The organism is Cohnella rhizoplanae, from assembly GCF_948329515.1.
In the GTDB taxonomy this organism is placed as follows: domain Bacteria; phylum Bacillota; class Bacilli; order Paenibacillales; family Paenibacillaceae; genus Cohnella; species Cohnella rhizoplanae.
Window position 1 is genome coordinate 1 of sequence record NZ_CAOJCN010000004.1, and the last position, 57,671, is coordinate 57,671.

General features: G+C 61.6%; 52 protein-coding genes (1 of these 52 running past the window's edge). 25 read left to right on the forward strand and 27 right to left on the reverse strand.

All coding sequences use genetic code 11. The features are described 5' to 3' along the window. Positions 1-327 precede the first annotated feature (327 nt). Entirely contained in the window at positions 328-819 is a 492-nt protein-coding gene (locus tag PQG80_RS08855) for a pyridoxamine 5'-phosphate oxidase family protein (protein WP_271750928.1), read from the reverse strand. Between the two features lie 198 nt (positions 820-1,017). On the opposite strand from PQG80_RS08855, the gene PQG80_RS08860 reads away from it, so the two are divergent. Further along, positions 1,018-1,482 (forward strand): HPP family protein, encoded by a 465-nt coding sequence (locus PQG80_RS08860; RefSeq protein WP_271750929.1) that lies wholly within the window; start codon positions 1,018-1,020, stop codon positions 1,480-1,482. 77 nt (positions 1,483-1,559) lie between these two features. Then, complete coding sequence (locus PQG80_RS08865; RefSeq protein ID WP_271750930.1) at positions 1,560-2,063, forward strand: Crp/Fnr family transcriptional regulator; 504 nt, start codon at positions 1,560-1,562, stop codon at positions 2,061-2,063. A gap of 34 nt (positions 2,064-2,097) precedes the next feature. Here PQG80_RS08865 and hmpA read toward each other — a convergent pair whose 3' ends face one another. Both hmpA and PQG80_RS08875 read right to left on the reverse strand, forming a co-directional pair. After that, positions 2,098-3,336 (reverse strand): NO-inducible flavohemoprotein, encoded by a 1,239-nt coding sequence (gene hmpA, locus PQG80_RS08870; protein WP_271750931.1) that lies wholly within the window; start codon positions 3,334-3,336, stop codon positions 2,098-2,100. Positions 3,337-3,457: 121 nt separating this feature from the next. Next, entirely contained in the window at positions 3,458-5,713 is a 2,256-nt protein-coding gene (locus PQG80_RS08875; protein WP_271750932.1) for a putative bifunctional diguanylate cyclase/phosphodiesterase, read from the reverse strand. Between the two features lie 354 nt (positions 5,714-6,067). Here PQG80_RS08875 and PQG80_RS08880 point away from each other — a divergent pair, with 354 nt between their 5' ends. The 6 genes from PQG80_RS08880 (at position 6,068) to PQG80_RS08905 (ending at position 9,500) form a co-directional block, all read left to right on the forward strand. Beyond that, entirely contained in the window at positions 6,068-6,769 is a 702-nt protein-coding gene (locus PQG80_RS08880; RefSeq protein ID WP_271750933.1) for a glycosyltransferase family 2 protein, read from the forward strand. Positions 6,770-7,169: 400 nt separating this feature from the next. Beyond that, positions 7,170-7,418 (forward strand): spore gernimation protein GerQ, encoded by a 249-nt coding sequence (locus tag PQG80_RS08885; protein WP_271750934.1) that lies wholly within the window; start codon positions 7,170-7,172, stop codon positions 7,416-7,418. A gap of 12 nt (positions 7,419-7,430) precedes the next feature. Then, a complete protein-coding gene (locus PQG80_RS08890) occupies positions 7,431-7,817 on the forward strand; it encodes a spore coat protein (RefSeq protein ID WP_271750935.1) in 387 nt (128 codons plus the stop codon). After that, entirely contained in the window at positions 7,814-8,950 is a 1,137-nt protein-coding gene (locus tag PQG80_RS08895) for a zinc-dependent alcohol dehydrogenase (protein ID WP_271750936.1), read from the forward strand. The genes PQG80_RS08890 and PQG80_RS08895 overlap by 4 nt, the downstream gene beginning before the upstream one ends. Before the next feature lie 31 nt (positions 8,951-8,981). After that, positions 8,982-9,197, forward strand: coding sequence for a hypothetical protein (locus tag PQG80_RS08900; RefSeq protein WP_271750937.1), 216 nt, complete (start codon positions 8,982-8,984; stop codon positions 9,195-9,197). 6 nt (positions 9,198-9,203) lie between these two features. Further along, the gene (locus PQG80_RS08905; RefSeq protein WP_271750938.1) at positions 9,204-9,500 is read left to right on the forward strand and encodes a spore coat protein; all 297 of its coding nucleotides are present in this window, start codon (positions 9,204-9,206) and stop codon (positions 9,498-9,500) included. Positions 9,501-9,562: 62 nt separating this feature from the next. On the opposite strand, the gene PQG80_RS08910 is transcribed toward PQG80_RS08905, so the two are convergent. Genes PQG80_RS08910 through PQG80_RS08920 form a run of 3 tightly spaced genes read right to left on the reverse strand, consistent with a single transcriptional unit; the run spans position 9,563 to position 12,666 of the window. Next, positions 9,563-10,684, reverse strand: coding sequence for an HD-GYP domain-containing protein (locus PQG80_RS08910; RefSeq protein WP_271750939.1), 1,122 nt, complete (start codon positions 10,682-10,684; stop codon positions 9,563-9,565). After that, positions 10,671-11,099 carry a response regulator gene (locus PQG80_RS08915; protein ID WP_271750940.1) on the reverse strand — a complete coding sequence of 143 codons (429 nt, stop codon included), beginning with the start codon at positions 11,097-11,099 and terminating at the stop codon, positions 10,671-10,673. The genes PQG80_RS08910 and PQG80_RS08915 overlap by 14 nt, the downstream gene beginning before the upstream one ends. Further along, the gene (locus tag PQG80_RS08920; RefSeq protein WP_271750941.1) at positions 11,092-12,666 is read right to left on the reverse strand and encodes a sensor histidine kinase; all 1,575 of its coding nucleotides are present in this window, start codon (positions 12,664-12,666) and stop codon (positions 11,092-11,094) included. Before PQG80_RS08920 ends, PQG80_RS08915 begins: the two co-directional genes overlap by 8 nt. Before the next feature lie 146 nt (positions 12,667-12,812). On the opposite strand from PQG80_RS08920, the gene PQG80_RS08925 reads away from it, so the two are divergent. Continuing rightward, positions 12,813-13,466 carry a response regulator gene (locus tag PQG80_RS08925; RefSeq protein WP_271750942.1) on the forward strand — a complete coding sequence of 218 codons (654 nt, stop codon included), beginning with the start codon at positions 12,813-12,815 and terminating at the stop codon, positions 13,464-13,466. A 38-nt stretch (positions 13,467-13,504) separates the two neighbouring features. Here the strand turns inward: PQG80_RS08925 and lepB are convergent, their stop codons facing one another. The 11 genes from lepB to PQG80_RS08980 all read right to left on the reverse strand — a co-directional run bounded on the left by lepB (position 13,505) and on the right by PQG80_RS08980 (position 25,196). Further along, complete coding sequence (gene lepB, locus PQG80_RS08930) at positions 13,505-14,068, reverse strand: signal peptidase I (protein WP_271750943.1); 564 nt, start codon at positions 14,066-14,068, stop codon at positions 13,505-13,507. Positions 14,069-14,093: 25 nt separating this feature from the next. Continuing rightward, positions 14,094-14,618 carry a hypothetical protein gene (locus PQG80_RS08935; RefSeq protein ID WP_271750944.1) on the reverse strand — a complete coding sequence of 175 codons (525 nt, stop codon included), beginning with the start codon at positions 14,616-14,618 and terminating at the stop codon, positions 14,094-14,096. A gap of 98 nt (positions 14,619-14,716) precedes the next feature. Then, positions 14,717-15,484, reverse strand: a complete 768-nt coding sequence (locus PQG80_RS08940; protein WP_271750945.1) for a hypothetical protein — start codon at positions 15,482-15,484, stop codon at positions 14,717-14,719. 3 nt (positions 15,485-15,487) lie between these two features. After that, entirely contained in the window at positions 15,488-16,018 is a 531-nt protein-coding gene (locus tag PQG80_RS08945) for a hypothetical protein (protein ID WP_271750946.1), read from the reverse strand. A gap of 273 nt (positions 16,019-16,291) precedes the next feature. Continuing rightward, a complete protein-coding gene (locus PQG80_RS08950) occupies positions 16,292-17,209 on the reverse strand; it encodes a DUF2935 domain-containing protein (RefSeq protein WP_271751187.1) in 918 nt (305 codons plus the stop codon). 72 nt (positions 17,210-17,281) lie between these two features. Beyond that, complete coding sequence (locus PQG80_RS08955; RefSeq protein ID WP_271750947.1) at positions 17,282-18,379, reverse strand: GerAB/ArcD/ProY family transporter; 1,098 nt, start codon at positions 18,377-18,379, stop codon at positions 17,282-17,284. Between the two features lie 24 nt (positions 18,380-18,403). Further along, positions 18,404-18,625 (reverse strand): hypothetical protein, encoded by a 222-nt coding sequence (locus PQG80_RS08960; RefSeq protein ID WP_271750948.1) that lies wholly within the window; start codon positions 18,623-18,625, stop codon positions 18,404-18,406. Then, the gene (locus PQG80_RS08965; RefSeq protein ID WP_271750949.1) at positions 18,622-19,821 is read right to left on the reverse strand and encodes a Ger(x)C family spore germination protein; all 1,200 of its coding nucleotides are present in this window, start codon (positions 19,819-19,821) and stop codon (positions 18,622-18,624) included. Before PQG80_RS08965 ends, PQG80_RS08960 begins: the two co-directional genes overlap by 4 nt. Before the next feature lie 25 nt (positions 19,822-19,846). Then, positions 19,847-21,247 (reverse strand): spore germination protein, encoded by a 1,401-nt coding sequence (locus PQG80_RS08970; RefSeq protein ID WP_271750950.1) that lies wholly within the window; start codon positions 21,245-21,247, stop codon positions 19,847-19,849. A gap of 121 nt (positions 21,248-21,368) precedes the next feature. Next, on the reverse strand, positions 21,369-24,164 hold the full coding sequence (locus PQG80_RS08975) for a glycoside hydrolase family 3 C-terminal domain-containing protein (protein ID WP_271750951.1): 2,796 nt from the start codon (positions 24,162-24,164) through the stop codon (positions 21,369-21,371). Positions 24,165-24,218: 54 nt separating this feature from the next. After that, positions 24,219-25,196, reverse strand: a complete 978-nt coding sequence (locus PQG80_RS08980; RefSeq protein WP_271750952.1) for a LacI family DNA-binding transcriptional regulator — start codon at positions 25,194-25,196, stop codon at positions 24,219-24,221. A gap of 238 nt (positions 25,197-25,434) precedes the next feature. On the opposite strand from PQG80_RS08980, the gene bglX reads away from it, so the two are divergent. Continuing rightward, a complete protein-coding gene (gene bglX, locus PQG80_RS08985) occupies positions 25,435-27,645 on the forward strand; it encodes a beta-glucosidase BglX (protein WP_271750953.1) in 2,211 nt (736 codons plus the stop codon). 403 nt (positions 27,646-28,048) lie between these two features. On the opposite strand, the gene PQG80_RS08990 is transcribed toward bglX, so the two are convergent. Genes PQG80_RS08990 through PQG80_RS09000 form a run of 3 tightly spaced genes read right to left on the reverse strand, consistent with a single transcriptional unit; the run spans position 28,049 to position 30,337 of the window. Then, positions 28,049-28,447: a hypothetical protein gene (locus PQG80_RS08990; protein ID WP_271750955.1), complete on the reverse strand. Its 399-nt coding sequence runs from the start codon at positions 28,445-28,447 to the stop codon at positions 28,049-28,051. A gap of 56 nt (positions 28,448-28,503) precedes the next feature. Then, complete coding sequence (locus tag PQG80_RS08995; RefSeq protein ID WP_271750956.1) at positions 28,504-29,376, reverse strand: carbohydrate ABC transporter permease; 873 nt, start codon at positions 29,374-29,376, stop codon at positions 28,504-28,506. A 16-nt stretch (positions 29,377-29,392) separates the two neighbouring features. After that, the gene (locus PQG80_RS09000) at positions 29,393-30,337 is read right to left on the reverse strand and encodes an ABC transporter permease (protein ID WP_271750957.1); all 945 of its coding nucleotides are present in this window, start codon (positions 30,335-30,337) and stop codon (positions 29,393-29,395) included. Positions 30,338-30,485: 148 nt separating this feature from the next. Between PQG80_RS09000 and PQG80_RS09005 the strand changes: the two genes are divergently transcribed. From PQG80_RS09005 to PQG80_RS09055, 11 genes are all read left to right on the forward strand, one after another. After that, positions 30,486-32,270: a sensor histidine kinase gene (locus tag PQG80_RS09005; protein ID WP_271750958.1), complete on the forward strand. Its 1,785-nt coding sequence runs from the start codon at positions 30,486-30,488 to the stop codon at positions 32,268-32,270. Between the two features lie 35 nt (positions 32,271-32,305). Then, positions 32,306-33,913: a response regulator gene (locus tag PQG80_RS09010; RefSeq protein WP_271750959.1), complete on the forward strand. Its 1,608-nt coding sequence runs from the start codon at positions 32,306-32,308 to the stop codon at positions 33,911-33,913. Positions 33,914-34,036: 123 nt separating this feature from the next. After that, positions 34,037-35,743, forward strand: a complete 1,707-nt coding sequence (locus tag PQG80_RS09015) for a type 2 periplasmic-binding domain-containing protein (protein WP_271750960.1) — start codon at positions 34,037-34,039, stop codon at positions 35,741-35,743. Positions 35,744-36,024: 281 nt separating this feature from the next. Further along, positions 36,025-36,972, forward strand: a complete 948-nt coding sequence (locus PQG80_RS09020) for an acetylxylan esterase (protein WP_271750961.1) — start codon at positions 36,025-36,027, stop codon at positions 36,970-36,972. Between the two features lie 228 nt (positions 36,973-37,200). Continuing rightward, positions 37,201-38,472 carry a carbon-nitrogen hydrolase family protein gene (locus tag PQG80_RS09025; protein WP_271750962.1) on the forward strand — a complete coding sequence of 424 codons (1,272 nt, stop codon included), beginning with the start codon at positions 37,201-37,203 and terminating at the stop codon, positions 38,470-38,472. Between the two features lie 116 nt (positions 38,473-38,588). Beyond that, the gene (locus tag PQG80_RS09030) at positions 38,589-39,515 is read left to right on the forward strand and encodes an ABC transporter permease (protein ID WP_271750963.1); all 927 of its coding nucleotides are present in this window, start codon (positions 38,589-38,591) and stop codon (positions 39,513-39,515) included. 10 nt (positions 39,516-39,525) lie between these two features. After that, positions 39,526-40,416, forward strand: coding sequence for a carbohydrate ABC transporter permease (locus tag PQG80_RS09035; RefSeq protein ID WP_271750964.1), 891 nt, complete (start codon positions 39,526-39,528; stop codon positions 40,414-40,416). A gap of 46 nt (positions 40,417-40,462) precedes the next feature. Further along, on the forward strand, positions 40,463-42,049 hold the full coding sequence (locus tag PQG80_RS09040) for a DUF3502 domain-containing protein (RefSeq protein WP_271750965.1): 1,587 nt from the start codon (positions 40,463-40,465) through the stop codon (positions 42,047-42,049). A gap of 137 nt (positions 42,050-42,186) precedes the next feature. Continuing rightward, entirely contained in the window at positions 42,187-43,752 is a 1,566-nt protein-coding gene (locus PQG80_RS09045; RefSeq protein WP_271750967.1) for a response regulator, read from the forward strand. Next, positions 43,749-45,575 (forward strand): sensor histidine kinase, encoded by a 1,827-nt coding sequence (locus PQG80_RS09050; protein WP_271750968.1) that lies wholly within the window; start codon positions 43,749-43,751, stop codon positions 45,573-45,575. Before PQG80_RS09045 ends, PQG80_RS09050 begins: the two co-directional genes overlap by 4 nt. 193 nt (positions 45,576-45,768) lie before the next feature. Beyond that, positions 45,769-48,285, forward strand: a complete 2,517-nt coding sequence (locus tag PQG80_RS09055; RefSeq protein ID WP_271750969.1) for a PKD domain-containing protein — start codon at positions 45,769-45,771, stop codon at positions 48,283-48,285. Positions 48,286-48,655: 370 nt separating this feature from the next. On the opposite strand, the gene PQG80_RS09060 is transcribed toward PQG80_RS09055, so the two are convergent. Beyond that, on the reverse strand, positions 48,656-49,432 hold the full coding sequence (locus PQG80_RS09060; RefSeq protein WP_271750970.1) for an endonuclease/exonuclease/phosphatase family protein: 777 nt from the start codon (positions 49,430-49,432) through the stop codon (positions 48,656-48,658). A 213-nt stretch (positions 49,433-49,645) separates the two neighbouring features. Between PQG80_RS09060 and PQG80_RS09065 the strand changes: the two genes are divergently transcribed. Then, entirely contained in the window at positions 49,646-50,089 is a 444-nt protein-coding gene (locus PQG80_RS09065) for a LysM peptidoglycan-binding domain-containing protein (protein ID WP_271750971.1), read from the forward strand. 298 nt (positions 50,090-50,387) lie between these two features. Next, entirely contained in the window at positions 50,388-51,278 is an 891-nt protein-coding gene (locus tag PQG80_RS09070) for a copper amine oxidase N-terminal domain-containing protein (RefSeq protein WP_334219814.1), read from the forward strand. 69 nt (positions 51,279-51,347) lie between these two features. Here the strand turns inward: PQG80_RS09070 and PQG80_RS09075 are convergent, their stop codons facing one another. The 4 genes from PQG80_RS09075 to PQG80_RS09090 form a co-directional block, all read right to left on the reverse strand. Continuing rightward, complete coding sequence (locus PQG80_RS09075; RefSeq protein WP_271750972.1) at positions 51,348-52,064, reverse strand: SDR family oxidoreductase; 717 nt, start codon at positions 52,062-52,064, stop codon at positions 51,348-51,350. 90 nt (positions 52,065-52,154) lie between these two features. Beyond that, entirely contained in the window at positions 52,155-52,733 is a 579-nt protein-coding gene (locus PQG80_RS09080; RefSeq protein WP_271750973.1) for a TetR/AcrR family transcriptional regulator, read from the reverse strand. A gap of 180 nt (positions 52,734-52,913) precedes the next feature. Further along, positions 52,914-53,990 carry a sensor histidine kinase gene (locus PQG80_RS09085; protein ID WP_271750974.1) on the reverse strand — a complete coding sequence of 359 codons (1,077 nt, stop codon included), beginning with the start codon at positions 53,988-53,990 and terminating at the stop codon, positions 52,914-52,916. Beyond that, a complete protein-coding gene (locus tag PQG80_RS09090; protein ID WP_271750975.1) occupies positions 53,987-54,679 on the reverse strand; it encodes a response regulator transcription factor in 693 nt (230 codons plus the stop codon). Before PQG80_RS09090 ends, PQG80_RS09085 begins: the two co-directional genes overlap by 4 nt. Positions 54,680-54,894: 215 nt before the next feature. On the opposite strand from PQG80_RS09090, the gene PQG80_RS09095 reads away from it, so the two are divergent. Both PQG80_RS09095 and PQG80_RS09100 read left to right on the forward strand, forming a co-directional pair. Next, on the forward strand, positions 54,895-55,026 hold the full coding sequence (locus PQG80_RS09095) for a hypothetical protein (RefSeq protein WP_271750976.1): 132 nt from the start codon (positions 54,895-54,897) through the stop codon (positions 55,024-55,026). Beyond that, entirely contained in the window at positions 55,016-55,669 is a 654-nt protein-coding gene (locus tag PQG80_RS09100) for a DUF2306 domain-containing protein (RefSeq protein ID WP_271750977.1), read from the forward strand. Before PQG80_RS09095 ends, PQG80_RS09100 begins: the two co-directional genes overlap by 11 nt. 72 nt (positions 55,670-55,741) lie before the next feature. Here PQG80_RS09100 and PQG80_RS09105 read toward each other — a convergent pair whose 3' ends face one another. Together PQG80_RS09105 and PQG80_RS09110 are read right to left on the reverse strand one after the other, a co-directional pair. Further along, on the reverse strand, positions 55,742-57,043 hold the full coding sequence (locus PQG80_RS09105) for a polysaccharide deacetylase family protein (protein WP_271750978.1): 1,302 nt from the start codon (positions 57,041-57,043) through the stop codon (positions 55,742-55,744). 39 nt (positions 57,044-57,082) lie between these two features. Then, positions 57,083-57,671, reverse strand: the 3' portion of a protein-coding gene (locus PQG80_RS09110) for a hypothetical protein (protein ID WP_271750979.1). Its footprint extends 71 nt past the window's final position; the window shows 589 of its 660 coding nt (coding positions 72-660); its start codon lies off the right edge, out of view; it ends in the stop codon at positions 57,083-57,085.

A 57,671-nucleotide genomic window follows, 5' to 3' on the forward strand; every position in this document is an offset into this window, starting at 1 on the left:
GGATGGGGTGGCCGGGGCTGGGGTGGCCGGGGCGGCGCGGACGGGAATGGCGAAGAGCCACCCCGGAGGGTGGCTCACTGGTCTTCATTTCACTACAGGAGGCGATGACGCTCGCACTCTGCGTATTCAGCCCATCGCCTTCACTACAAGAGGCGATGACGCTCGCGCACTGCGCATTCAGCCCATCGCCTTCACTACAGGAGGCGATGACGCTCGCACTCTGCGTATTCTCCCCATCGCCTTCACTACAGGAGGCGATGACGCTCGCACTCTGCGTATTCAGCCCATCGCCTTCACTACAGGAGGCGATGACGCTCGCGCCTCCGCTCAGTGCAGATCCACGGTCTTGTTCAAATCCGAATCCGCGGTATCGTGACCGGCGAGCCGCTGGAACAGGTGCGTGACCATCTTCAGCTTGCTGCCCGTTTCCCAATACTCTGCCGTCTCCGCCCTGACCTTGATCAGCACCAGATTCGGATCGTCGTACGTCGTGCCCAGCAGCTTCTCGTAAGCGACGTTCCAGAACTCCTTGATCTTGGCCGGGTCGTTCACCAGCTCGGCTTCGCCGCGGACCGACACGTACGACTTGCCGACGTAGGCGACGTTCACGCGCGCATCGTGCAGCAGCTCCTCGTATTTCTCCGTATCCTTGGACGTCAGGAACCACAGGTCGCCGTCAAACTCCACTTCCTGCGTCTTGAGCGGGCGCGACACCAGACCCTCGGGCGTTACCGTCGTGAGCATGGCGGTGTCGATCCCCTTGATCAGGTCCCTCACCTTGTCGATCGCTTCCTGGCTGGCCGTATGAATATTGGACATGTCCTCACCTCATCGAATTGGATTTGTCGAGACTCTCCGTACTATTTAAACCGAAATCGCCTATGCCCAACCATTCGGGCGCCCGATCTGCCGCAGAACCATTGACGCGCCAAAAGGGAGAAGCGTAAAATAACATCGGCAAGCCAATGGGAATAGAAAAAGTTGTCGTGGAGATTATGAGGAAGAGGTAGAATCATCTTGAATTTTAAAGCCGTCGCGATCTGCTTATACATTGTAGGCATCTACTGGATTTCTTCGCGCATGCCTTCGCTGCACGCCTTATTTTTCCCTACGCTCGGCGCCTTCAGTCTGCTGTTCATCGCGCATCCGTTCTCCCCGGCCAAGCTGGGCAAAGTCGCCTTCGGCGCCGTCGTCGCGGTCCTGATCGGCACTACCATCGCCTATGCGAACCAGAGCGCGCTCGCCCTGCTCGCCGACTTGCTGATCGTCGTCTACCTGATCAACCGGTTCAAATGGAATGCGCCGCCTATCCTCGCGGTCTCGCTCATTCCGTTTTTCGTGCACGCGTCTTATATTTGGATTCTTCCCTTGTCCGTATGCGTCTCCCTGCTCGGGCTGCTGGTCACGCTGTGGGTCGCCCACCACGTCGAGCGTATCGTGCCCTTGCAGATCAGGCGAGCGAAGCAGGCAGAGTCCGGTTAATCGGCACAGAAAAAAGCGAAGCGCCTCCTCGCGGGGCACGTTCGCTTTTTTACTTTCTCGAAGCGGAGGCGTTCGATATGATCCTGCACAGAGGCGAGACCTTGTTCCGCCAAGGGGAATCGGGGCCCCTGTATCATCTGAAAAGCGGCCTGCTCAAGATCGTCCGTCTTCATCCCGACGGCTCGCTGTACCTGGTCAACATCATCGTGCCCGGGGAGACGATCCCCCACCACTCGCTCATCAGCCCCAAGCCGTACTTCGGCACGGCGGTCGCGCTCGCGACCAGCGAGATCGGCGTGCTCCCCGCCGCCGAGTGGTATCAGGCGCTCGAGCGGGACCCCGCGCGGTACCGGGACATCGCCCTGCAGCTGCAGGACAAGCTGAGCCTGATGCAGCAGCGCTTCGACCAGCTGACCGAGACTGCGCCTGGGGAGAAGCTGCGGAAGCTGGAGGCGTGGTTCCAGACCTATATCGGGCCTGCCCCGCTGACCGACGTGTTAACGCAAGAGGAGATCGGCCAGTTCCTCGGACTGCGGCGCGAGACCATCAACCGGCTGCTGCGCAAGCAATCGCCGACTTAAGCGCAGCCGCCGCCCGCCCGCCGCAAGTTCGCGCTCACGCCTGGACCGTCTCCGCGTCCTCCAAGCTGCCCGACGGGCCGAAGAACTCGAAGCGAATCCGGCTTTCCGCAATTCCCCACGCCCGCAGCGCGCCGTACACCGTCTTCATGAACGGCGTCGGTCCGCAGAAGTAGAAGCTGGCATCCGTCGCCGGTATGACGCGCTTCAGCCATGGCAGATCGATATACCCTTCCTTGTGAAACGCGGCCGTCTCCCGGTCCCGCTCCGACGGACGGCTATAGCACCAATGCACGGACACATGCGGGTTGCGAGCCGCAATCTCCTCCGCCTCACGCCGCAGCGCGTGGGCTTCCCCGCTCCGCGCGGCGTGGATAAACGCGATCTCTCGCTGCGGCTGAGCCTCGGCCGCGTACTTGAGCATGCTGACCATCGGCGTCAAGCCGACGCCGCCGCTGATGAGGACGAGCGGCCGGGTGTCCGCCCGGTCCAGGACGAACTCGCCCGCCGGCGCCGACAGCCACAGTACGTCCCCTTCCCCGATCTGCGCGTGCAGATACGACGACACCTTCCCTGCCGGATTGCCGGGGAGCTCGCTTTCCCGTTTCACCGAGATCCGGTAATACGGTTTGCCCGGCGCATCCGACAGGCTGTACTGGCGAATATGCGTATTCTTCTCGCCCGGAATGTCTACCCGCACGCTGATATACTGCCCCGGCTCGAAGGCTGCGAGCGCCCCGCCATCCGCCGGCACCAGATAGAACGATGCGACGGCATGGCTCTCTTCTACTTTGCGCGCGACGCGGAACGCCTTGAAGCCGGCCCAGCCCCCGTCCTGCCGCACCGCCTGCGCGTACATGCCCGCTTCGACCTCGATGAACACGTTCGCGATGATGCCGTACGCCTCCGCCCACGCCTGCAGAATCTCGTCCGTCGCCGCGTCGCCGAGCACGTCCTTGATCGCCGCCAGCAGATACTTGCCGACGATCGGATACTGATCCGCCTTCACGCCGAGGCTGCGGTGCTTGTGCGCGATCTGCTTCACGACCGGCAGGATCGACTCCAGCTTGTCGATATGCAGGGCCGCGGCGTACACGACGTTGGCTAGTGCCGTCTGCTGCCTGCCCTGGCTCTGGTTCGCATGGTTGAACAGGTTGAGCAGCTCCGGGTGGGCCGCGAACATCGTCTGGTAGAAGCGCTTCGTGATGGTCGTGCCGTGCCGCTCGAGCACGGGCACCGTGGATTTGATGATCTCTATCGTACGGGAACTGAGCATGATGTTCTCCTCGCTCTCATGGACTTGGGATGAACCAAGTATATAAAAGCGGGCAGCGGCGCTGGTGTGATCTCGATCACACCAAATCGCAAGGATGTGTGAAGAGGAGGACGCCGCATTCTTATTCCGGCGCGGTGATCGCCCTGTCCATACCCGACGCCCCGGCAGCGCTCAGCATCTCCTCGAACGCCTCCGGGCTCACCGGCCTGGAGTAGAGATACCCTTGACCCACCGGACAGCCGTTCGCGATCAGAACCTGCTGCTGATGCTCGGACTCGATCCCCTCCGCGACGACGCCGAGGTTGAGGCTGAGCCCCAGATCGATGATCGTCTTGAGCATGGACAGCTGCATGCGGTTGTCGATGTCGTCGATGAACGACTTGTCGATCTTGATCGTGTCGACCGGCAGCTTGGGGATAATGTACAGCGACGAGTAGCCCGTGCCGAAGTCGTCGATCGAAGCGCGGATGCCCATCCGCCTAAGCGCGAGCAGCACGTCCGTGCTCTCGATCACGTTCTGCATGATGCTCTCCGTGATCTCGAGCTCCAGATGGTCGGCGGACAAGCCCGTGCGCTGCAGGATGCTGTGGACCGACATCAGGAACTCGCGGTGCTGGAACTGCCGGACCGATACGTTCACCGATACGCACAGGGGCGGATAGCCCTGGTCCTGCCACGCCTTGTTCTGCGCGCACGCCCGCTCGAGCACCCAGTTCCCGATCGCGACGATCTGGCCGGACTCCTCGGCGACGGGGATGAACTCCGAGGGGGAGACGACCCCGAGCTCCGGATGCTCCCACCGCAGCAGCGCTTCCATGCCGATCATCCGCTTCGTCCGCAGCTCGACCTTCGGCTGATAATGGAGCTTGAATTGTGCGCGCTCGATCGCCTTCCTGAGCTCGTTCTCCAGCTTCATCTTGCGGGCCATGATCGCATGGAGCTCCGTGTCGTAGAAGCGGAAGCTGTTCTTGCCGCTCTCCTTCGCTAGATACATGGCCGCATCCGCATACTTCAGCAGGTCGTCGCTCGTGCACCCATTGTCGGGGAAAATGCTGATGCCGATGCTCGGCGTCACGATGATCTCGATATCCTCGAAGCGGAACGGCTCGCGAAACGCCGCCAGAATCCGGTCGGCCGCGGCGGCGCACCAGGAATTCGCGGCGTCGGTCAAAATGATGACGAATTCGTCGCCCCCGAGCCGGTACAGCGGCGAACGCGGGCCGACCGAACGACGGAGCCGCTCGGCCGTCTGCACCAGAATTCGATCTCCGGCATGGTGTCCAAGCGTGTCGTTGATCACTTTGAACCGATCAAGGTCGATTAGCAGCAGGCCGGCCCGCGTTTCTGTATTGGCGATGATTCGCTCCAGATCCTGCCTAAAGCCGATGCGGTTCCTGAGACCCGTAAGCGGATCGTGATACGCCAGGTACCGGTACTCGCCCATCAGCTTGTTCAGGACGCGCATCATGCGAAGCTGGCGTCCTACGATCAGCAGAAAGAGCAGCAGGAGACCCAGACTGAGCGCATTGAATTCCCAGTGGCTGCTGACGACGAAGAGGAGGACAAGAACGGCGATGCTGGCATACGGGAAGACGGACTCCTTAATGCGCGCGTCCGGTTCATTCTCTTGCACCGGATCGGTCTGCCCTTCCCCGGCGTAATAACCGCCCAATCCGATCAGCAGCAGGGCCAGCACCCAGAGCACGTCCACGAATTGGCCCGATTGCTGCGCCTGCTGCTGCGCCAGATACGCGAATCCGGTATCGCCCGCCACCTGGCACAGCATGCCCCACACGACGTACAGCAGCGGCTTGGTCAGCGCGCCCTGCTGCAGCAGGGAATAATATAGAATAAGGGTAAACAGAAAAATGCTCAGGGATGCCAAGGGATAGACGACCGTAAGTAAGTTGACCAACGGCGATTCGTCGGCGAATGAAATGATCGGGTTAATCACGAAGTGAACGCTGGCGCTCGCCGCCGTGACCGTGAATACGACGATATTGAAGATGTAGCCCGCTCTGGTCGATCGGGCATGAATGCGCTTAAATTTCCAGAATAACGCAGCGAGAAAAAACCAATAAGCGATCAGCCACCAGACGTAGGAGAATACGGAATACTCGATTACCGTCGAGGCTAGCTGCTTGTAGAGCAGCTGGAGATTCGCAAAGGTGTTGAAGATCAAGCCGGCGCCTAGCAGCAGCCAAAACGCCTCGCGCTTGCCCGCCGACCGCAGGCCGACCCGCAACGTCCAAAACGCGCCGACGGCGCCTGCCGAAATCTGCAGCATGTTCGAACCTAGGACGCGAATCCATTCATCGTTCCAATAAATCAGGTACCAGCAACCGATAGCCGCAGTGAATCCGGCCAACAAATACAAAGGTAAGCGTCCAGAAATCAACATAGTAATCCCTCACGATGACTAGAGTGGGCAGCGTTGCAATCGAGGAAATACGTATATGTAAACGTATACAAAAAGTGTAAATCAAAAAGCCATTTCCCATGGAAATAACCTGTATCCATCCTAGGCCGGTAGCTGTGCGTGATCGTCTTTCGGCTAGTTTGCCTTTACCATGTTTATTCAACTAGTTATATACTATCATCTATCGGCCGAGATACATAGAACTATTTTCCTATAAAATAAGTAAACTCCATCTTCTCGAACGATAGGCAAACGCGGATACGCGCATGGAGCCGTGTCACATAAGATAGGTTACGAACGGAGGGGAGCACGTTGAACAAACCCGGAGTGTCCATCGTAGCCTGCACGAACCGTCCCGAATTTTTCGCCAACGTACTGCACAATTACGCGCGCCAGCGCTACCCGCGCAAGGAACTGATCGTGATCGTCAATAAGGACGGCGTCGATCTGAAGTCGCTGCGCCGGCAAGCCGCCCGCCACCCGCACGTGTCCGTCTACCGGGTGCCCGAGAAGATCTCGCTCGGTCAATGCCTCAACTGCGGCATCTCCAGGGCAAGGCACCCGCTCATCGCCAAGTTCGATCACGACGACTACTACTCCCCATACTATCTGAACGAACAAGTCCGGGCGCTCCTGCGGACCGGCGGCTCGGTCGTGGGCAAGCATGCATGCCTCGTCTATCTCGCCGCGAGCCGTCGGCTCATCGTCCGTTCGCCCGCCGAACGCCATCGCTTCCTGAATTTCGTGCAGGGCGGGACCATCCTGTTCCGCAGCTCGGTATTGAAGGACGCGCGCTTCTCCGATATCTCCCTGGGCGAGGACGTGCGCTTCCTGCGACACTGCCGCCGGAAGGGCCATCGGGTATACGCCACCTCGCCCTACAACTACGTCTACGTCCGCCGTCGGAACAAGAGCACGCACACGTGGAAGGTAAGCGACCGCTACTACTTGAAAGGCAGCCAGCCCGTCGCGATGACGGCACGATACCGTCCCTATGCGAGCCGGAAGGCTTGAGCTGCCCTCCGGGGACGGGGACATCGGCAGCACGGGGCACTCGAGGAAGGGAGCTGTGGCGGAAATAGCGATGCGGCGCATCCTTAATTGCCGGGGGAGGCGGTAATCTGCGGAAATAGCGATGCGGCACATTCTTATTTGCCGGGGGAGGGGGTAATCTGCGGAAATAGCGATGTGGCGCATTCTTATTTGCCGGGGGAGGAAGTAATCTGCGGAAATAGCGATGTGGCACATTCTTATTTGTGGGCCAGCGTCAGGAAGAAGGGCAGGAGCGCCCCGTACGCGATGCCCATCGCGGCGAAAGCGCTTGGCCTCAAGGAAGCCGCTGCCCGTCCCGGCATAATCCGTCCGGGTTGGGAAAAGCTATCCTGGAAAACCACTGGGAGGTGACGTCCGCGCGATGAATAAGCAAAGTACCTTGGCGCCGCACGAATCGATGGAGCTTCACGAAGCGCTCAATTTCAAGACGCTCTGCGTGGCGAAGTCCAAACTCATGCAAGGCCTCGTATTCGACCAGGAGCTCAAAGACTTGATGCAAAAAGACGTCGAACAGTCCATTCAGGCCATCGCGCAGATTCAAGCGATCTACGCGAAGGCTCCTTTCCAAACGGAGGTCCCTCAGAACCGTCCCACGCCCATCTTGAATTAAAGGGGAACCGAGATGAATCAAGACTATTTGGATCCGATCAATGCGCTCAACATGCCTGAAATGGCGGATACCACGTTCGCGATGGACTTCCTGATCCGCGCCAAGGAGGGCGTCCGGAACATGGCGATCGCGCTGACCGAGACGGCTTCGCCCGAAGCGAGAACGCTGCTGCGCGATCAGCTGAAACAAGGAATCGCCCTGCATCAAGAGATCTCCGAGCTCATGATGCGCAAAAAGTGGTTCCACCCCTACGAGCTGAGCGAGCAATATCAACTCGACCAGCTGTCGGCCAATAATACGGTTATGATCGGGCAGATGAACCTGTTCCCCGACGACACATCGCGCAAGGGAATGTTCGACCGGACGCCAGACGAACATAAGGGGGCCAGCCAGGCATGAAGGCCGTTACTTACCAGGGTATCAAAAACGTCGTCGTCAAAGAGGTGCCCGATCCGAAGATCGAGAAGCCGGACGATATGATCGTTAAAATGACGAGCACGGCTATCTGCGGGTCGGACCTCCATCTCATTCACGGCATGATCCCGAATTTGCAGGAGAACTACGTCATCGGGCATGAACCGATGGGCGTCGTAGAAGAAGTAGGCCCGGGGGTCACGAAGCTGAAGAAGGGCGACCGGGTCATCATCCCGTTCAACATTGCCTGCGGCGAATGCTTCTACTGCAAAAACCAGCTCGAAAGCCAATGCGACAATTCGAACGATAACGGGGATATGGGCGCTTACTTCGGCTACTCCGGCACGACCGGCGGATATCCTGGCGGTCAGGCGGAGTATTTGCGCGTGCCGTTCGCGAATTTCACCCACTTCAAAATTCCCGAGAGCTGCGAGGAGCCGGACGAAAAGCTGTGCCTGATCGCCGACGCGATGACGACTGCATTTTGGAGCGTAGACAACTCCGGCGTGAAGAACGGGGACACGGTGATCGTGCTGGGCTGCGGCCCGGTCGGACTGCTCGCGCAAAAGTTCGCATGGCTGAAGGGGGCGAAGCGGGTCATCGCGGTCGACTACGTCAACTATCGCCTCGAGCACGCCAAGCGCACGAACAACGTGGAGATCGTGAACTTCGAACAGCACCAGAACACCGGCAGCTATCTCAAAGAGATCACGAAAGGCGGCGCCGACGTCGTCATCGACGCGGTCGGCATGGACGGGAAGATGAGCGATCTCGAATTCCTCGCGAGCGGCCTCAAGCTGCAGGGCGGCACGATGAGTCCCATCGTCATCGCCTCCCAGGCGGTCCGCAAGGGCGGCACGATCCAGATCACCGGCGTTTACGGCGGGCGCTACAACGGCTTCCCGCTCGGCGATATCATGCAGCGCAACGTGAACATCCGTTCCGGACAGGCGCCGGTGATCCATTACATGCCGTATATGTACGAGCTGATCACCTCGGGCAAGGTCAACCCGGGCGACGTAGTTACGCACGTCATCCCTCTAAGCGAAGCAAAGCGCGGTTACGAAGCGTTCGATACGAAGACGGACAACTGCATCAAAGTCATCTTGAAGCCGTGAGCCAAGAATTCGATCAAGGAGGAATCTCGATATGAACGGGAGCTACGGGAGCTACGCCCTGCACGAAACGTTGGAGGTCCACGAGATCGCCGCGTTCAAAACGGTCTGCTTGACGAAGTCTAAGACGATGCAAGCGCTCGTGTCCGACCCCGAGCTGAAGCAGATCATGCAGCGCGATGCCGAGGTATCCACGCGGCAGCTGCAAGAGCTGAGCGGCATCCTGTCCAAATCGCATGAGGGGGGCTGAAAGCCGATGAATCCGATCCTGGAGTATATGACGGGGATGAACACCCTGACGGACCAAGTTGTCGCGATGGACATGCTGACGAGCGCCAAGAGCGGCGTCCGGAACTACGCGATGGCCGTCACGGAATGCGCAACGCCGGAAGTCAAAACGGTATTGGCCAAGCAGCTCGAGGAGGCCATCGACCTCCATCACTCGATCGCCGACTATATGGCCGAACGCGGCTTCTACCATCCGCACGACTTGAACCAGCAGATTCAGCTGGACCTGCAGAACATCGAGACCGCGATGAATATTCCTTCCTGAGCCCGCGGGGCCGGGAAACGGCAAAAAACGACTGCTCCGGGCAAGGGGCAGTCGTTCTTTAATTAAAGCGTCCTGCCCAGCGCCTCCACCAGATCCGGCCGGAAGGCGGTGCCCGCGAGCTTGCGGATCTCCGCGTAGGCCTCCGTGCGGGACATGGCCCGCCTGTAGGAGCGCGCGGTCGTCATCGCCAGGAATACCTCCGCGAGGCCGAGCATCTGGGACAACATCGGGATCCGCTCCGCCTTCAGGCGGTAAGGGTAGCCGGTGCCGTCCACCCTCTCGTGGTGGTACAGGAAGGCGTTCTGGATCTCGGCGAAGCCCGGCACGCCGTCGCACAGCTCCTTGGCCATGAAGCAATGCTCCTTCACGACCTCGAGCTCGAACTCCGACAGCTTGTCTTCCTTCTCGAACATATAGTCCGGCAGCTTCACCCGGCTGACGAAGTGCATCAGCGACAGCAGCTCGATCTCCCAGTCCTGCGCCCGCTCGCAGCCGCTTTCCGCATGCAGCGCCTTCATGAGCGCGCTGAGACGCCCGATCTCCGCGCGCGAGGTCTGCGTCTTGCGCTCCCCGACGGGGATGAAGCACTGCAGCATGTTGATCAGCTGCTGTCGCTGCTGCCGCATGGCGTGCGCTCTCAGCTGCCTCTCGAGCTCACCGCGCGCGGCCAGGACGATCGCGCCGAGGAGGACGCTGCCCACGGCCAGCGAGATGCGCGAGCCCGCGGCCAGGGCGGCTTCGCCCGCCTCGAGGCCTGCCTCCTCCGGCCACCCCAGGCTGGCGGCCGCGGCGAACGCCAGCAGATACACCAGCGCGTAGCAAGCGTATGCTCTCGCGCTCGTCAGCAGACTGGCAGCAACGGGCAGGAGGACGAGCGGCAGCCAGGACGGACCTGGCCACGGCGGAGGGTATGCCGAGGCGGCGACGGCCAGCAGCGTGACGATCAGCATGGCGATCAGCCGGACGGCCTGACCGTCTCTCCCGTCGCGTCCCAAGATATAAGTCGCGCCCCAGGCCATGACGGCCAGGCATGCCGAGACGACCGCGTACGTGACGGACGCGCCGCCTCCGCCGACGGCGGCGTCCGCGAAGCCTGCCAAGGCCGCCAAGGAGGCCATGCATCCGGCGAGCGCCAGGATCATGCGATAGACCGGCATGGCGATGATTCGTCTATAGAGCCTCACGCGTATCCCTCCCCGCGCCGAACGCGTTATCTTTGGGCTGATAAAAGGCGCGCCCTTCCATCACTTGGCCGATAGCCGCCAAGATCTCTTCGGGATCGGTATCCTTCATCAGATAGCCGTCGACGCCGGCCCCGGCTGCCAGGTAGATATCCTCGCAGTCGTCGTAAGCGGTCAGAATGACGATTTTGATCGTCGGGCAGCCTTCCTTCAGCAGTCTGGCGGCCTCGATGACGGGCAGGCCCGGCATTTTCAGATCCGTGACCACCAGCGACGGGCGCAGCGCCTCGGCCAAGGCGAGCGCTTCATCTCCGCTGGCGGCCTGCCCGACCACGCGATACGCGCCGCTGCCCGTCAGCAGCAGATGCAGGCCCGTCCGCGCGCTGTCGCGGTCGTCCGCGATCACGACGCTATGCATGCGCAAGGCTCCTCTCCCGCGGAATCGCGGCCATGATCGTCGTTCCCGCCGGATCGCCGGCCGCGATCGTGAACGTGCCGTTCAACCCCTTGATGCGGCTCGCCATGCCTCGCAAGCCGTGCTTGCCGGTCGCCGCCTTTTCGGGATCCTGCCGGATCCCCTTGCCGTCGTCTTCGACGAGGATCGTCCACTGGACGCTCGTCACTTCCAGCCGGACCCGGAGCCTGCCGGCTTCGGCGTGCTTCACGACGTTGTTGGCGGCTTCCTCGATAAAATGGTAGATCGTCTCCTCGAGCTCGATCCGCTCCTGGGAGGCCCGGCCCGCATGCTCGAAGACGAGCGTCACCCCGGTCCGGTCCGTGATCCGGCGCAGCATCTTTTCGATGGCGTCCAGCAGGTTGAATCTTCTCTTCTCGCCCTTCAGCTCCTCGATCAGTCCGCGGATGTCGCGGTGACTGTCCTTGACCTTCCGCTCGATCTCCGACACCAGGCTCAGCGCCTGTCCTGCATCGTCCTTCTGGAGCGCGCTTCTCACCTGGTACAGCTGCACCGAGCAGAAAAAAAGCTCCTGCGCGATCCCGTCGTGGATCTTCTGGGCGACCGCGCTGCGCTCCGCGGCGATGGCGCGGTCCCGCATCGCGCCTAGCCGCCGGCTCAGGTCGTAGTCGGCCTCGAACTTCATCATCGCCAGCCGGATATACACCTTGTCCAGCACGGTTAGTTCTCTTGGCTCGGCCTCGATCAAGAGCCACCCGTATTCGACGCCGCGGCGGTCCCGGAGCTTGCGGACATGCAGCGAAGCCGTCTCTCCGAGCGGCGTGACGAGCTGCGCGCAGACTTTGTCCGCTGCAGGCGGATGCAGGGCGAGCGCGCTCGCATAGTAGGCATGGACCCAGCTCGGGTCCGGATCGCGCGCACCCGGATCGCGAAGGTCCGGCTCGCCCACGCACAGCCATACGCCCTGCCTGCCGAGGAGCCGCTTGAGCAGGCCTTCGGCGTGGCGGGCGGCTGCCCAAGGATCGCCGTTCGCGTCGGACGGCCGATCCGAGGCGTAGATGGCCGTCAACTTGCGAAGATGGGCGTTCCAGGCCTTGCCTGTGCCGTGAACGAGGATCGCAGCCGCATAGAAGAGGAGGATGTATAAGAAATAGACCGGCCGCTCGGCCGCGTACGCGCCGGCAGCCTGCCCGCCGAGCAGCGCCAGCGTCAAGGGAAGGGCGATCGCATAGAGCAGGGTCGTCGCGTAAAAGACAGTCCAGCGCAAGAGAGGCTTCAGCATAGCGAGCCCGGACAGGCCGTAGAGCATGAACGGCCCGGATAGGCCTCCCGTCGCATCCAGCAGCAGCGCCTGGAAGACGAGATCGGCGCAGACGGCGGCCGCGGCCGCGCGGCTTCCGGGCTTGTACAGCCATAGACAGGCGCAGAGCGCATGCACCGCCGCAGCCGCGCCGATCATGACCGCGCCGCCAGCCTCGGCCTCTCCCGCGTACAGAAGCAGACCGATCGCAAATAGCGTCCACCTGATGCCGAGCGCGAGGTAAAGACCGAATTTCCCATAAACCGACATATATAAATATTCTCCCAAAAAATACCGAATGATTATAGTAAAAAAGACTCATATCAGCTACAATGGAAACAAGTGTATTAGTAGGCTTAAATAACTAGATTGATTATAGCATACGTATTCGCATTCGTTCGATGGAGGAATTCAAAATGCTCAAATTGATGATCCTGGACGATCATCCGCTCGTTCGCCAGGGCATCCGGGGAATCGTGTCGTCGGACGGGAAGATCGACGTCGTCGGAGAGGCTTCGACCGTGCAGGATGCGCTGGCCGTGTTGGCGAGGACGCAGCCCGATCTGGCCATGGTCGATCTGAATCTGGGGGGAGTCAGCGGCTTGGACTTCATCCGGCAGGCCGGCGAGCTCGGTCATGCTTGCAAATATCTCATTCTGACCTCCTCCGCCACGCGCGGCGAGCTGCAGACGGCGCAGTCGCTCGGCGTCGACGGCATCTGCCTCAAGGAGGCGCTTCCGGAGGACTTGCTGTATGCGGTCGACGTCGTGTCCCGCGGACGCAAGTATTACGATCCGTTGTTCATGGACAGCCTGATGGACAGCGGACCGTCCGCCGAAGACCGGGCCTTCGCCGATCTGACGCCCAAGGAGCGCGAGGTCCTGATCGCCCTCGGCCGCGGCTGCTCGAACAAGGACATCGCCAGAGAGCTGTACATTACGGAGTTCACGGTCAAAAAGCACGTCAGCCAGATTCTGTGCAAACTTAACCTTGTCGACCGCACGCAGGCAGCCCTGTATGCGCTGACCAAGGGCCTCGTCCGGTTTGAGCTAGCCTCCGCTTCCCTCTAAACCCTGCATAACGCAGCGCAGGCCGCTCATCAGCTCGATTACAGCTTGAGCGGCTTGCTGATCTTGTGGAACGGGATCAGCGACATCAGCGCATACCCCTTGATATCGCTCATATGGACCGTACCCAGCTTGGGGTCCCTACTGTCCAGGCTGGCTCCGGGGGTCCGGTTATCCCCCGCGACGAACAGATCGTCCATCCCGACGGTCAGCTCCGCCATATCCTCCGAAGTCCCGTACGTATACAGCTCCGCGAGCGGCACGCCGTTGACATAGGTGACGCCGTCCCGGATCTCGACCCGATCACCGCCGACCGCGATGATCCGCTTCACGATGGTGTAGCCTAGACGATCGTCCTTGACGATGACGACGTCCCCGTATTCGGGCGCGCCGAAGAACAGCGATAGCTTGTTGACGAGCAGCACGCTGCCGTTCTGCAGCGTCGGATCCATGGAATGGCCGGATACCCGCGTCAGACCGGTCAGATTGTGCAGGACGATCATGACGACGGCGAGCAGGAGGACGAACCTGATCCATCCCCATAAGCCGCTTTTCTTTTTGACCGCCGACGCGCGGGGCTGCGGGTCCAATGCTTCTTCTGACATATCCGGAAAGGCACCGCCTTAAAAGTTAAGATTCGTATACCGCGTCCGCGACGGACGAGGCGCTTGGCGTTGACGGCGTCTCGTAGGATGCGGCCGGCGGCGCATAGCTCTCGGCCAGCGCGTTCATCGCCGCCTTGGCGCTGTCCGCGATCGCCAGCAATTTGCGCTCGATCTGTTCGCGGTCCTGCGCGTTATCGATGCTCATGCCCGCGATCAGCGAATCCGCATATTGCTCGATCGCTTGCGCGTACAGCTTTTTCTGCGCTTCGGTATAGCTGTCGAGCTCCCGCGAGGAAGCCTCGAGTCGCAGCTTTAATTCTTCCTTTAACCGCGCCTTTTGCTTGTCGGTCTCGGACGACACCGATTGCTCCAGGCTCTGCATGGCGATCTCCGTCTTCTTGCCGAACCAGGACGAGAGCGTGCCCGCGATATCCGCGTCCGCATAAGCCATGCCCGTCGTCGCCGCCGAGGCTACCGTTAAAGAAACAATTACAACTGCGACCTTTTTGCGAATCCAAGAGGTCTTGGCCTTCTCTTTTCTGCTTTGCATCGCGCTTCTCTTACTCCTTTCGTTCCGGTTGCCGTGTCCGCAAAGAACCGGAAGCCCCTGCCCGGGGCTTCCTTCGTCCTTCGCTTGGCAGCGCGGTATTATTCGATGCCTTGTACGATGGCGTCCAGATCGCTCAGGCTGTCGGCCAGCAGGTCGTTGCCCTTCGTATCGATGGCGGTCTTCGCTTCGGCGACGCCTGCGTTCGTCAGCGCCGTCAGCTCGGCTTCCAGCGCGGCGATCTTGTTGTCGAGGTTGGTCTTCACTTCGTCGGTCGCGGTCGTTTGCTCGGCTGCAAGGAGTGCCTGCAGCTCGGACTTGGTGGAAGCGATCTCGGCGTTCAGCGCGGTGACGGCTTGCGTTTTCGTTGCCGCGACATTCGTATCCAGACGGTTCAGGTACGTATTTTTGTGGTTTTTGACCGCACTCGCCAGGTTCTTCTTGTCTTCGGTGCCGGTCGCGGCGACAGCAGCGTTGGTAGCGCCGTTGGCGGAAGCTACGAACGTGTCGTACTCGCCAGGCATGCCGCTCGAGATCGCGCCTTGAGCCGAATTGATCTGGTTCGTGTATTGGGCGACTTGGCTGTTAATCGATTGTTGGACGGAAGCCGTCTTCGCGTTGCCCGCGTCGCGGATGTCGCGCTGCGCTTGTCCCTTCGTGCTCTCGACCGCGGCAGCGTGCGCCGTGTTCTTGGCGACGGAATACGTCGACAGTTCTCCGGTAACCGCCGCCTTCGCGAATCCGGAAGCCGTGGAGTACCAGCTTTGCAGCTGCGAGCCCGCGTCCGTCGCCGCGAATGCGGTTCCCATGGATGCGACCATTCCGACTACGACTACGCCTACTGCGACTTTGCTCTTGATCCGTTTCATTGTTTATTCGTCTCCTCTGTTATCGATGATCGATTTATGTTGTACCTCTTCATTCCCGCTTGCCGCCGAGCCTTCTGCATCCAGCTCTCTTGTCATCTCCGCGATCGTCGATTGAGCCAGCGCCTCGAGCTCCTCGCTCATTGCGGCCGTCGTATCCGCCACGTACGGCTCGATCCGCTCGCGCCTTGCGCGCTCGGCTAATTCCGCCGCAGCCGCGTCCAGTCGATCCGCATAGGCTTGTCCTGCGAGCCGGATGTCCGTCGCGGCTATCTCGCCGTCGTCCTCCGCTGCCCGGGACAGGGTCGCCTCGGCCTGCGCCGCCAGCCGCTCGGCCGCGTCGCTCACGCGTTTCGCCGCCTGCGCCCTTTGCGTCGCCGCCTCGTTCGCGATCTCCGTCTTCGTCCGCTGCGTCAGCGCCTGATACCACTTCGCCACCGGCAATCCTTGATCGGATTGCGCGTGGATGCTGCCCGCCGCCAGCGATACCGAGATGCCCGCCGAGGCGATGATCCATTTCCAGCGATTTCGTCTCATGGGAGGCCCTCCTCTGCTCGCGGCGCCGTCTTGCTAAATTCATTGTAAAGGGATGGGGAATCAGACGCCTCACTCGTTGGAGTGATCGACAGGCGATCATCGGAGGGGGTTGGAGGGTAGACTTTAGTACCATATGGCCAGCAGATGAAGTCGTTGTGCTGCTGCCCTGCCCGCACCGTAAAGAAGCCGTATATTAGTCCAAGGCGGACTGAATATACGGCTTGCGCAGCGCGCACCGCGGACCACAGATCCGTTAATTTCGCCAAACTCCCCCTACCGGTCTAGCATCCGGGAAGGCCGCGTGAGCGGACATTCGGCGTAGGCAGGCGCCCCCGGCACGAACACGGCGAGCTTGCGCATGAAGTAACACGACTCGGGGAAGTGGTGCTCCAGGAATCGGAGCGTCGCCTTGGACAGCAGCTCGGTGCCGACGTACTCCGCGACGACGCGCTGCACGAAGGCATAGAAGCCCTGTACCGACTCGAGCACCTCGGCCGCGAACCGGGTCTCCGCCGGAAATCCCGGCGCCGTAAACCGCTCGTACCCCTGCATCGCCCGGTTCTTCACCATATAAGCGGAGAAGATGGAGGCATACCGGTCCGCCTCCGCCCCCAGCGCGCGCTCCACGGGATCGAGCAGCCCGTGCAGCAGGACGGCATGGCCGATCTGGTCCTCGATCCACAGGTCGAGCAGCTCGGTCAGGGCCAGCGGCGGCGCGGGCACGCCCCGCGTCCAGTAGGAGAGCTGCCGCAGGTACTCGCGGTTCTCGCCGATCGTCCCGTTGAAGTAGGACGGCGTCAGGTTGAGATTGACCTGATTGAAAAGCCGCAGGTGCTGCATATGTCCTTCCAGCCTGCAGTAGGCGTCCGCCAGCGGATATACGCCGGCCGCGAACGCCTGCATCTGCGGGGACGAGGCCGACGCCGTCTGCGGCAGCGCCTCCGCTTGGCGGATGGCCTCTCGGAACAGCGGGAAGAAGCGCTCGGCTTCCTCCCACCATCTCGTCTCCTCCGGAGACAGATAATCCCTCAGGAAATGCGCGTGATCCTCCAGCACCTCCAGCCAAAATAAGTGCTCCTCCTTGATCGACATGCCCCCGTTCAAGCTTCCGCTGATATCCCCGCTCATACTTCCGCCCACGTTCCCGCTCATGCTTCCGCCCAAGTTCCCGCCCGTCGTCCCGCCCTGCATCGCCAATGAAAGACCTCCCTGCATAGGATCCGCTCTCACCAGTGTATGTGGGACGGCAGGCGGGTAGTCGAGTTAGTCGGCGCGCCGGCGCTTGCCCCGGAGCCGGTCGACCAGCGGATACAGAAAGTACAGACTCTGGACGAACAAGGCGAAGGTCGCCCAGCTGCTGTCGAAATAATGAGCCAGCTCAGTAGGGTACCTGGCCAGAACGAGCGACAGCGCCACGACGAAGCCGGCGAGCGAGAACGTAATCGGCTTGTAATCGCGGAGTCCCAGCGCCTGCGAGGTCAGCAGCGTCCCGATGGCGAATATGATGCTGAGCTTAATAAAGAGACCCGCGAACCAGATGGAGACGATAATCGCGTCCATGTTGTGCACGAAGTCCCCCAGGTGCAGGAATCCGCTGAGCTCCAGTGCCGGGTACAAGAGCGCGCCAGACAGCTTCGGGCCGAGGAACACGATCATGAGCACGAATTCCGAGATGAGGATGTAAGTCCCCGCCATCGAGCCGATCCATACCGCCCTGCGAACCTTTTGACCGACTTCGAACTGCGGCACGATATAAGCGAGCAGCACGAGCTCGCCATACCAAGGGATAAGCGAGTACGTCTGCCCCCACAGCGACTTCCAATCGTGGATCTGTATAAAAGCATGCCACATCGGCGTGTGAAGCTCCGGCATGAAAAACAGCGGCTTGATCAGAAACAGCAGCCCGATGATCAAAAAGCAGCCCTGCGCGAACCGGAAGGCGACCGAAACGCCGGACTGGGCCATGGAAGCCGCCGCCGACATGACGAGCACGGCGACCGCGACGGCCGGCGTCTCCCTCAGATACGTCGGGACGAAGAAATCCGTAAACTCGCGCAAGATATGCGCCGACAGGTGCAGGAAGAAAAAAGCCGACAGCCATAAAATCGCGGTATGCCCCGCCCGGCCCATGATCTTGGCGCCGTACACGCCGACATACGCGGAGGGCCGGCGCAGAGCGAACCGCAGGCTCAGGGTCACGAGCGCCGTCCCCGCCGCCGCCGCAAGCGCGATGCAGTATACGCCGCCGAAGGCGACTTCTTTGGCGAGCGGACCCAGCACGAAGGCGATCGTCGTCGAAAAGACGTATACGAAGATGAGCGAGCCTAGCTGGAGTCCCGTTATCGTCCCCTGGTTTTTCACGGCCGCTCCTCCTCTCTTCTCCCTCTACTTGCGCACGATCAAGCCCTGGATCGGTCCGAAGACGAATTCGATCGCCCGGTTGGGATTGACCCAATGGGGAACGTAGTGCGCCGTCGCGGCGAACGCGAACGCGAATCCGGTCACCGCGAAGGCCACGACCCGGTCTCGCCTGCTCGCCGATCCGCGCCGCAGCAAGAACGTCTGATACACGAGCACGAGCCCCATGCCGATCACGAGCACGCTCACGATGCGCCTTCTCCTTTCGAGGACTGCCTGGGCGAATGGCTGATACCCGTGCCTCGCAATATGATGCGGGCATGAACGACCGGCTTCAGGTGCAGGAACAGGTTCTCGCGCTCCATGCCCGACCATCCCCGCCACAGCGACGGATATTTATACTTCACGAACTCGCTCCATTGAAAGACGTCCGCCTTTTCCTCCTGCGCCTTGTCCGCGGCGGATTGCGCCAAATCCCGGATTCGCGCGTTAAGCGCCCGCTCGATCTTCCGCATATTGGCCGACTCGTAGAGATCGATGTTCGAATCGATGGAGACGAGATCCGCTTTGCCGTCGATGTAGGTATGGATGACGATCCTGTCGCCGCGCCGTTCGGCGCTCGTCGTCTGCTTGATATCGACCAGCCTGACGCTGAACAAGCCTTCGGGATCGGGGAGCTTCGCCGTGAGGGTGGTCTCCGGCGTGCGGCTCTCCATGAAGGAGATCCCGACGGTCTCGTCCTCCGTGAACGTGCCGGTTACCGCATTGTTTTTCATGATCGCCGCGCCCCCGACGCCGGACCACTCCACGGGCTTCTCCTCGGTCGGCAGCCTAAGCTCCCGCAGGTTCAGTTCGGGTATATATGCATCCCCGAGATTGTTCCACTGCGCGTACAGCAGGTCCCGGATACTGACCGGCGGGAGCCGTCTGGAATGCGCCGACTCGCGCCAGATCTCGGCCGGGAAGCGCTCGAATACAGGCGTCAGCTTGGCGATTCTCCGCGCCTCGCCGTTATAGTAAAATACGTACACGCGAAACCGGAAGTCGGTCGCCCGGATCAGGAAATCGAACAAGGGCGTCATCCCGTTCCTGGCGTACCGGTCCCCGACGATGATCGTCCGCATCTGCCCCCACGCGACGTTGCGCGGCAGATCCTTCTGAATCTGCAGGAAAGCCTCCGTAATGTCCCGGCCTTTGCCGGTGAGCAGCACGAAGGGCTTCTCGGAGCCCGGGCTCGCGTTCAAGCCCACGGAAATACGGTTCGGCAGGAGAAACATGGTCGAGACCTCCGTCTTGCCCTGCTCGTCCATATCGACGATCATCGTCGACACGAAGGTGCGGTCGTTGAGCTCCTGCTTGGACCAGCACCCGGTCAATCCGGCCGTCAACGCGAGGACGAGCATCAGTCTTAGGGCAAAGGAATGGGTTCTTGGACGCTCGCGCATCGTGTCTCCCCGTTTCGTTCTCGATTTAGGTGCGCTTGGCGCCCATCCGCTTTTTCCAAGGGAATCGTCCTGCGGCATCCTTCATTTGATCCGCCTTGAACGGTATGAACGGCGACAGGTACGGCGTGCCGAACGAGTCCATGGACAACAAGTGGATGTAGACGAAAAAGACGCCGACGATCAAGCCCAGCAGGCCGAAAATCGCCGAGACGAACAGCAGCATGAACCGCAGGAAGCGAACCGTCAGCGTCATCGAGAAATGCGGCACGATAAACGACGAGATGCCCGTCAGCGCGACGATAATGACCATCGGCGCGCTCACGATGCCGGCCTGTACCGCCGCGTCTCCGATGACGATCGCGCCGACGATCGAGATCGTCTGCCCGATGACCGACGGGATCCGCTGTCCCGCCTCGCGCATGACCTCGAACGTTACCTCCATGATGAGCGCCTCGAGTATGGCCGGGAACGGCACGATGTCCCGGCTCGAAGCCACGGAGATCAGCAGATTATAGGGCATCATCTCCGGGTGGAACGTCGTGATCGCGACGTAGGCCGAAGGCAGGACCAGGCTCAATCCGAAAAAGACGTAACGCATAATGCGGACCCAACTGCTGTAGAAGTACCGCTGGTAGTAATCCTCCGAGGATTGCATAAAGGACAGCAAGGTCGCGGGGGCGACCAGGTTGCTCGGACTTCCGTCCGTCAGCAGCGCGATCTTACCTTCGAACAGCGAGGAGGCGATGACATCGGGCCGCTCCGTGTTCAGCATTTTCGGAAACGGAGACACCAGCCGCTCGTCGAGCGACTCCTCCAAGTAGCTGCTGTCCGGGATCGACGCCGTGCGGATCGCCTGCAGCTTGGTCCTGACCGTCTTGACCAGCTCGTCGTCCGCGGTTCCTTGCATGTAGAGCAGCATGACGTCCGTGCGCGAGTCGGTGCCGATGACGAACGCTTCCACGACCAGCCTGTCGCTCTTCACGCGCTGGCGGACGAGCGACAGATTCGTCCAGATGTCCTCGACGAACGACTCTTTCGGCCCCCGGATCGTCTTTTCGCTTTCCGGGACCGATACCGAACGCATCGCTTTTTGTTGAAATGAAAACAGCAAGCCCGCCGCCTGGCCGTCGATGCATAGCACGGCCTGGCCGTTCAGCAGTCCGTCCATCACTGCCTCGGGCTTAGGCTGCAGCGTATACGTCGCGGGAAAAAACGACCTGCGGTCCAGTATGTCCTGGAGCCGTTCCTCATCGCTGCCGTGGTACGGCGCGAGCAGCGGCCGCAGCACGTACATCTGCAGCGATTCCGTATTGATCGCGTCCAACATGTAATAGACCGTGCAAACGAACTTGCCCTGCTCGATCCTCTGGGAGACGACGTCGGGGCGGTCTCGAAGACGTTCGTCCAACCACTGTGCCAGCTCCATGTGGGCCTTCCTTTTTTGGTAATAGCATCCTCCGGGACGCGTTTTTTTATGCACAAATAGGAAAAGGCGCCCACCTTGGCGCCTTTTCCTGTTCATGTATGGCGAGCGCTTCTCGCCTTCGTCACAACGGTTTGAGTTCGATCCAGCCGATCTCCAGCCCGGGCTTGACGACCTCCAGCTTCAGCTCGTACAGCCCCGCCTCCAGCTCGACCTTCGCGAGCTTCTGCAGCAACCAATTGCCGTCGGTCCCGTTGGTCTGGGCGGTCGCGAGCGGCTGGCCGTTCAGGAGCAAATTGGAGGCGCTCTGGGCGAGCTCGGACTCCGCGGACATCACGCGCGCGTACAGCCGGTACGCGCCGGCTTGGTCCACGCGTATGAAGGTTGCGCCTGCGGCTGACGGCACGATCCGAGCATCGTCGCCCAGCGGCTGCACCTCGTGCTCTAGTCCGGGGGACGGCGCAGGGATCGCGGCGTATGATTGGACCGACTCCAGCGTAGTCCGGCCGCCGGCGAACGCCGGCGCGCGCAGGATAAACGAGCAGATGTTCATGGCGGAGCGCTGAAGCTCGCCGCGGGTCAGCGAACCGTCCGCCAGCGATGCGATCGTGTTGTCCCCGTAGGCGTTGATCTCCGCCCCGTAATTGGTGACGACCATGTACAGATCGTTCTGCGCGCGCACCATCCAGTTCGTGTACTTGCGGTCGGGCGCGCCGCCCTCGGCCGTGTCGTTCATCACCGCCCACCAGTCCGTCATGACGATGCCCTCGAAGCCCCACTCGCCGCGCAGGATCGTCGTGTTCAGATCATAGTTCGAAGCGGCCCAGTGCCCGTTGATCGGATTGTAGGAGGTCATGACCGAGTTGGCGCCGCCTTCCTTGACCGCGATCTCGAAGCCCTTCAGGTAAATCTCCCGCAGCGCGCGCTCGGACACGACCGCGTCCACCTTGCTGCGGTGCTGCTCCTGATTGTTGCAGGCGAAGTGCTTCAGCGTGCCGTTCGAACCGCCCTTCATGATGCCCCTCACGCAGGCGGCCGCGAACGCCCCCGAGACGAGGGGATCCTCGGAAAAGTATTCGAAATTACGCCCGTTAAGCGGGCTCCGGCGAATATTGAGGCCCGGCCCGAGGAGGGCGTCGATCCGATTGCGTACGAGCTCCCGTCCTTCCATGACGTACAGCTCCTCGACGAGCGCCGTATCCCAGGTCGCCGCCAGCAGCGTCCCGATGGATACCTGCGTCGCCTTGTGCCCGCTGTCCATCCGGATGCCGGACGGGCCGTCCGACGTGCAGGCGACCGGAACGCCGAAGCGCAGCAGACCGTCGCTCACGCCCCCGAACGCCGATGCCGTCCCCGGCGTGACGAGCGGGCTGCTCATGCCCTCGCCTCTGACGATCGCGGCGAGATCCTCGTCGCCGAACTGCGCGATGAACGCCCGCATGGAGACGCGGCCTTCATGGACGTCCTTCAGCTTGTAGCCTTGATCGCCGGTCTGCGCGAGGGTCTCGGGCAGTCGGCTCTCGATGCGCTCCGCCATCCGGACCGTGCGCCGCGGCACCTCCTCGTAGACGAGCGCGTACGAGCCGTCTTCCTGTCGCGCGCCGGGCTTCATCCTCGCGAAGCTCACCGTCGGCGCCATCGCCTCCTCCAACTGCTCTACGACTTGAAGCGACGCCGCGACGTAGCCTGCCTGCCCGTCGCAGCCGACGGAGACCGCATGCTTGACGCTCGTGCCGACGTAGAGACGGTATGTGCCCGCCTCCAGCACATAGGCGGACGCATGGCCAGTCGCGCCCGCGTCGTCGTATGCGGCCATTGTCCGGACGGGGAAGCGCAGGGTCAGCCGCTGCGACTCGCCGGGCTGCAGGAGACGGGTCTTGGCGAACGCCGCGAGCGCCCGGACCGGACGGCCCAGCTTGCCCTGCGGCGCTTCATAGTAGAGCTGCACGACTTCTTTGCCGGCGTAGGCAGTCCCCGTATTCGTCACGGCGACGTCGACGGAGATGAACGGCTCGCCTCCGGCGTCGACCGTCCTGGCCTCCTCAGGCGCGAGTCCGAACGTCGTGTACGACAGGCCGAATCCGAACGCGAACTGCACGCGCTCCGGCCGGAACGTCTCGAAGTATCGGTAACCGACGTAGATGTCTTCCTCATAAAGGTTCGCGGACTCGCTGCCGTAATTGCGCGTCGACGGATAGTCCCCGAGCGTATACGCGATCGTATCCGTCAGCTTGCCGCTCGGCGTCACGTCTCCGGCGAGCACGTCGGCGATCGCGTTGCCTCCCTCCATGCCGCCGTGCCAGGCATAGACCACGCACGGGATCGGACGGGCGAAGCTGTCGTCGTTGAGCCAGCTCATGTCGATGATGTTGGACACGTTGAGCACGACGATCGTCCGCTCGAAGCGGTCCGCCACCTGCCGCAGCATCGCCTTTTCCTCTTCCGTGAGCAGGTAGCTGCCCGGTTTACCCGCGTTATCCTGATCCTCCCCCGCCGTACGCCCGATGACGACGATCGCCTTGTTCGACCGAGCGGCCGCCGCCGACACCAGCTCGTCCGTCAGCGGCATCTCCCGCTGATGCCAGGGCTCCGCCGCCCATCCGCCGCCGCCGTTGTCGAACGGATTCTGCTCGATCCACCGCTCGTAGACGGCCGCCAGCTCCTCGTTGACGGCCAGGTTTTTTTTGCCGCGCAGACCGTCCAGCAGGTTCGTCGTATACGCCACGTTCACGCTCCCGCCGGAGCCCGTGCCGCTGCGGTAATAGTTCACTTGCGTCCTGCCGAATACGGAGACATGATCCCCTTCGCGCAGGGGCAGCGCCTGCCCCTCGTTCTTCAACAGCACGGCGCCCTCCGCTGCCGCCTTCCGGCTGAACTCGGCAAAGCCCTCTAGCGGAACGCCGATCATGGATGTACTCACATTGGTATCCTCCTTAGAATTGCGGGCCCGGACCATCGGTCCGCGGCGCCCGGATTATAAGCCCGATTGCCCAACCGATTGGCCCTCGACCAGCCGCACGTAGATCCGTTCCTGTTCGACGGGACGGCCTTCGATCATCTTCAGCAGCTGTTCGGCGGCGAGCGCTCCCCACTTGCGCTTGGAGTAGTCGATAGTCGCCAGCCGGGGCTGCATATATTGCGCGAGCTCGATATTGTCGTAGCCCACTACGTGGACGTCCCGTCCGATCTTAAGCGTCGTCCGCGTCCTTAGATAATCGCATAGGCCGATCGCCATCTCGTCATTCAGGCAAAAGACGCCGACCTGCCCCTCGCGCGCCGCTTCCGCGATCCGCGGGCCGGCGTCGTAGCCCGACGCCTTGTCGAAGGCGCCGGGGAGCTCCGCGAGGCTCGCTTCCGGCACGCGCTCGACGGCCTGCCTGACCGCGCGCATCCGCTGCCGCGCGTCGTAGGCCGATTCCGGCCCGCCTATGGCGCAGATCCGGCGCAGACCCCGTCCGAGCAGATGCTCCACGGCCAGCGTGGCGCCCGCCTTGTTGTCGAGCAGCACCTGGTTGACGTTGGGATGATCGAGCTCGCGATCCAGAACCACCAGCTTGTGGCCGCGGTCCGCGTATCCGAGCAGCTCCGCGTCGGCGAACGTCGCGTCGAGGATGATCGCCCCGTCGAACGTCCGCTCCGGGATCATCCGGTGCGACCGGCGGCCGCTGCACACGATGAGATCGTAGTCTCTGCGGTTCAGCTCCTCCTTGAGTCCGAACAGCAGGTCTCCGTAGAAGTTGCCGCTGAAGTCCGTCAGGAAAACGCCGACGAGCATCGTCTCCCGTTTCTTGAGCATGCGGGCGGCACGGTTGGGCACGTACCCCAGTTCGTCCGCGATGGACTGGATTCGGTCCGCGGTCTCCTTCGTGATCCGGTCGCTGCCGTTTAGCGCGTACGATACCGTGGAGATCGAGACTCCCGCCGCGCTGGCGATATCCTTGATGCTGACCAAGCCTTCACCCTTCTTTCTCAAAACACAAAATTGCGAAACGTTTCGATTTATTCAAAAAGAGGCAAAAACGCCAAATCGACGCATCCTCCGCTGTACGCCATTCTCTTAATTTATCTAAAAATCGCACCGTTATCAACAGCAATTATAGGTTTGACGCCTGCCGAAAGCAGAATTATAATGTCCGTAGAAACGTTTCGACAATGCGCCGCCAGCAGAAAGAAAGAAGGTCATACAACCCATGTCCGATTCTAAGCTTCCTTTGTCTTCTTCGTCTGAAGAAAGGCTGCCCCTGCATGTCTACCTCGAGCGGATGACCCTGGACGAGAAGATCGCCCAACTGATCCAGCTGGCCGTCCCCTTCTTCGAGGGCGCGTCGGATGCCGGCCAGATCACGGGCCCGATGGCCTCGCTCGGCATCGGAGAGGATACCGTGCATAACGCCGGGTCCGTGCTCGGCATGGCCGGCGCGCAGGAGACGATCAACGTCCAGCGCCGGCATCTGGCGCACAACCGCCTGGGCATCCCGCTGCTCATGATGGCCGACATCGTGCACGGCTTCAAGACGATCTTCCCCGTACCGCTCGCGATCGGCTGCTCGTGGGACCTCGCGCTCGCGGAGCGCAGCGCGGAGATCGCCGCCAAGGAAGCGTCCGTGTCCGGCGTCCACGTCACGTACGCTCCGATGGCCGACCTCGTACGCGACCCCCGCTGGGGCCGGGTGATGGAGTCGACGGGCGAGGACCCGTACTTGAACGCGCTGTTCGCGAGAGCGTTCGTCCGCGGCTTCCAAGGCGACGACCTGTCGGGCGACCTCGATCGGGTCGCGGCCTGCGTCAAGCACTTCGCCGCCTACGGCGCCGCCGAAGCGGGACGCGACTACAACACCGTCGACCTGTCGGCGCGGCAGCTGCGGGAGTTCTACCTGCCGGCGTACAAGGCCGCGCTCGACGAGGGCTGCGAGATGGTGATGACGTCGTTCAACACGGTCGACGGCGTCCCGGCCACCGGCAACGCGCCGCTCATGCGGCAGCTGCTGCGGGAGGAGTGGGGCTTCGACGGCGTGCTCATCTCCGACTGGGGCGCGGTCAAGGAGCTGATCGCCCACGGCATCGCCGAGGACGAGCGGGAGGCTGCGTTGAAGGCGATGAAGGCCGGCGTCGACATCGAGATGATGACGTCGTGCTACGCTAAGCATATGTCCGAGCTCGTGGCGTCCGGCGAAGTGGACGAGGCGCTGATCGACGAGGCCGTCCTGCGTATCCTGCAGCTGAAGGACAAGCTCGGCTTGTTCGACAATCCCTACCGCGCCGCCGATCCGGAGCGAGAGAAAGAAATCGTGTTCTGCGACGAGCACCGCGCAGCCGCGCTGGAACTGGCGCGCAAGTCGTGCGTGCTGCTGAAAAACGACGGCGTCCTGCCGCTCTCGCCTGCGCGGCGGGTGGCCGTCATCGGCCCGTTCGCCCGCAGCGGCGACCTGCTCGGGCCGTGGTCGTGGACCGGGTCGCAAGACGCGGTCGTCCGAGTGGCCGAAGCGATCCGCGGCAAAGCGGCGACGCCCGGCGCCGTGACCGCAGCCGACGGCTGCGGCATCGAGGCCGACTCGACCAAGGCCCAGCTGCTCGAAGTCGAGGCTGCTGCGCAGGGCGCCGACGTCATCGTGCTCGCGCTCGGCGAGCACTCCGACATGAGCGGCGAAGCCGGCTGCCGGGCGGACATCCGGCTGCCCGAGGCGCAGCTCGCGCTGGTCCGCCGCGTCAAGGCGCTCGGCAAGCCGGTCGTCGCCGTGCTGTTCAACGGGCGGCCGCTCGACCTGCACGGCGTGATCGACGAGGCCGACGCCGTGCTCGAGGCGTGGTTCCCCGGCTCGGAAGGCGGCGTGGCGGTGGCCGATCTGCTGTATGGCGACGCCAATCCGTCGGGCCGCCTCACGTTGTCGTTCCCGCATAGCGTCGGCCAGGTGCCGGTGTACTACAACGCCTTCAACACCGGACGGCCGCAAGGCGCGCCGGACGCGCAGGTCCGCTACGTGTCCCAGTACCTGGACATTCCGAACGAGCCGCTGCTGCCATTCGGTTACGGCCTGAGCTACGCCGCGTTCGAATACGGCGAAGCCGCGTTGTCCGCGGATACGGTGACGCCGGATGCGCCGATCACGGTCACCGTGCGCGTGACCAACGCCGGTCCGGTCGCCGGGGTCGAGACCGTGCAGCTCTACGTACGCGACATCGCGGGCGAGGTGGTCCGGCCGGTCAAGGAGCTCAAGGCGTACCGCCAAGTCGAGCTGCAGCCGGGCGAGAGCGCCGAGGTCTCATTTGAACTGAGCGAGAGCCGGCTCCGGTACTACCACGCGGACCTGACGCACGCGAGCGACGCCGGCGCATTCCTCGCGATGGTCGGTCCGAACAGCCGGGACATCGTCGCCACGCTGCCGTTCAAGCTCGTCAAGTAAATAAAGGAAAGCCCTCGGAGCGCGCTCCCGAGGGCTTTCCTTTAAGCGGTTTATAGGCTAGTCTTGAGCTTCGGCCCCGAAGCCGTCGGGCTGACGGCGCGATGCCGCAATACTAACTCCGCTCTTCCGTATGATGCGGCGCGCAGAAAAGTTACTCAAAATCGATGGATAACGAGAATACGACGCGGGACGAGCGTGCGTGGGACGAGAGTGCGCGGGGCACCGCGGCTTATAGCGGATCTTTTTTCCGCTATCGGCCGCCACCGCGGGGCACCACAGCTTATAGCGGAACTTTTTTCCGCTATCGGCCGCCATCGCGGGGCGCCACGCCACATAGCGGATCTTTTTTCCGCTATTGGCCGCTACCGCGGTGCGCCACGCCACATAGCGGATCTTTTTTCCGCTATCGGCCGCCATCGCGGGGCGCCACGCCCATAGCGGATCTTTTTTCCGCTATCGGCCGCCATCGCGGGGCGCCACGTCCATAGCGGATCTTTTTTCCGCTATCGGCCGCCACCGCGGGGCGCCACGCCACATAGCGGGTCTTTTTTCCGCTATCGGCTGCCATTGCGGGGCGCCACGCCACATAGCGGAACTTTTTTCCGCTATCGGCCGCCACCGCGGGGCGCCACGCCACATAGCGGATCTTTTTTCCGCTATCGGCCGCCATCGCGGGGCGCCACGCCACATAGCGGACCTTTTTTCCGCTATCGGCCGCCACCGCGTGGCACCGCGGCTGATAGCGGATCTTTTTTCCGCTATCGGCCGCTACCGCGAAGACCATCGCCTGCCTGCGCAGCATAACTAAGCGCGCCCGGCTTAACCAGGCGCGCCTCTCTCAGCCGCTCTCTCAGCCGGCTACTCCTTCACGGCTCCGATCACGATGCCCTTGACGAAGAAGCGCTGCAGGAACGGGTACACGATCAGGATCGGCAGCGCGCCGATGAAGATCTGGGAAGCCCGCAGCGTGCGCTGGGACAGCCCTTCGATCGCGGCGGGATCGAACTTGGTCATGTCCGCCTGCACGATGATGGTCTGCATGAAGCTCGCGAGCGGCAGCTTGGCCGCGTCCTTCATATAGATGAGCCCGTCGAAGTAGGCGTTCCAGTGGCCGACCATCGTGAAGAGGGACACCGTCGCCAGCGACGGCAGGGAGATCGGCAGGTAGACGGACCAGAACGTCCGCACGTGGCCGGCGCCGTCGATGAACGCGGCCTCCTCGAGCTCCTTGGGCACCGAGCGGAAGAAGTTCAGGAGCAGGATGATGTTGTAGACGGCGACCAAGCCCGGCAGGATGAGCGCGAACAGGTTGTTGATCAGGTGCAGCTTCAGAATCAGAATATAGCTGGGAATGAGCCCGCCGGGGAACAGCATCGTGACGACGAAAAACCAGAGATACACGTTGCGCGCGCGGAACACCCGGGTGTCCTTGGACAGCGCGTAAGCGGCGATCGCGTTCACGAGCATGCCGAGCGCCGTGCCGAGCACCGTCCGCTCGATGGAGATCCAGAGCGACTTGAGGAAGTGGGCGTTGCGGAACGTCTTCTCGTACGCTTCGAACGTCAGCCCCTTGGGCCACAAGGTGACCAGCCCCGCGTTGGCCGCGGCGCTGGAGCTCAGGGATACCATCAGCAGGTGGAACATCGGCAGCAGGCAGAGAATCGAGATTACGGTGAGCACCGTATTGTTGAACACGCTGAACACGCGGTAAGATAGCGTTTTATGATACACGAGGCTTCGCCCCTTTCTAGAAAATCCGGTATCCTGCGTATTTGTAGGCGAGCCGGTACGAGAAGACGATCAAGACGAGGCTGATCGCCGACTTGAAGAAGCCGACGGCCGTCGCGAAGCTGAATTGACCGCCGAGAAGGCCTTCGCGGTAGACGAACGTGTCGATAATATCGCCCTGCTGGTAGATCATCGGGCTGTACAGGTTGAATACCTGGTCGAAGTTGGCGTTCAGCACGTTGCCCATCGCCAGCGTCGCGACGACGATGAGGATCGGCAGCAGCGAAGGCACCGTGATGCTGAGCGTCTGCCTCCAGCGGGAAGCGCCGTCGACCTCGGCCGCCTCGTACAGCGCCGGATTGATGCCGGACAGCGCCGCGAGGAAGATGATCGTGTTGAAGCCGAACTCTTTCCACACGTCGCTCACGATAATCGTAATGCGGAACCAGGTGCCGTCGCCGAGGAAGAAGATCGGCTTGATGCCGAAAGCGCTCGTCAGCAGCTGGTTGACGATGCCGGTCTGGCCGAGCAGGTCGATCAAGATGCCGGACAGCGTGACCCACGACAGAAAGTGGGGCAAGTAGACGAACGTCTGTATCGAACGCTTGAGCCCCATCTTGCGCACCTCGTTAAGCAGCAGCGCGAACAGAAACGGCACGATCAGGTTCAAGACGACCTTCGAGCAGGCGAACAGCAGCGTGTTGCCGATGATCTTGACGAAGTAATCGTTGGTGAACATATAGTGGAAATGCTTGAACCCGACCCACGGCGAGTGGGCGAACCCGAGCCTGGCCTTGTAGTCCTGGAATGCCATGACGTTCCCCAACATCGGGACGTAGGAAAAAACAAGCACGAGCAGGGTGGCCGGCAGCACCATGAGGTGAAGCGTCCACGGCTGCTTGTAACCGCCGCTTTTCTTGTCCTTCCGCGGGCGCGCAGCGGACTTGGATGTATTTGCTTCCATAGCTCTCCCCCGTTTGCATATCGGATCTTGGGCACAGAGCGAGCCCTTGTCTTGCTATGGTAACAACGGGGAAGGCCATGCAACTATAAGACATTGTTAGGATCGATAGGGTTTTGTTACGCTTTTGAATTCCGGGGGGAACGCACGCATGCGCTGGAAAAGAAACCTCGTGCCGTCGACGAAGGGCGGCCCGCTGAAAGCGAGCATGTTCGCTAAATATACGGGGCTGATCGTCGTCCTGTTCATTCCGATCGGCATTCTGTTCGCATACGCCAACCAAGTAGCGAACGACGTCATCGGCAAGGAAATGCGGGCCTCGAACATGAAGCAGCTGTCCTTCCTATCCGGTCAGATCGACTCGCGGATCAACCAGACGATGGACTTCGTATTCACGTTTTCCAGAGATCCGAACGTGCAGAAGTTCAACGGGCTGGGCGTCTGGGACGACCAGTACGACCGGATGCAGACGCGGTACATGCTGCAGGAGAAAATGGAGCTGCAGTCCGGCATCGTCAATATCTGGCCGGTCGAGTTCACCGTCTACTCGCAAGTCCACCGGGAGGCCATCTCCAACTCCAGCCTGGACGTCCCGTACGACGAGAACTACCTGCGGAGCAATATGTCGGGCAAATGGATTTACGACGACGAGGCGGTCCCCCTTGCCGACGAGGAGCCCCGGACGTTCCGCTGGCTCTACACCGATTCGTTCGGGCAGCGGAACAAGCTCACGGGCAGCAGCCTGGTCGTGCAGGCGAGCTTCGGCCGGCAGAACGTCCAGAACATGCTGGACGATTACAAGGCGGGGGGGCAGGGCGATCCGCTGTTCTATTACGAAGGCGAGGCGCCGATCCCGAACCGGACGGCATCGCCCGAGCTCGTGCGGGAGCTGACCGCGTACCTGGACGGCCAGACGCTTGCGGATACGATGCAGCGCACGATCAGCCTGGATGGCGACCGCTATCTGGTCAGCCTCGTCCGGTCGCCGCTGCTGAACGGCTATCTCGCCGACATCGTGCCTCTCGACCGGATTCTCGGACCGATCTCGTCGAGCCGGAACCTCTTTTACCTGTCGATGCTGCTGCTGTTCCTGTTCGGCACGTTCATCTCCGTCCTGCTCTACCGGGACGTGCAGCGTCCGATCCTGCGGCTCATCGGGGGGCTCAAGCAGGTGCAGCGGGGCGACTTCTCCGCCCGGATCGACGCCAAGGCGAACAGCGAGTTCACCTTCCTGTTCTATCGGTTCAACGATATGTCGGGGCAGATCGAGCGCCTGATCGAGGATGTGCTCAGCGAGCGGATGCGGGCGCAGGAGGCGACGATGAAGCAGCTGCAGGCCCAGATCAATCCCCATTTCCTGTACAACTGCCTCGGCTACATGATCAACATGGCGCAGATGAAGGAGAACGACGCCGTCGTCGCGATGGGCTATAACCTCAGCGCCTACTACCGGTACATCACGCGGATGGAAAAGGAAACGGCGAGCCTGGCCGAGGAAATGAAGCTGATCGCCAACTATCTGGACATCCAGAAGCTGCGCAACGGCCGCATCCACTACACGATCGACATCCCCGAGGAGATGCTGTCGCAGCAGGTGCCCCGGTTGATGCTCCAGCCCCTCGTCGAGAACGCCGTTATCCACGGCGTCGGCAAGTCGTACGCCTCCGGCGAGATTCGCATCCGCGGGGAGATCGCTGACGGCCTCTGCCGGATCTTTGTCGACGACGACGGTCCGGGGATGGACCCCGAACGCCAGGCCGCGCTGGGCCAGCGGATGACGGGCCCGCTCCAGGACGACATGGGCTGCGGCCTGTGGAACACGAACCAGCGCATGCTTCACCGCTTCGGCAAGCGATCCGGCCTCTTCTTCACGAGATCCGACCTCGGAGGCTTCCGCTCGGAGATCGTATGGGAGATGCCGAGGCACGAGCCATGATCCTTACATTCGACACGACAAGGAGCGCCTAATCCATGCAGATGATCATCGTAGACGACGAAGCCCACTGGGTCGACAACCTGTCCATGCACAAGCCCTGGCATACGCTGGGCATCGAGCGCGTCCACAAAGCTTACTCTGCGCGCGAGGCGCTGCAGATCATCGATACGCATCCGATCGACATCGTCATCTCGGACATCATCATGCCGGAGATGACGGGCGTCGAGCTTATCGAGAAGATCCGGGAGTACGACAAGCGGATCAAGTGCATCATCCTGTCGGGCCACGCAGACTTCGACTACGCGCAGCAGGCCGTCCGCAACCATGCGATCGACTACCTGCTCAAGCCGCCGACCGACGAAGACCTGTTCGGCGCGGTCCGCGCGGCGATCGGGCAGCTGCAGGCGGAGTGGGAACGCATCAGCTCTCTGGAGCGGACCCAGTTCGCCCTGCGCGAGAATCTGCCGCTCCTGCGCGGGCAGCTGCTGCTCGGCGCGATCCGGGGCGAGCGGATGTCGGCCGAGGCGTGGACGCGCAAGCTGGACACCTACGGCCTGCCGTTCCGCGACGGAGACTGCGCGCTCGCGCTCGTCCGGCTGGAGGACGAGTTCGGCGATTCCCGCAACGACGGCCAGCATCTGGTGGAGTATGCGGTTACCAACATCGCGGAGGAGATCTTCCGCGAGTCCATGGAGGTCTGGAGCGTCAAGGAGGAGCACGGCTATCTGGCGTTCCTGCTGCAGTCGAAGCGCGGCGAGACCGTGGACCGGCCCGACCTGCTGCTCGAGAATCTGGCCATGCAGGTGCAGGCGAAGGTCAAGCAGTATCTCAAGGGCTCGCTGTCCGTCGTCATCACGGAGCCGTTCCGGTTCCCCGAGCGGCTGCCCGAGCAGTACCGCACAGCCGCCTCCTGCTTCCGCAGGATCGTCGGGGACGAGCGGGAGTTCGTTATGAAGGTGGACCCGACGGAGCAGGCGTCCGCGCTCGGCGCGCTCGAAGTGCTGCACCGGCCGCCCGTCCTCCTCCATCTGCTCGAGGCCGGGCGCTGGGAAGCCGCGGAGGAGAAGCTGGCCGCGGTGTTCGAAGAGCTGGAGGACAAAGGCTCCGAATCCTGGGAGCACTGCTTGGAGGTCGGCTTCGCGATCTCCTCGGCCTTCATGCACCTGGCGCATCGCGGCGGCCTGACGCTGGCCGGCTTGCTCGGCCCGGAGATCGAGCTGCTGCAGCACGGGGAGGCGTTCGCCTCGATCGGCAAGCTGCGCAAGTGGTCGCTCGGCGCGCTGGCCAAGCTGCGCGCGGGCACGGTGGACGACGCGCACGACGCTCGCTCCCAGTACGTACAGAAGATCCGGAAGTACGTAGACGCCCATCTGCATCTCGACGTCTCGCTGCGCGCGCTCGCCGACCACGTTAATTTGCATCCGACTCACCTGTCCAAGATCTACAAGCTGGAGACCGGCGAGGGCATCAGCGACTACGTCGCCGCCCTGCGCATGAACCGCGCCTGCCATCTGCTCAAGTCTACGGACAAGAAGATTTACGAGATCAGCAACGAGATCGGCTATCTGGACCCGGCCTACTTCATCAAAGTGTTCAAGCGGCAGTTCGACGTGACGCCGCAGGAGTATCGGGAGCGTCATTGAAACGTTTCGCCTCAACGGCCTAACAGAGTCCTACGAAAACTAACATCCCCCTATGGAAGCCCTCCCCGGACGGTTGGTACAGTTAACACATGCAGTCATCATGCGACAGTGGGGGATTCAAATATGGCTAAATTCAAGAAGTCTTGGCTGGTGCCTGCGGCGATGTCGGTCGCCATGCTGGCCGGCTGCGCGGACAACGGCAACGGCAACAGCGCGGCGAGCCCGTCCGGCGCAGCTTCAGGCGCGAGCGCGTCGGCATCGGCTTCGTCCGGGCAATCCGCGGCTGACAAGGCGTTTGCGGCAGGCAAGTACGATCCGCCGATCGAGATCAGCACGATTCTCATGCCGGCTACGTACACGAACGGCGACACCAAGGAAAACAACGTGCACGACCGCTGGATGCTCGACACGCTCGGCATCAAGCTGAGCAAGGATACGTGGTATCCGGCCGGCAGCGACCAGTACAAGCAGCAGCTTCAGCTCGCCTTGACCTCCGGAGAGAAGCTGCCGGACTTCATCATGGTGCCGACCGATTCGGTGCTGACCAACCAGCTGATCGATTCCGGCGAGTTCATGCCGATCGACGAGCTTTTCGACAAGTACGCCAACCAGATCTGGAAGGACCACGCCGCCCAGCATCCCGAGCTGTGGTATCCGTTCACCAAGGACGGCAAGAAGTGGAACCTGCCGATCCTCGAGTACACCGACAACGACGATACGCTGCTCTGGCTGCGCGAGGACTGGATGGAAAAGCTGAACCTCGAAGCGCCCAAGACGATCGCGGACCTCGAGAACGTCATGGACAAGTTCAAGAACCAGAATCCCGACGGCCTAGCGGCGAAGGACGTGTACCCGCTCGCCATCTCAATGAAGAGCAACACGAACACGTGGATGGGCGGACTCGACTGGCTCTTCGGCGCGTACGGCACGATCGAGGAACAGTGGAACAAGGACGCGAACGGCAACCTCGAGTACGGCTCGGTCAACCCGGGCGCGAAGCAGGCGCTCGCCAAGCTGCAGGAGTGGATGAAGAAGGGCTACATTCACCCGGATACCGCGCTGTGGGACGAAGGCAAGTCCGCCGAGATCTGGACCAAAGGCAACGCCGGCGTCCTGCCGGGCGCGAACTGGGTGCCGGACTGGCCTGCGCCGGATCTGCTGAAGAACGTCGCGGGCGCGAAGTACAAGGCTTATCCCGTACCGACCGGACCGGACGGCAAGATCGGCACCAAGTGGCAGAATTCCGGCGTCAACAGCAGCTTCATGATCAACAAGAACGCCGAGCATCCCGAAGCGCTCATTCTCTACTACAACTACATGCTGGACAATCTGGCCAATCCGGCCGCCGGCAGCAAATACGAGCACGGCTTCGCCCAGGGCTACGACTGGGATATCGTCGACGGCCAGCCGACGAGCGATTCGGCCAAGATCAAGAATTACAACGACAAGTTCCCGTTCATCACCGGCCCGGCACGCATTCCGGATCTGTACATGAAGACGCTCGTCAAGCTCGCGGACGGCGGCAAGCCGGAGACGCCTTACGAGAAGCAGCAGGCGGAGTCCCGCAAGCCGGAGAACTGGTACGCGGCCAAGGTCGTCATGTCGCAGATCGACGTCCGCAAGCAGAACTACTTTACCGGCGCCGCGACGCCGACCATGATCTCCAAGTGGAACCTCCTGCGTCAATCCGAGCTGGAGACGTTCAACAAGATCATCTACGGCAAGCTGCCGATCGACGCGTTCGACACCTTCGTGGCCAGCTGGAAGGCAAACGGCGGCGATCAGATCACGACGGAAGTCAACGACTGGTTCAAGTCGGTATCGCAATAAGGCTTGGTTCCTAAAAGAGAACAGGACGGCGCGAGAGGCATCCCTCTCCGCCGTCCTTTTTATGTCCGGCGCGAGTCGCACGAACGCGGCTTTAAAAAATAATTGATAGACGATCATGTCGTGACTGGCCATATGCCCATATCGATGCCTTTTACGCGCAGATAGGCGGTTCATTCGAAGAAAGAGTGCAGGATCGCGCCGATAAAGATAACTCTCAGTGCTATGGCCTGCCGCCTGGATACCGTACGCTTGCTGATAAAACGAAAGAGGTATGCCGCGCCATGAACGCCATCGAGGCACGAATCCATGCATTGCATCAATACAGGCCCGCGCTTGCTGCGCCCGAGGACCTGGAGGCGTTCTGGGATCGCGCGAGCCGGGAGGCCGCGCCGCCCGTCTCTTACCGCCGGGAGCCGGCGGACGCCCCCTTCCTGCAGGCCGAGGCCTTCGCAGTCGTGATGGACGGCGCGGCGGACACGGCCGTTCACGCCTTATTCTTGCTGCCGCCCGTACCGCTCCGCCGTCCCGCTCCTTGCGTCGTCGTTTTCCACGGCTACTCCTCTTCCAAGGGCTTGCCCGAGGAGCACGCGGCCTGGCTGCTCATGGGCTATGCTGTGCTTGCCGTGGACGTGCGCGGGCAAGGCGGGGATACGGGCAACGGGCTGCCGCAGGCGCACGGCATGGCCAAGGGATGGATCACGCAGGGCATCCTCGAGCCCGAGCGCTCCTACTTCAGGGCGATCGCGATCGACGCCCTGCGCGCCGTCCGGTGCGCGATGGCGCAGCCGGAGGTCGATCCCGCGCTGGTCTTCGCGTTCGGCGGCAGCCAGGGCGGCGGATTGGCGCTGCTCGCAGCCGCCCTGGCTCCCGGGCTGCGGGCGGCGATCGCGCACGTGCCGAACATGTGCCATATGGATCTCGGCATGATGCAGTCGGTCGGCTCGGTGTCCGAGGCCGCGGACTTCGCGGCGCGATTCCCGGACCGCCTGGGCCAGGTGCTCCGCACGCTCGGCTACTTCGACATCGCGAATCTGGCGGATCGCATCGCGGTGCCCGTGCACGTCTCTGTCGGGCTGAAGGACACGACGTGCCTGCCCGAGACGATCTTCGCCGCCTATAACCGGATCGCGTCCCCGGACAAGTCGATTGAAGTCCATCCGTTCATGGGACACGCGATGCCTCCCGGCCACCTGTCGGCGGCCCACGCTTTTTTCTCGCGGCATCTCTGACCGTCTTCCCCACCATAGCGGAAATAAGTTCCGCTATTTCACCCACCCCCCGCCATCTCACCCCCATAGCGGAAACTATTTCCGCTATCTCTCCCGTCTCCCTCCCGCCTCCAAACTGTGCAGGATCCCGCCCATAACGATAGGTTCCTGCCGTAGTTCCCGGCGCGCGGGCGATGCTATAATGCCGTTTAACTCGGGCGGAAGCCGATGGAAAGAGGGGAAAAAGCGATGACGAATCTGATGCCGTCGCCTGGCGCGGCGGACTGGAAGAGCGGGTCGCCGCACGAAGCGCTCGCGCCGGAGTTCCATAGGGACGTAAGAGACGGCGAGCCGGTATTGCGCATACAAGCGACGGGCGCGCCCAACGCATACGGAAAATGGACCTGCAAAGCGGCCGGCGTACGCGGCGGGATGTCCTATGCAATCGAGGCCGACTATCTGGCGACAGGCGTGGACGCGGGCGCCGCGGACGTCTATGCGCTGCTCACCTGGTCCGACGCGGCCGACGCGCCGATCACGCGGGACTACGTGGACCAAACCAGCGTGCTGGAGGACGGTTGGGTCGGCCTGCGCAGAACGATGCGGGCGCCCGAAGGGGCTGCGTTCGTCGAGGTCGAGCTGGCGTTCCGATGGTCGGCGGGCGGCTCGGTCGCCTGGCGGAGACCCGTAGTCGCGGAGACGGCGCAGCCGCGCACGCGGAAGGTACGGGTCGCCACGACGCTCATCAACAAGTTCACCGGCGACCGGGCGGACAACCTGGCCGACATGGGCGCCGTGCTGGAAGAAGCCGGCGCGCGGCGGGCGGATATCGTGTGCCTGAGCGAGGGCGTCTATGAGCAGGGCGTCGGCGGCAGAGGCTACGGCCGCTTCGGCGAACCGATTCCGGGCGCGTTCACTGATTTTCTGGCGAGCTATGCGAGGAAGCACCGTTATTATGTCATCGCCAGCCTGTTCGAGACCGAGGGCGGCGTCTTGTACAACACGGCCGTCCTGATCGACCGGGACGGCGGGATCGCGGGCAAATACCGCAAGACGCATCTGCCGCTCTTCGAAGCCGAGATGGGCGTGACGCCGGGCAGCGAATATCCGGTCTTCGACACCGATTTCGGCCGGATCGGCATCATGATCTGCTGGGACAGCTACTTCCCCGAGGTCGCGCGTCTGCTGGCCCTGCAGGGCGCCGAGCTGCTCTTCGTGCCGACGCAGGGCAACGCGCGCATCCAATCGCTCGCGAGAGCGGCGGACAACGGCATCCACGTCGTTGTCGCCGGCATGTGGGAGGAGAAGCCCAGCCGGATCGTGGACCCGCAGGGCCAAGTGATCGCGGAGCTCTCCGAGGAGGCGCGCGGGGTCGCCGTCGCGGAGATCGACCTCGATCGACGCTATTACAAGTACTGGCTGTCCGTCGGCGACGCCGACGGCGAAGCCCGCTCGCTGTTCCGCCGGGAGCGCCGGCCGGATACGTACGGCGGCCTGCTCGGGCGCGACCCGCGCGAATAAGTAGAATATATCGCCCATCAGTGCAGGATAACGCGCTATCTGCGTTATGAAAGCGCTGCTATATTTAAGCCTAGAAGCTGGCATCGCGCCATACTCCAAGCGAACGGGGTCGTCTTATGCACAAAACATCGGGCTTTATCGCGGAGCTCAGAAGAAACAAAATGCTATTTCTGATGCTGACGCCGGCCGTCGTCTATTTCATTATCTTCCACTATGTGCCCATGGGGGGCGTCATCGTCGCCTTCAAGTACTTCGAATTCGACAAGGGCATCCTGCACAGTCCGTGGGTCGGGTTCAAGAACTTCTCCTTCTTCTTCGAATCCGGGCAAGCCTGGCTCCTGACGAAGAACACGATCCTCTACAACCTCGCCTTCATCCTGGTCGGCATGGTCTTCCAGGTCGGCGTCGCCATCCTGTTCTCCGAGCTCGGGGGCAAGCGCATCAAGAAATTTTTGCAGTCCACGATGCTTCTGCCGTACTTCATCTCGTGGGTCGTGGTCGGTTCGTTCGTATACGGCATCTTCAACTACGAGTTCGGCAGTCTGAATACGCTGCTGAGGACGCTCGGCATGGATCCCGTCGACATATACGGCAATCCCTCCGTCTGGTTCTTCATCATCGTCGGCTTCTACCTGTGGAAGCTCATCGGCTACGGCAGCATCGTCTACCTGGCGGCCATCATGGGCATTAATCCCGAGCTGTACGAGTCGGCCGAACTGGACGGCGCGAACATATTCCAGCGCATCCGCTATATCACCCTGCCGCTATTGAAGGTCACGATCGTCATCATGATCCTGCTGCAGGTCGGCGGCATTCTCAGAGGCAACCTGGACATGTTCTACCAGCTCGTAGGCAACAACGGCCTGCTCTTCAATACGACCGACGTGATCGACACCTTCGTATTCCGCGCGTTGTACCAGCAGGGGTTAGACCTCGGCATGCCGGCCGCGGCGGGCCTCTACCAGTCGGCGGTAGGCTTCGTCATCATCATCTCGCTGAACTACATCATCAAGAAGGTCAATCCCGATTATGCGTTATTCTAGGAGTGGTACCGTGGCGGTCAACACGATCAAGAAAACCGATAAGCTCGCGTTTAACGTCATCGGCTATGTCGTCCTCGGCGCGATCTCGCTGCTGTGCCTGGTTCCGTTCCTGATCACCCTCTCCGGATCGGTCACCAAGGATTCCGCGCTGTTCGAATATGGCTACAGGCTGATCCCGAAGATGTTTTCCCTCGAAGCCTACGAGCTGATCTTCCGGACGCCGGAGGTCATCGTAGGCGCCTACACGGTCACGATCCTGCTGGTCGTGTCGGGTACCGTCCTCGGGCTTTTCCTGACGGCGATGACCGCATACGTCCTTCACCGCCGGGACTTCAAGTACCGCAACAAGTTTTCCTTCTTCTTTTTCTTCACCACCTTGTTCAGCGGAGGCCTGGTTCCCTGGTACCTCGTCATGATCAATCTGGGGTTGAAAAACAGCTTCCTGGCGCTGCTGCTCCCGCATCTGTTCGCCGTGTTCCACATCATCATCATGCGCACGTTTTTCACCGGCATCCCGGAGAGCCTCGGCGAATCCGCGAAGATCGACGGCGCCGGCGACCTGACGATCTTCGTCAGGCTGTATCTGCCGATCTCGCTGCCCGCGCTGTCTACCATCGGCCTGTTCATCGCCCTCACGTACTGGAACGACTGGTATCAAGCGATGCTGTTCATCACCAAGCCCAGCTTGATCCCGCTGCAGTATCATCTGTACAAGATATTCAACTCGATGGAGGCCGCGCAGATCGTCGCGCAGAAGACCGGAATGCCGGTCGCCCAGATGCCGACGGAGACGTTCAAGCTGGCCATGACGGTCGTCGTCACAGGGCCGATCATCCTGGTGTATCCGTTCGTCCAGAAGTACTTCGTCAAAGGCATGACCGTAGGCGCCGTGAAAGGGTAAAGCTGGGATCTTCCAGTTCACCATACATTTAAGGGGGAAACACGACATGAAAAGAAAGCGGTCCAAACCCGGCATCTTGCTATTCGCTATGCTCGCAGCCGTACTGATCTTCGCCGGCTGCGCGAAGAACAATTCCGGAAGCGAGGCTTCGTCTTCATCCAGCCCATCGCCCGAAGCCTCGGCGACGTCCAGCGCCTCGGCGAGCGCTTCTCCGTCCGCGTCGACGCCTTCGGGCCCGGACATCTCCAAGAAGGTGGAGCTCAGCATGTACCTGCCTTCGGACGGCGCGCCCGACGCCAAGCTGATCCACGACGAACTGAACAAGATGACCGAGCGCGACATCAACGCCACGGTCAAGATTACCTTTTTGTCCAACGACGCCTACAATCTGATGCTGTCCTCCGGCGAGAAGTTCGATCTGATCTTCGCCGCCAACTACATGAACTATCAGGACAACGCCAGAAGAGGCGCCTTCAAGGAGATCACGCCGGAGATGCTGAGCGCATACGCGCCGGAGACCGCCATGGAAGACAAGGATAAACTGGCCGGCGGCTACGTCGGCGGCAAGATGTTCGCGATCCCGACCCTGGCGGCCAGCTTCAACTACAGCGCCTATGTCGTTCGCGGCGATCTGATGAAGAAGTACAACGTGCCGGACATCAAGACGATCGACGACTTCGGCGTCTACCTGGACGCCGTCGCCAAGAACGAGAAGAGCATGATCCCGTACAACATGGGCAAGAACGACGCCTGGACGCTCTGCGCCCTGTACTTCGGCAACAACAACCTGATGGCGCCCGGTACGCCGAACTGCACGAGCCCGATCGCGCTCAAGAAGGACGATCCTTCCCTCCAGCTGGTGAATACGTTCGACCTGCCCGAGACGACGGCATTCATCAAGAAGATGAAGCAATGGAAGGATGCCGGCTATTGGTCCAAAAACGCGCTGTCGAACACGGTCACCCTGAACGACTCCTTCAAAAACGGCAAAAACGCGGCGCTGATCACCAGCATCCCTGGCGCGAACAATATCTACAACGAAGTGAACAAGTCGCATCCGGAATGGGATCTGCGGGTCTACCCCGCCTTCCAAGGCCCGATCGACCGCTACTCCTACATGGCCGGCGGCATGGCGATCGGCGCCAAGTCCGAGAACGCCGAGCGCGCGCTCATGCTGCTGGACCTGCTGCGGTATAACGAAGAGTACAACATGCTGACGCAGTACGGATTCAAGGGCACGCACTACACGATTAACGAAAAGGGCGACATCGTCTTCCCGGCCGACAGCAAGTACCCGCCGAACGCCGCCGGCACATGGGGCTGGACGAACGAGACGTACACCAGGGTATTCGACGGCTCGTTCCCGAACTATGCCGAGCTGCTCGCCGATGCCAAGGCCCGCTACGAGCCGAATCCGCTCGTCGACTTCTCCATCAACGCCAAGGAGATCAGCGAGATTACGACCAATCTGTCGAACCTGTTCACCCAATACGCCGGTCCGCTGTACATGGGCTTCACGAACGACGTGGACGCCGGCATCCAGGAATACAAGGACAAATTGAACCAGGCCGGCCTCGCGAAATACAAGGAAGTCGCCCAGAAGCAAATCGACGAATATCTGAAATCCAAATAATCCGGTTCCGAACCCTTCGAATGGCTTTAGCGGCCTCCCTGCCGCTGGAGCCTTTCGAGGTAGTACGGTATAATTTCCCACAAGGCAAGCGTCGAACGCATAGGCAGCACAGTCTGGCCCGGGGAGAATAAACGCATATGGTGAAGCTCATCATCGTGGACGACGAAAAATCGACAAGAGAAGGATTGGTCCAGTACATTCCCTGGGAGAGTCTCGGGGTCAGCCAAGTGGAGAGCGCCGGGTCCGGTCTCGAAGCGCTGCAGGCGGCCGAGCGGCTGCATCCCGACATCGTCGTGTCCGATATCCGGATGCCGGGCATGAACGGCATCGAATTCGCGACGCGCGTGAGGGGCATGCTGCCGGACTGCAAGATCATCTTCCTGAGCGGCTATGCGGACAAGGAATATCTCAAAGCTGCCATCCAGCTCCGCGCCGTCCATTACCTCGAAAAGCCGATCAACCGCACCGAGCTCAAGCGCGTCGTCCGGGAAGCCGTGGACGCCGCGGTCATGGAGCGCACCGCGAAGGAAGAGAGCGACGCCCTCCTCCAGGAGAAGCTCGCGCTCGATCTGATCGGCGAGCGATCGGCGAATGCGAATCCTGCGCCGCAGCTCAAGCATGCGTTCGGAGACCTGCCTCCCGGCGGCAGCTTCATTACCGGCATCCTCCGCGTCGACATTCGGAAGGACCGGGAATTGATCGTCGAACGGCATTATCGGGCGCCGATCCGCGAGGCGATCGCCGAGGCATTCGCCAGTCCGCTCTACCGGTCGATATCGGGCTTCATCGACAATCGTCATATCGTCATCCACTTCTACGGAAAAGGCATCACCGGCCGCAGCATCCAGCCCGCGGCGTTCGCCCGGCTCAAGGACCGGATCGAACAAGCTTCGGGCGCGAGCGTCGAGCTCTTTCTCGCCGTCGGCAGGCGGGCGGACGGCGCGGCGGAGGTTAGGGAATCTTACCGGACCGCCGAGCTGGCCTTGCAGGAGCAATTCTTCGCCGGGCCCGACCGGATGGCCATCTACGAGGACAAGGCCGACGAACGGGACGACTTTCGGCTGGACTCGGCGCTCCTGCAGCCCTTTCTCGCAGGCTTGCACGCGGGCGACAAGGACAAGGCTCAGCAAGAGCTGGCGCGGCTCCACGACGAGATTAAGCGCCGGCCCGGACTGCCCGTCAGGCAGGTCAGAGAGCTGTTCTACGACATGCTCCTTGCGCTGCACGCCTTTGCGGAGCGGTACAATATTATGACGATCGAAGCTCACGAGCAGGCATCCCTCCGGGACGCCTTCATGCAGCTGCCCCACCTGGCCGCCATCCTGAAGGATCTGTCGGGCAGAGTCGACGCCGTCATGAGCCGCGTCCTCGCCAAGAGCAGCAACGGGCAGCACGTATTCGCGATCACGCAGCATATCCACGAGCACTATGGCGACGAGCGGCTTTCCATCAACCGGATGGCGGAGCGGCTGTATCTGACGCCGACCTACTTGTGCAGGATCTTCAAGGAGCGGACCGGACAGACCATCAACAGCTACATCACCGACGTCCGCATCGAGCAGGCCAAGACGCTCCTGCGCGACCGCAGGGTGAAGCTGTCGGAGATCTCGAGGCGCGTCGGCTACCAGAGCGCCAATCATTTCACGAAAATATTCAAGAAGACGACCGGCATGAACCCTTCCGAGTTCAGGGAGCGGCAATGACGAAGCTCGGTCAAGCGGTTCGGGCGCCATGGTCGTTCATCCAGGATCTCAAGATCCAGCAGAAACTTATCCTATTGATCTTTTTTCTGATGATTCTGCCGCTCGGCAGCTTCACCCTGCTTGCCTATAGGCAGACGTCCCACACGATCCAGAAGAACACGGTCTATGCGGCCAGGCAGTCGTTCGAGCAGGCGGTCGCTTCGCTCGAATCCAAGATCAACGACGCTTCCCTGATATCGGACTACATCATCCTTGACGAAGAAGCGGCCAGAGTGTTCGGGAGAATGCACGCGCCCTACCCCATCCCCATGCAAGTGAAGGACAGCGCCTACCTGCTGCGGCTGTTCCGGTATCTGATGCGCAATCAGGATATCTATCTGATCCGCCTGTTCGTGCCGGACGCGCTGATGTACGCCGGAGACCGCCAATCGATCTACAGCGTGAACGACATCGGGGACGCGCCTTGGTACAAGCGGCTGCTGAACAGCAACGGCAAAGTCCTGCTGACGCCCACGACGACGCACTACACCGAGACGACGGGAGCGATCGCGGAGAACGAGGTGCTGTCCACCGTCCGCCTCGTCAAAGATCCGTACGACTATGCCGCGAATATCGGCGTGCTCAGCGTGGATCTGTTGCGACAGGACGTGCTGGATCTGCTGGGCCAGGCCGCCCGCATCACGAGCTCCGGCATGATCTATATCGAGAACGGAGACGGGCTCGTCCTCTCGACCGCGGGCGCGGAGCTTACGGACGCGTGGCGCGTCGCCGACCCCGCCGCAGCCTCCTGGGAGCGGACGACGGTGAACGGCAAGGAAGCGATCGTCGGCTGCCGGACGATCGCAGGTACGGATTGGCGGGCCGTCAGCGTCATCCCGCTCGAGGACGTGCTGTCCGCCAGCTCCCAGCAGCGCAACGTGCTGATCCTCGTCATGATCGCCATGGCCGTCGTCGCCTTTCTGCTGGCTTATATCAGCTCCGTGTCCAGCACGAGGCGCATCTATCGCCTGATCTTCAAGATGAGGCAGGTGCAGGGCGGGCATCTGTCCGTCATTCACCAGAACTTCGGCAGGGACGAGATCGGGGAGCTGGCCGAGTCTTACAACTTTATGATCAAGCGGGTCGGCGACTTGATCGACGAGCAGGTAAAAACGGGGCAAGAGATCAAAAACGCGGAGCTGAAGCTGGTGCAGGCCGAGCTCAAAGCGCTGCAATCGCAGATCAATCCCCACTTTCTGTACAATACGCTCGACCTCATCAACTGGATGGCCATCAAGCACGATTGTCCGGATATCGAATCGCTGATCAGCTCCCTGTCCCGCTTCTACAAGCTGAGCCTGAGGCAGGGACAGGACATCGTCTCGATCGGCGACGAGATGCAGCATCTGCGCACGTATATCGAGATTCAGAACCATCGCTTCGAGAACAGCATCGAGCTGGCCTGGGACATCGATCCCGAGATCCTGCTCTTCGAGATTCCGAAAATCACGATGCAGCCGCTCGTGGAGAACAGCATCGTGCACGGCATTCAGATGAAGCCGGACAAGAGCGGCACGATCACCATCGTGGGCCGGCTGGAGTCCGACTCCATCATCCTGACCGTGCGGGACGACGGCGCGGGCATGACGGAGGAGACGCTCGCGGGCATGCTCCGACAGCCTTCCCAGGATGCCGGGCACGGCTACGGCGTTCGCAACATCCACGAGCGGCTTAAGCTATACTTCGGTCCGCAGTACGGATTGAGCTTCAGCAGCCGGCCCGGCGCCGGCACCGAGGTGGACATCCGCATCCCGCCCGTCCAGGGAATGGGGGCGTCCTCGTAGAAGCGTTAGGCAAGCGAGCTTTATTAAAGAGAGCCGTAGTCCTTGCACCACGGCTTTAACGATTTGTGTAAACGATTTCATTTATAAAGCCTCAAAGGAGGGGATGCGAAAACCATAACGGTCTCACTCGAACGAAGAGTTGGCAAGGCTCGAGCTCGGAAGGCCATTCAATCAAAAAGGAGATGAAGTTGAATTGAAAAGAAGAAGCGCGATCTCATGGCTAGCGGCCGTATGCATGCTCGTCGGCACGCTCGGATGGTGGCCCGCGAGTCCTGCCCGCGTGGCGCATGCGACCGGGACCACGTATTACGTCAGCCCGACCGGCAGCGCGACGAATACCGGCCTCACGACCGGCTCGCCCTGGACGTTGACCAAGGCGGCGGCCACGGTGACGGCGGGCGATACCGTGCTGTTCATGAACGGCAACTATATCGAGCAGCTCGTCCCGCAGAACAGCGGCACGGCGGGCAATCCGATCACCTACAAGGCGCTGAATCCCGGGCAGGCGACGCTGACCTACACGGCGACGACCAACCCGATGGACAATCATATGGTCATCAAGATCAAAGGGAAGTCTTATCTGACGATCAGCGGCTTCAAGGTGAAGGGCAACCTGAATTACGGCAAATGGCTGCTCCTCGACAGCAGCGACGGCACGGCGACCGGTACGAAGAGCACCAACATCACGATCTCGGACAACGTGTTCAGCTACGCCACGGGAGGCTTGGGGCTCCGCGCGCCTTTCTCCGTCAACTATACCGAACAGCTGAAGCTGCTGAACAATACGATGACCGAAGCGTACGACGGAGACGATCTCATCTCCTTCGCCAACAGCTCCAAGCTGCTCATCCAGGGCAACGACTTCAGCAAGGCCAGGCACACCGTCGTCGTGTTCGGTTATGGCGGCGCCTACAATACCGTCAGCGACGTCGTCGTGCGGAGCAACGTGTTCAACAGCCAGTGGAGCCGCAACTTCGAGGTGTTCCCGAGCAGCCGGATCCTGTTCGAAGGCAACGTCTTCGCGGAGCAGCGCTTCGGGTCGGGCAACGCGTCGTCGCGGGATTCGATCCATGCGGACCGGATTATTTTCCGCAACAACCGCTTCATCCGCAATTATAGCGGCGGCACGCTGGGCAGCGCCCCTTATGCGAACGACCTGTATTACACGAACTCCGTCTATTACAACAACGTGTTCGCGGAAAACGAAGTGTTCGCCCATCTGCTCGGAGGCAACGGCGTATTCACGATCAAAAACGAGTTTTTCAAGAACAACGTTTTTTACAACAACGATCAGAACGCGTCCAAACGCAACTTGAGATACTTCGAGCGGCGGGTCAATCCCGACGGCACCCCGACGTTCGCCTTTATCGACAACAACTTCTGGAACGGTAGCGGAAACGCCCCTAACTTCCTCGGCACCAATAACAACTACACCAACTACACGCTGTGGACGCTGTCGCAGCTGGAGACGATGTCCGACTTGGCGAATTCCCAGTTGCCGCAATTCGATGACAACACGAACGTGGATCCGCTGTTCAAAGATCCCGGCGATTACGACTATACCCTCCAGCTCGGCAGTCCGATGGTCGACGCCGGCACGAACCTGACGACGGCTTCGGCCGCCGGTACCGCGAGCACGACGCTGAACGTCGTCAATCCGAGCTACTTCTACGACGGCTGGGGCATCGCCGGCGAGACAGGCGACCTCGTCTCCGTCGGCTCCGCGTCCAATCGCGCGCGCATCACGAACATCGCCTATACGAAAAATTCGACCACCGGCGTCATAACCGGGGGCACGCTCACGCTGGACGCGCCGCTCACTTGGTCGAACGGCGCATCGGTCAACATCGCCTATGCCGGCAGCGCACCGGACGTGGGCCTCGTGGAGACGGGCTCGACCGCGCCCGCGTCCCTGCAGGTCACGACCGGCACGTTCAAGTCCACCGTCGGCACCTCGATAGCGTTCGATGCGGGCGTATCCGGCAGCTTCACGCCCGTGTCCTACGCCTGGCGCTTCGGGGACGGCTCGACGGGCGCGGGCGCGACGCCGAGCCACGCCTATTCGCAGCCCGGGCAGTACACGGTGTACGCCACGGCGACGGACGCGGCCGGCAAGAAGATCTCCGGCGTGACGTACGTTATCGTGAACGCGGCGAATTATTTGACCCAGCCGATGGTGTACCATTCGTTCGACGCGGACGACTATGTGTATCGGCAGGTGTTCCGCTACAGCAAGCGCGGCAATGAGGTGCCCAGCGCCACGCGCCAGTTCGAGGGCACGAACGGCGTCATCCACGTGCCGTACAACGGCGCCAACGACGAGACCAAGCAGCTTCGTTACGCCTATTATCCGACGGACTGGAACATCGACCAGTTCCCGATCGTCAGCGCCAAGTACAAGGTGAACTCGGGAACGAAGCTCGTGCTCGCGCTCGAAGCCTATCCGCTCGGGGGGGACGAGCACGACAATCAGATGTACCCGATCGCCGCAACCGCCGCGGCGAGCGAGCCGACTGCCGCCCACACCCTCACCGCCGACGGAGCGTGGCACACGATCGAGGTCGACGCGAGAGAGATCCGGGATCTCGGCGGCACGTACGCGAACCTGAACCGCCTGCGGTCCGCCGGCTTCCGGATCAGGGACCTAGGCTCCGCAGGCATGGAGTATTGGATCGACGACTTCAGCATTAAGCCTGCGCCGACGCCGTAATCCGATTGTCCCGGACGCCGATGCGCCACGAAACGCAGCATGGCACTATCGGGCATCCGCCTCCACCGAGGGGACAATCGCGCAGCCACTGAATTAGTTGCTAAAAGGCAATTATATCCGGACCCATTCGCTGAGAAACAAGATTAGTTGCCAGAAGGCAGTTAAACCTGCCCCCAGCGGCTGAAATGCGGGAAATCCGGCGCGTTAACTGCCTTTGGACAACTATTTTGCGAGATACGGCACGCTTCGGGCGAAATAGATGCCTTTTGAGCGCTATTCTGTGAGCCGAGCGTTCCGGATGGCCGTATCGTCGCACCAAAAGGAAACGGAGGTCGGCAATCAGCCGGCCTCCGTTTCCTTTTGGTGCGTGCTACCTCGTCGACAGCACCGCGCATACGGGGTAGTGGTCCGAAGGATACCGCCCTTCGTACCGGCCGCGATCCACTTCGATCCGGCTCACGGCGACGTCCGGCGAAGCGAAGATGTAGTCGATAGGCTCCCCGGCTTCGCCGCCCCGAAAGTCGTGGAAGGTCGCGCCCGCCGCCGCGGCCCCGCCAGGAAGCGACGAATAGCCGTTCACGTACCCCGCCTGCTCCAACTCGCGCACCACCGCGTGCGCCGGACCGACGTTGAAGTCGCCCGTCAGCGCGACGGATGCTCCCGTCCGCTCCCGCAGCTCCCCGATCCGATCCATTACCAGCCGCATACCGTTCACCTGCGCCGACTCGCTCACATGGTCCAGATGCGTGTTGAACACCGCGAGCTCGCCGCCGTCCGTCATCCGCAGCCTGGCCCACGTGCACATCCGCGGGTAGTCCGCGCCCCAGCCCAGTTCGCCGAGCCGCTCTGGCTTTTCCGACAGCCCGAAGCTGCCGGATTCCGCGACGCTCGCCTTCCTCTTCTTGAACCAGATCGCGCAGAACTCGTCGTTCTGCCCGCCGCGCCTGCCTTCGCCTACCCATGAATACTTCTCGAGCAGCGGCTCCAGATCCAGCAGCATCGCATAGAGCGCCTCCTGCGCGCACACGATGTCCGGATCGTGGCGCAGGATTGCCCGGGCTACGGCTTCGGGCCGCATTGGCCACGCGTTCTCTCCGTCCGACGGGACGTTGGTGCGCAGATTAAACGTCATGATTTTCCATTCCACGTGTATGCACCTCAGGTTCGAATCGACGCACAAGCAACTTGAGATCAGTTTACCTCTCGTATCCCTCGCGGTCCATATCCGCTTTTTGCAAAGGTACGCTTCGCGGGGGACCGGGCTGGGCAATGACCGCACCATTCTCTAACCGATTTTGTAACCATTTACGCCCAGCGCGATACTCTATATAGACAAATGACTATTTTAACGGAGGGCTTCATGATGAATCGTGGATTTTTCCCCGGCGGCGGTGTTGGCGGAGGTTTTGGCGGTGGTGTTGGCGGCGGCTTTGGCGGCGGGTTCGGTCGTCCTTTCTTTCGACCTTTCCCCCATCCCTTTTTCCCCGGCCGCGCCTTGTTTCCGTTCTTCTTCTTTTCCCCGTTCTTTTTCCCCTTCTTCAGGGACGGACAATCGGACGACATGCTGTTCGCGCAGCATCAAGCCCAGCATGGCGATACGTTAGCTTCGGTGGGCCACAAATACAATATCCCTCATTCGATCTTGGAAGAAGCCAACCCGCAGCTGTCCAACCCGAACCGTCTTCAGCCGGGCGAGATGGTTTACATTCCCCGTATTTCCAACATGATGTGTCAAAAGTCTTACACGGAGATGCCGGCATCGGAGCAGCCGGGACAGCCGGCGATGCAAGGACAATATAAATAACGAAAAAACAGCTATAAGCCGCCAAATCGGATCGATTGGCGGCTTATAGCTGTTAATTTGTTGTGTCTGGCGGTCAGGCTGAGGATCGCCGGCAGCTCGTCCAGCCTGTCGACTCTCGCAAATTCGCCGTGGACGGTTGTCAAGACCTAACCTAGTCGTACGACATTATACGACAATCCGACCATTCATTTTTGTTTTGCGCATGTGTTATCATAAGCCGCAAGGCGGGGCTCAATTTAATATCTGTTACAGCTCGCGCCTACGAACCTAGTACATACTTCAAGGAGGCTTAACGGAAATGATGAAAATGAAATGGACGGCGATCCTGTCCTGCGTCTTGGCCGCAAGTTTGATGACCGGAACGGCAGCATTCGCCAAGTCGGCCGAGCAGAACGGGAACAAAGGCGGCAACTCCGCCGCAGTCAAACCGCAGGTCGAAGAGAAGAAGAACGAATCCAACGGCAACGGCAAAAAGGAAAGCGCTTCCTCCGCTACTTACGGCAACCAGGAAAGCGTCACGTCCGCTACATACGGAGGACCGAACGGCTACAAAGGCCTGCTCCATGCGATCGAGAACGTTAAGGACAAGCCGGCAGGCGCCGTTCTGGCCGATATCCTGCTCACGAAATACGAGATGAAATTAACGGATCAGCAGAAGGCGGATCTGGAGATCATTCAAGAACAAGATAAGGCCTTGTCCGCGATTGCCGACCTGCTCGATCAAAAGGGCAGCGTCGTCGATGCGGTATACGTGCAAAAAGAAGCCATTAAAGCCAACGCCAAAAACCTTGCTTCCTACCAAAAGCTCGGCAAGCTGTACAAAAAGTCGGGTAAAACCGGCGTGAACCTGTTCGTGAACGGGGACGAGACGATTCCGGCGGTAGCGCCGATTATCCGCAACGGCAGTACGCTGGTGCCTTTCCGCGCCATCGCCGAGGCTCTGCAGGCTGAAGTCGTCTATAACGCCGCCGAACGCACCGTCACCGTGACCCGCGACGGCACGAGCGTCAAGCTCGTCCTGAACAGCAAGACGGCGTACGTGAACGGGAAAACCGTTAAACTGGACGTAACCGCGACCGTCGTCAAGGGCAGCACCGTCGTTCCCGTGCGCTTCGTCAGCGAAGCGCTGAACTCGACGGTCAAGTGGGAGCCGGTATCCCAGTCCGTCGTCGTGTACGACAATCCGTAAATCAACATCAAAAATCCGCGCAGCAGGTCCGAGATCGACCTGCCGCGCGGATTTTTTCGTTCATCCCCTTTACCAAGGAAGCTCGCTGTCCATGTAGTAGAACCCGCCCGTCGGGCCGTCCGCGCCCACGGTTGCCAGGCGAACTGCCGTCAGCGCCCCGTCCTCGACCGACAGCTCCGCTTTATCCCCGCCCATGCGCGTCTTGACCAGACCCGGATGCACCGAGTTGACCTTCAGATTCGTGCCCTTATATTTCTGCGACCAATAAGCCGTAAGCATGTTCAGCGCCGCCTTGGAAGCCGCATAGGCCGGCGTAGCGAGACGCTGGGCGAGCTCGTTGGAGAGAATGAACTGAATCGAGCCGAGCGCGCTGCTCTGGTTGACGACTCTGCCCGCATCGCTCTTCAGCAGCAGCGGCAGCAGCGCCTCCGTAATCAGGAAAGGCGCGAACGTGTTGACCTCGAACGTATCGCGGAACGCGTCGCCTTCGTACGCCAAGCTCTCCGCCCAGACGCCCGCATTGTTGACCAGAATATCCAGCCGTCCGTATTCTTCCTCGATGAATCGGGCTAGCTTTTCGATATGCGCGGCATTCGTGACCTCCAGCTCCACGCCGACCGCGTCGATGCCCTCCTGCCGCAGCCCGGCTGCAGCCTCCTCCGCCGACGCCCTTGTCCGCGCGGCCGTCAATACGGTCTTCCCTTGCCGTCCGAGCTGTCTGGCCACTTCAAGCCCGATTCCTTTGTTTGCGCCGGTGACCAGTGCGATTGCGTTTGCGTTTGTCACTTCAATTCCTCCTCGAATGTAGGTACGGTTTAGTGGTTTCTTACAAATGGGAACGATCGTTCTAAATATCTGAAAAAAAGAGGGCCGCCTTCACGGCTCCAATATCAGCATAGACATCCCGGCGATCTGCCGCAGCTTGTCCTTGTCGGCCGAAGTCCGCGTCATCACCCGCAGGCCCGCCAGCGCATTGTGCAGATATGCCGCCAACGCTCCCGCTTCGTATTGCCGGGTGAATTCGCCGCCGTCTTGTCCCCACGCCACGATCTCGGCCAGCAGCCGCTCCGTGCCGGCGAAGGCCTCCACGATCTTAGCGTCAATGCCCGCGTCGCGGTTCGCGAGCTCGGCGGCGGAGTTCACGAGCATGCAGCCTGCCGGCGCATCCGGTTCGCCGTCGATGATGGCATCGAACACCGCGCGCATCGCCTGGGCAGCCGTGGGAGATTGCTTGATCGCCGCCTTCAGGCGGGCGCCCATGCGCGCCTCGAACCGATCGATCGCCTTCAGGAACAACGTGCGCTTGTCGGTAAACGTATCGTAAAGGCTCCTGCGATGGATGCCCATACGCTCTACGAGATCGTTCATGGACGTCTTCTCGTAGCCTTGCTCCCAGAACAGCCGCATCGCCTTGTCCAGCACGGCGTTCTCCTCGAATTCCTTGCTTCTGGCCATCATGATCACCCCTGGCCTATGATAACAGGATTAGAACGTTCGGTAAAGAATGGCCGCAGCTCGTCACCTCCCTTGCTCTGAACTCAGATTATCATATTGGGAACGATCAGTAAAGAATTATTTTTACCGATCGTTCCCGTAATCAGAACCGGCCGTCCGTCGCTGGATCGCATGCTAATCTCAATCGCGCACCCGGGGGATCCAGCCGCTCAGCTCCGCCCCGCCTTCCGGACGGTTAGCTGCGGTCAGGTCGCCGCCGTGCGCTCTGAAGATCCGCCGCGCGATGGCCAGGCCGAGCCCCGCGCCGCCCGTGTCCCTGCTGCGGGACGACTCGCCCCGATACAGGGGCTCGAAGATCCGGGGGAGGTCCGCCGGGGCGAATCCGGCGCCGTTATCCCGGACGATCAGGACGATCCGCTCTCCCTCCGGCTTGCATCGCACGACGACGAGGCCCTGCCGCGGTGCGTGCCTCGCCGCGTTGTCCAGCAGGTTGCCGATAGCGCGCGCCAGCTGATGGGCATCCCCCCGGATAAGGCAGGGCGCGGCGTCCGGAGGCTCCACGACGACGGATAGGCCCTTCGCCTCCGCGGATCCGCGCATGCCCTCGACCGCGCCGCGCAGCTCCGCCTTGAGATCGAGCACCTCGCCTGCCCGGACGGTCTCCGGATACTCGGACTTGGCATAGGCGAACAGATCGGACACGAGGCGATCCAGCTGGCTCGCCTTCTCCCGGCAGACCGCCGCGTACCTCCGCGTCTGCTCGGGCGTCGCGGCGATCCCCTGCTCGAGGCCTTCCAAGTACCCTCTCAACGCGAATAGCGGCGTCCGCAGGTCGTGGGCGATCGCCCCGATGAAGAAGCGCCGCTCCTCCTCCAGCGCCTCCCGGTCCGCGACGGACTGCCGCAGTCCCGCGACCATCGCCTCGAACCCGTCCCGTACGTCGGAGATCTCCCGGATGCGGGACGCGGGCAGGACGACGTCCAGATCGCCGCCGGCGATCTCCCTCGCGCCCCGGCCCATGGCTTCGAGCGGCCTGACGACCCACCGGCGGAGACCGTAGCCGAGCAGCGCTGCCGTCATGAGCGCGCCGGCCAGCGCGGCGATCCATAGTCCGGCATGGCTTGGACGCCCCTCCCCCAGCCGGATGCCCGCCGATCCCGACTCCGCGATCGCCACGGCGACGTACGCCGCCCACGAGAGCGTCAGGACCGTCGCCGGCGCCAGGACCAGGAAGCTCCGGATGCGCAGGCGCCTCATCGGGGCTTGCCCTCGAAGCGGTAGCCGATGCCCCATACGTTCGCCACGTACCGGGGCTGATCGGGATCGAGCTCGATCTTCTCCCGCAGCCGGGCGATATGGACGCGCACGGTATGCTTGTCGCCGATGCCTTCCCAGAACTGGCCGAGCAGCTGCTCGTACGTGATGACCTGGCCGGGATGCTCGCTGAGCAGCCTGAGGATGTCGTATTCTTTGGGCGTCAAGGATACGCGCGCGCCGTCGGCGAGCACGTCCCGGCTCGCCAGATCGAGCTGCAGCCGGCCGAAGTCGAGCAGCCTCGGCGCGGCATACGCGGGAGGCGCCTCCGCTCGCCGCAGCGCGGCCTTCACGCGCGCCACGATCTCGCTCGGCGAAGCCGTCTTCACGATATAATCGTCGCCGCCGATGCCGAGTCCCCGGATCTTGTGCAGATCGTCGTCGCGCGCGCTCAGGAACAGGATCGGCACGCCGCTGATCGCCCGGATCCTGCGGCACAATTCAAAGCCGTCCTGACCCGGCATCATGATGTCGAGCAGGATGCACTGCGCGCCGTCCGCCTGGAATCGTGCCATCGCCTCCTCGGCATGCCGCGCCGTGATGACCTGGAACCCGTCGTTCGCCAGAAAATCGCGCATCAGCTCCACGATGCTCTCGTCATCGTCTACGACCAGAACCGTCCGCTGCCGCATCCTCATAGCCTCCCTTTGGCGCACTGCCGCTATTCCGCCCGTAACGCTGCGTTGTATAGCCAGTATACCATCCCGGATCCTCCCGACGCCGCGGCCGACGGATTCGTGACGGCTCCTTGACGGTATCGTGACGATCGGGCATACCGATCCGAGACAGATTCCGGTTACAGTTAGAGCGGATAAGCCATCCACCCCCAATAAAGGAGCGATTCGTCATGTCCTTCCACAGTCAGCTGCTGCTCTCCGCCAATCTCTGGTTCGGAATCTCGCTGCTCGTCTTCGTCGCCTTCCGGTTCGCCCGTCTGCGCGAGGGCAGAGGATTCGGCGGACGACGCCATGACAGGTAAGGCGCCGCACCGTATCGTCCTCGTCCTGTCGGCCGTCCTCGTCGCCTGGACGCTGCTGAACCGGCTCGTCATCGATCCGCAGGCCGTCGCATTCCTCGGGCACAAGACCGGTCTCGCGCATCCGCTGCGGCTGCCGGTATGGCTGCGCGTACTGGATATCCATATCGCGTTCGCCTGCCTAGCGCTGCTGACCGGGGCGCTTAACTTCGCCGGACGGTCGCCCCGAGAGCGCGGCCGCCGGCATCGGGCGGTCGGGTACGTCTATCTCGTCAGCGTGCTGATGGTCGTCGTGACGTCAGGGTACATGGCGCCCTATGCCACCGGAGGCCGCACAGTCTCGATGGCCTTCAACCTGCTGAACTTGATCTGGATCACCGTGACGCTAACCGCGCTGATACAGATTCGCCGCAAGCAGGTGGACCGTCACCGGCGATGGATGATCCGCAGCTACGCATTTTGCTTCACGAACGCGGCCATCCATCTGATGGAGACGGTCCTGAAGCGCCTGCTCAGCTTGCCCTACGAGACGGCCTATGCGGTCAGCGTCTATGCTGCGATCCTGCTCCTGGCCGCGATCGCGGAGTTCGTCGTCCGTCGATCGTACGGGAAGCCGCAGGGAAAAGGCGCGGCCATGCTGCCGTAGCGCCCCGACGCTGAAAAAACGACTTCCGGAGGAAGCCGTTTTTTCGTATTTTGTAGACTTGCAGACGAAGACTTATTTAAAGATCACGAACTTCAGATCCTTCTCCTTCAAATACTTGATGATCGCCGGCAGCGCCTCGACCGTGTGCTGGTCCTCATGCATCACGTATACGCCGCCGGAAGCCTCGACCTCGCGGAAGTATCGGATGATATCCTCGGCCTTCTTGGCATTCCAGTCCTCGGGGTCGCGATTCCATAGGAGCGTCTTCATCCGCTGCTTCCGGGCCGCGGAGACGAGCGCCTCGTCGACGGCGCCGTACGGCGGCCGGAACAACGTCACCGGGTCATCCGTCAGCGACTCCAGCAGGCTGCTCGTCATGGACAGGTTCTTGCTCTGGTCCTTCGCCGAGGCTTTGGTCAGCACGCTGTGGTCCCAGGAGTGATTCCCGATGGCCATGCCGTGCTCGTGCGCATACACCACGCCCTCCGGATGTCGCTTCGCATTTTGGCCTACGAACAGGAACGTCGCCGCGATCTTCTGCTCGGCCAGAATGTCCACGATCTTCTTCGTCAGCGGAGAGGGACCGTCGTCGAAGGTTAAGGCGACTTCGTTGCTCGGCAATCCGAAAAACTTCTTCTCCTCGTCTATGTCCACGACGACGTACCCCGTCTGTCTGGCGTCGTGCTGGAGCGAGGCCTGCGCCGGCGCTGCCTGCGCGGCGGGCTCCACAGCGGCCGATGCGACCGCATGGGTAGCGATCTCCTTAGCCGTACCCGGCCCGGCGACAGCGGCGACCTGCGCGATCGGCGTTTCCGAGGAGATCGCCTTCGCCTCCTCGGCGCGTGCCGGCTCGCTCAGCGCGGCGTCGCCCCTGCCTCCGGCGGACACATAGAGAACGGCGACCGCCCCGCACAGCAGCAGGAGGAGAAGCGCGGAAGCGCGCGGCCCGTACGCCGCGAATCGGCGAAGCAGCGGATCCCGGCTCCGGGCGGCAGATGGCGCTGTATGGCCGCCGCGTTCAACGCCGCCGAGCGGGAGGAGAGAAGACGCAGCCTGGCGAATCCGCTTGATCTGCTCCAGGTACGCCTCGCTGCATGCAAAATACAGCGTGTCACGCGACACGCTCGTGGTCCTGATCAGCGCGCTATAATAAGTATTTCGGTACGGATCCCACTTGGGGTACGGCGAGAGCCTCGCCCTGCCTCCGCTCAGCGGCCGCAAGGCCTCGAGTTCCGTGTACGTATGCTCGTCGATATCGATCGCGTATGTAAGCGGCTTGTCTTCGCGGATCACCGCGACTTCGATCCGATGCCCGCCATCCTCGGTCCGCCCGAGCGACAGCAGCTCCATCACCTGTATGCTGTATGTTTCCATGCCCTCTTCGCCCTTCTGTTCCCGATCCCGATCTGCTCTTTAGTCGGCGGAGACCCCGTCCAACCGGTCCGCGCCGGTCGCGAACGGCGACGACAGCCGGCTGGTGAAGTCGTTCACGATCGTCAGCAGATGCGTCTTCTCCTGGCGCAGGGCCTCGAACTTCTGCTTCATCTGGGCGAGCTCCGATTCGAGACGCTCGTTCTTTTCTTCGAGCTCGCCGATCTTTCTGTTTTTCTCCGTGGACATGCCGTTGTACTTCTGGAGCAGGCCGGCATAGTTCTGGCGCTCGAGCTCGACCATGCCCTTGAGCTCCTCGACCTCGCCCGACAGCGTACCGTGCAGCTCCCGGTAATCCTCCATCATCTGGTCGACCTTCAGATTCTTGTCGATCAATCGCTGCTCGAGCTCCGCGATGCTCTTCTCGCGCTCCTCGATCACCTTGCCCAGGTTCTTGAGATCCCGGTTCAACCTGTCCGTCTGCCCGTTGGCGTGGCTCAGCCGGTCCTGCAGGTCCTGGTGGCTCATCTCGATATGCTGCTTGTCCTTGATCATCTGTTCCACGGCAAAAATGAGGTCGAGCGACTTCTTATCCATATGGCTCTTATGGACTAGAACGGATTCCCCCGTC

Excerpts from the sequence above, each read along its gene's own strand:
- PQG80_RS08970 (WP_271750950.1), bottom strand. The coding sequence starts at position 21,247 with ATGGAGCTGGCACAGTGGTTGGACGAACGTCTTCGAGACCGCCCCGAC.
- PQG80_RS08935 (WP_271750944.1), bottom strand. The coding sequence starts at position 14,618 with ATGCAAAGCAGAAAAGAGAAGGCCAAGACCTCTTGGATTCGCAAAAAG.
- PQG80_RS09025 (WP_271750962.1), top strand. The coding sequence starts at position 37,201 with ATGACGAATCTGATGCCGTCGCCTGGCGCGGCGGACTGGAAGAGCGGG.
- PQG80_RS08890 (WP_271750935.1), top strand. The coding sequence starts at position 7,431 with ATGAATCAAGACTATTTGGATCCGATCAATGCGCTCAACATGCCTGAA.
- PQG80_RS08945 (WP_271750946.1), bottom strand. The coding sequence starts at position 16,018 with ATGAGACGAAATCGCTGGAAATGGATCATCGCCTCGGCGGGCATCTCG.
- PQG80_RS09005 (WP_271750958.1), top strand. The coding sequence starts at position 30,486 with ATGCGCTGGAAAAGAAACCTCGTGCCGTCGACGAAGGGCGGCCCGCTG.
- PQG80_RS09030 (WP_271750963.1), top strand. The coding sequence starts at position 38,589 with ATGCACAAAACATCGGGCTTTATCGCGGAGCTCAGAAGAAACAAAATG.
- PQG80_RS09040 (WP_271750965.1), top strand. The coding sequence starts at position 40,463 with ATGAAAAGAAAGCGGTCCAAACCCGGCATCTTGCTATTCGCTATGCTC.
- PQG80_RS08900 (WP_271750937.1), top strand. The coding sequence starts at position 8,982 with ATGAACGGGAGCTACGGGAGCTACGCCCTGCACGAAACGTTGGAGGTC.
- PQG80_RS09100 (WP_271750977.1), top strand. The coding sequence starts at position 55,016 with ATGACAGGTAAGGCGCCGCACCGTATCGTCCTCGTCCTGTCGGCCGTC.
- bglX (WP_271750953.1), top strand. The coding sequence starts at position 25,435 with ATGTCCGATTCTAAGCTTCCTTTGTCTTCTTCGTCTGAAGAAAGGCTG.
- PQG80_RS08885 (WP_271750934.1), top strand. The coding sequence starts at position 7,170 with ATGAATAAGCAAAGTACCTTGGCGCCGCACGAATCGATGGAGCTTCAC.
- PQG80_RS09070 (WP_334219814.1), top strand. The coding sequence starts at position 50,388 with ATGATGAAAATGAAATGGACGGCGATCCTGTCCTGCGTCTTGGCCGCA.
- PQG80_RS08950 (WP_271751187.1), bottom strand. The coding sequence starts at position 17,209 with ATGCAGGGCGGGACGACGGGCGGGAACTTGGGCGGAAGCATGAGCGGG.
- PQG80_RS09065 (WP_271750971.1), top strand. The coding sequence starts at position 49,646 with ATGATGAATCGTGGATTTTTCCCCGGCGGCGGTGTTGGCGGAGGTTTT.
- PQG80_RS08990 (WP_271750955.1), bottom strand. The coding sequence starts at position 28,447 with ATGCTGCGCAGGCAGGCGATGGTCTTCGCGGTAGCGGCCGATAGCGGA.
- PQG80_RS09000 (WP_271750957.1), bottom strand. The coding sequence starts at position 30,337 with ATGGAAGCAAATACATCCAAGTCCGCTGCGCGCCCGCGGAAGGACAAG.
- hmpA (WP_271750931.1), bottom strand. The coding sequence starts at position 3,336 with ATGCTCAGTTCCCGTACGATAGAGATCATCAAATCCACGGTGCCCGTG.
- PQG80_RS09080 (WP_271750973.1), bottom strand. The coding sequence starts at position 52,733 with ATGGCCAGAAGCAAGGAATTCGAGGAGAACGCCGTGCTGGACAAGGCG.
- PQG80_RS09020 (WP_271750961.1), top strand. The coding sequence starts at position 36,025 with ATGAACGCCATCGAGGCACGAATCCATGCATTGCATCAATACAGGCCC.
- PQG80_RS08965 (WP_271750949.1), bottom strand. The coding sequence starts at position 19,821 with ATGCGCGAGCGTCCAAGAACCCATTCCTTTGCCCTAAGACTGATGCTC.
- PQG80_RS08905 (WP_271750938.1), top strand. The coding sequence starts at position 9,204 with ATGAATCCGATCCTGGAGTATATGACGGGGATGAACACCCTGACGGAC.
- PQG80_RS08920 (WP_271750941.1), bottom strand. The coding sequence starts at position 12,666 with ATGTCGGTTTATGGGAAATTCGGTCTTTACCTCGCGCTCGGCATCAGG.
- PQG80_RS09105 (WP_271750978.1), bottom strand. The coding sequence starts at position 57,043 with ATGGAAACATACAGCATACAGGTGATGGAGCTGCTGTCGCTCGGGCGG.
- PQG80_RS09010 (WP_271750959.1), top strand. The coding sequence starts at position 32,306 with ATGCAGATGATCATCGTAGACGACGAAGCCCACTGGGTCGACAACCTG.
- PQG80_RS09050 (WP_271750968.1), top strand. The coding sequence starts at position 43,749 with ATGACGAAGCTCGGTCAAGCGGTTCGGGCGCCATGGTCGTTCATCCAG.
- PQG80_RS09085 (WP_271750974.1), bottom strand. The coding sequence starts at position 53,990 with ATGAGGCGCCTGCGCATCCGGAGCTTCCTGGTCCTGGCGCCGGCGACG.
- PQG80_RS09045 (WP_271750967.1), top strand. The coding sequence starts at position 42,187 with ATGGTGAAGCTCATCATCGTGGACGACGAAAAATCGACAAGAGAAGGA.
- PQG80_RS09095 (WP_271750976.1), top strand. The coding sequence starts at position 54,895 with ATGTCCTTCCACAGTCAGCTGCTGCTCTCCGCCAATCTCTGGTTCGGA.
- PQG80_RS08940 (WP_271750945.1), bottom strand. The coding sequence starts at position 15,484 with ATGAAACGGATCAAGAGCAAAGTCGCAGTAGGCGTAGTCGTAGTCGGA.
- PQG80_RS08895 (WP_271750936.1), top strand. The coding sequence starts at position 7,814 with ATGAAGGCCGTTACTTACCAGGGTATCAAAAACGTCGTCGTCAAAGAG.
- lepB (WP_271750943.1), bottom strand. The coding sequence starts at position 14,068 with ATGTCAGAAGAAGCATTGGACCCGCAGCCCCGCGCGTCGGCGGTCAAA.
- PQG80_RS09015 (WP_271750960.1), top strand. The coding sequence starts at position 34,037 with ATGGCTAAATTCAAGAAGTCTTGGCTGGTGCCTGCGGCGATGTCGGTC.
- PQG80_RS08865 (WP_271750930.1), top strand. The coding sequence starts at position 1,560 with ATGATCCTGCACAGAGGCGAGACCTTGTTCCGCCAAGGGGAATCGGGG.
- PQG80_RS09090 (WP_271750975.1), bottom strand. The coding sequence starts at position 54,679 with ATGCGGCAGCGGACGGTTCTGGTCGTAGACGATGACGAGAGCATCGTG.
- PQG80_RS08925 (WP_271750942.1), top strand. The coding sequence starts at position 12,813 with ATGCTCAAATTGATGATCCTGGACGATCATCCGCTCGTTCGCCAGGGC.
- PQG80_RS08855 (WP_271750928.1), bottom strand. The coding sequence starts at position 819 with ATGTCCAATATTCATACGGCCAGCCAGGAAGCGATCGACAAGGTGAGG.
- PQG80_RS08915 (WP_271750940.1), bottom strand. The coding sequence starts at position 11,099 with ATGCATAGCGTCGTGATCGCGGACGACCGCGACAGCGCGCGGACGGGC.